Origin of the sequence: Defluviimonas sp. D31 (assembly GCF_033436765.1) — a bacterium.
Taxonomy (GTDB): domain Bacteria; phylum Pseudomonadota; class Alphaproteobacteria; order Rhodobacterales; family Rhodobacteraceae; genus Albidovulum.
On the sequence record NZ_JAWQFN010000002.1, the window covers coordinates 163,724 to 216,668 of the forward strand.

61 protein-coding genes (2 of these 61 cut by a window edge) are annotated in these 52,945 nt (G+C 66.8%); 29 read left to right on the forward strand and 32 right to left on the reverse strand.

Features of this window, described 5'->3' with window-relative positions; all coding sequences use genetic code 11:
* The 3 genes from plsX to R5H32_RS04530 all read right to left on the reverse strand — a co-directional run.
* Nucleotides 1–738, reverse strand: partial view of a phosphate acyltransferase PlsX gene (plsX, locus tag R5H32_RS04520; protein WP_318337493.1) — the 5' portion only. It extends 384 nt beyond the left edge of the window; only the first 738 of its 1,122 coding nucleotides appear in the window; it begins with the start codon at nt 736–738; the stop codon falls past the left edge of the window.
* Nucleotides 739–764: 26 nt separating this feature from the next.
* Nucleotides 765–971 (reverse strand): 50S ribosomal protein L32, encoded by a 207-nt coding sequence (gene rpmF / locus R5H32_RS04525; RefSeq protein WP_318337494.1) that lies wholly within the window; start codon nt 969–971, stop codon nt 765–767.
* 180 nt (nt 972–1,151) lie between these two features.
* Nucleotides 1,152–1,703 (reverse strand): DUF177 domain-containing protein, encoded by a 552-nt coding sequence (locus R5H32_RS04530; RefSeq protein WP_318337495.1) that lies wholly within the window; start codon nt 1,701–1,703, stop codon nt 1,152–1,154.
* 116 nt (nt 1,704–1,819) lie between these two features.
* Between R5H32_RS04530 and R5H32_RS04535 the strand changes: the two genes are divergently transcribed.
* Nucleotides 1,820–2,281, forward strand: coding sequence for an outer membrane protein assembly factor BamE (locus R5H32_RS04535; RefSeq protein WP_318337496.1), 462 nt, complete (start codon nt 1,820–1,822; stop codon nt 2,279–2,281).
* Nucleotides 2,282–2,293: 12 nt separating this feature from the next.
* Here the strand turns inward: R5H32_RS04535 and msrB are convergent, their stop codons facing one another.
* Nucleotides 2,294–2,686: a peptide-methionine (R)-S-oxide reductase MsrB gene (msrB, locus tag R5H32_RS04540; RefSeq protein ID WP_318337497.1), complete on the reverse strand. Its 393-nt coding sequence runs from the start codon at nt 2,684–2,686 to the stop codon at nt 2,294–2,296.
* A 102-nt stretch (nt 2,687–2,788) separates the two neighbouring features.
* Here msrB and R5H32_RS04545 point away from each other — a divergent pair, with 102 nt between their 5' ends.
* The gene (locus R5H32_RS04545) at nt 2,789–3,532 is read left to right on the forward strand and encodes a GNAT family N-acetyltransferase (RefSeq protein ID WP_318337498.1); all 744 of its coding nucleotides are present in this window, start codon (nt 2,789–2,791) and stop codon (nt 3,530–3,532) included.
* Between the two features lie 46 nt (nt 3,533–3,578).
* On the opposite strand, the gene R5H32_RS04550 is transcribed toward R5H32_RS04545, so the two are convergent.
* From R5H32_RS04550 to R5H32_RS04565, 4 genes are read right to left on the reverse strand one after another with little or no spacing between them, the layout of a single operon-like run.
* Entirely contained in the window at nt 3,579–3,806 is a 228-nt protein-coding gene (locus R5H32_RS04550; protein ID WP_318337499.1) for an N-(5'-phosphoribosyl)anthranilate isomerase, read from the reverse strand.
* 52 nt (nt 3,807–3,858) lie between these two features.
* Complete coding sequence (locus tag R5H32_RS04555; protein ID WP_318337500.1) at nt 3,859–4,818, reverse strand: methyltetrahydrofolate cobalamin methyltransferase; 960 nt, start codon at nt 4,816–4,818, stop codon at nt 3,859–3,861.
* Nucleotides 4,819–4,845: 27 nt separating this feature from the next.
* On the reverse strand, nt 4,846–5,769 hold the full coding sequence (locus R5H32_RS04560; RefSeq protein WP_318337501.1) for a methylenetetrahydrofolate reductase: 924 nt from the start codon (nt 5,767–5,769) through the stop codon (nt 4,846–4,848).
* Nucleotides 5,770–5,796: 27 nt separating this feature from the next.
* Nucleotides 5,797–6,093, reverse strand: coding sequence for a virulence factor (locus tag R5H32_RS04565; RefSeq protein WP_263331988.1), 297 nt, complete (start codon nt 6,091–6,093; stop codon nt 5,797–5,799).
* Nucleotides 6,094–6,375: 282 nt separating this feature from the next.
* Here R5H32_RS04565 and R5H32_RS04570 point away from each other — a divergent pair, with 282 nt between their 5' ends.
* Both R5H32_RS04570 and R5H32_RS04575 read left to right on the forward strand, forming a co-directional pair.
* Complete coding sequence (locus R5H32_RS04570; protein ID WP_318337502.1) at nt 6,376–7,488, forward strand: Ppx/GppA phosphatase family protein; 1,113 nt, start codon at nt 6,376–6,378, stop codon at nt 7,486–7,488.
* Nucleotides 7,489–7,577: 89 nt separating this feature from the next.
* Nucleotides 7,578–8,318: an RlmE family RNA methyltransferase gene (locus R5H32_RS04575; protein WP_318337503.1), complete on the forward strand. Its 741-nt coding sequence runs from the start codon at nt 7,578–7,580 to the stop codon at nt 8,316–8,318.
* A gap of 7 nt (nt 8,319–8,325) precedes the next feature.
* Here the strand turns inward: R5H32_RS04575 and R5H32_RS04580 are convergent, their stop codons facing one another.
* Together R5H32_RS04580 and R5H32_RS04585 are read right to left on the reverse strand one after the other, a co-directional pair.
* Nucleotides 8,326–8,853 (reverse strand): Hint domain-containing protein, encoded by a 528-nt coding sequence (locus tag R5H32_RS04580; RefSeq protein ID WP_318337504.1) that lies wholly within the window; start codon nt 8,851–8,853, stop codon nt 8,326–8,328.
* Nucleotides 8,854–9,802: 949 nt separating this feature from the next.
* A complete protein-coding gene (locus R5H32_RS04585) occupies nt 9,803–10,372 on the reverse strand; it encodes a YcbK family protein (RefSeq protein ID WP_318337505.1) in 570 nt (189 codons plus the stop codon).
* Between the two features lie 323 nt (nt 10,373–10,695).
* On the opposite strand from R5H32_RS04585, the gene R5H32_RS04590 reads away from it, so the two are divergent.
* From R5H32_RS04590 to R5H32_RS04605, 4 genes are read left to right on the forward strand one after another with little or no spacing between them, the layout of a single operon-like run.
* Complete coding sequence (locus tag R5H32_RS04590) at nt 10,696–12,312, forward strand: L,D-transpeptidase family protein (protein ID WP_412098988.1); 1,617 nt, start codon at nt 10,696–10,698, stop codon at nt 12,310–12,312.
* Between the two features lie 45 nt (nt 12,313–12,357).
* A complete protein-coding gene (lpxD, locus tag R5H32_RS04595; RefSeq protein ID WP_318337507.1) occupies nt 12,358–13,494 on the forward strand; it encodes a UDP-3-O-(3-hydroxymyristoyl)glucosamine N-acyltransferase in 1,137 nt (378 codons plus the stop codon).
* Nucleotides 13,469–13,741 carry an acyl carrier protein gene (locus R5H32_RS04600; RefSeq protein WP_318337508.1) on the forward strand — a complete coding sequence of 91 codons (273 nt, stop codon included), beginning with the start codon at nt 13,469–13,471 and terminating at the stop codon, nt 13,739–13,741. The genes lpxD and R5H32_RS04600 overlap by 26 nt, the downstream gene beginning before the upstream one ends.
* Complete coding sequence (locus R5H32_RS04605) at nt 13,738–14,946, forward strand: beta-ketoacyl-[acyl-carrier-protein] synthase family protein (RefSeq protein WP_318337509.1); 1,209 nt, start codon at nt 13,738–13,740, stop codon at nt 14,944–14,946. Before R5H32_RS04600 ends, R5H32_RS04605 begins: the two co-directional genes overlap by 4 nt.
* Nucleotides 14,947–15,025: 79 nt before the next feature.
* Here the strand turns inward: R5H32_RS04605 and R5H32_RS04610 are convergent, their stop codons facing one another.
* A complete protein-coding gene (locus tag R5H32_RS04610) occupies nt 15,026–15,643 on the reverse strand; it encodes an invasion associated locus B family protein (RefSeq protein ID WP_318337510.1) in 618 nt (205 codons plus the stop codon).
* A 457-nt stretch (nt 15,644–16,100) separates the two neighbouring features.
* On the opposite strand from R5H32_RS04610, the gene R5H32_RS04615 reads away from it, so the two are divergent.
* Nucleotides 16,101–17,627: a helicase HerA-like domain-containing protein gene (locus R5H32_RS04615; RefSeq protein ID WP_318337856.1), complete on the forward strand. Its 1,527-nt coding sequence runs from the start codon at nt 16,101–16,103 to the stop codon at nt 17,625–17,627.
* 121 nt (nt 17,628–17,748) lie between these two features.
* Entirely contained in the window at nt 17,749–17,916 is a 168-nt protein-coding gene (locus tag R5H32_RS04620) for a hypothetical protein (protein ID WP_318337511.1), read from the forward strand.
* Between the two features lie 41 nt (nt 17,917–17,957).
* On the opposite strand, the gene R5H32_RS04625 is transcribed toward R5H32_RS04620, so the two are convergent.
* The 4 genes from R5H32_RS04625 to R5H32_RS04640 form a co-directional block, all read right to left on the reverse strand.
* On the reverse strand, nt 17,958–19,262 hold the full coding sequence (locus R5H32_RS04625; RefSeq protein ID WP_318337512.1) for an HlyC/CorC family transporter: 1,305 nt from the start codon (nt 19,260–19,262) through the stop codon (nt 17,958–17,960).
* Nucleotides 19,263–19,330: 68 nt separating this feature from the next.
* Nucleotides 19,331–20,269: a site-specific tyrosine recombinase XerD gene (locus R5H32_RS04630; RefSeq protein ID WP_412098989.1), complete on the reverse strand. Its 939-nt coding sequence runs from the start codon at nt 20,267–20,269 to the stop codon at nt 19,331–19,333.
* A gap of 2 nt (nt 20,270–20,271) precedes the next feature.
* On the reverse strand, nt 20,272–21,828 hold the full coding sequence (locus R5H32_RS04635) for a hypothetical protein (protein ID WP_318337513.1): 1,557 nt from the start codon (nt 21,826–21,828) through the stop codon (nt 20,272–20,274).
* Entirely contained in the window at nt 21,815–21,952 is a 138-nt protein-coding gene (locus tag R5H32_RS04640; protein WP_318337514.1) for a hypothetical protein, read from the reverse strand. The genes R5H32_RS04635 and R5H32_RS04640 overlap by 14 nt, the downstream gene beginning before the upstream one ends.
* Nucleotides 21,953–22,162: 210 nt before the next feature.
* On the opposite strand from R5H32_RS04640, the gene R5H32_RS04645 reads away from it, so the two are divergent.
* Nucleotides 22,163–22,708 carry a shikimate kinase gene (locus tag R5H32_RS04645; RefSeq protein ID WP_318337515.1) on the forward strand — a complete coding sequence of 182 codons (546 nt, stop codon included), beginning with the start codon at nt 22,163–22,165 and terminating at the stop codon, nt 22,706–22,708.
* Nucleotides 22,705–23,820 (forward strand): 3-dehydroquinate synthase, encoded by a 1,116-nt coding sequence (gene aroB, locus R5H32_RS04650; RefSeq protein ID WP_318337516.1) that lies wholly within the window; start codon nt 22,705–22,707, stop codon nt 23,818–23,820. Before R5H32_RS04645 ends, aroB begins: the two co-directional genes overlap by 4 nt.
* Nucleotides 23,821–23,919: 99 nt before the next feature.
* On the opposite strand, the gene ssb is transcribed toward aroB, so the two are convergent.
* Entirely contained in the window at nt 23,920–24,417 is a 498-nt protein-coding gene (gene ssb / locus R5H32_RS04655; RefSeq protein WP_318337517.1) for a single-stranded DNA-binding protein, read from the reverse strand.
* 247 nt (nt 24,418–24,664) lie between these two features.
* Here ssb and R5H32_RS04660 point away from each other — a divergent pair, with 247 nt between their 5' ends.
* The 4 genes from R5H32_RS04660 to R5H32_RS04675 all read left to right on the forward strand — a co-directional run bounded on the left by R5H32_RS04660 (nt 24,665) and on the right by R5H32_RS04675 (nt 26,734).
* Entirely contained in the window at nt 24,665–24,913 is a 249-nt protein-coding gene (locus tag R5H32_RS04660) for a PepSY domain-containing protein (protein ID WP_318337518.1), read from the forward strand.
* A gap of 55 nt (nt 24,914–24,968) precedes the next feature.
* The gene (locus tag R5H32_RS04665) at nt 24,969–25,505 is read left to right on the forward strand and encodes a cytochrome b/b6 domain-containing protein (RefSeq protein WP_318337519.1); all 537 of its coding nucleotides are present in this window, start codon (nt 24,969–24,971) and stop codon (nt 25,503–25,505) included.
* Nucleotides 25,502–26,035 (forward strand): helix-turn-helix transcriptional regulator, encoded by a 534-nt coding sequence (locus R5H32_RS04670; protein WP_318337520.1) that lies wholly within the window; start codon nt 25,502–25,504, stop codon nt 26,033–26,035. The genes R5H32_RS04665 and R5H32_RS04670 overlap by 4 nt, the downstream gene beginning before the upstream one ends.
* Nucleotides 26,036–26,125: 90 nt before the next feature.
* On the forward strand, nt 26,126–26,734 hold the full coding sequence (locus tag R5H32_RS04675) for a lytic transglycosylase domain-containing protein (RefSeq protein WP_412098990.1): 609 nt from the start codon (nt 26,126–26,128) through the stop codon (nt 26,732–26,734).
* Between the two features lie 14 nt (nt 26,735–26,748).
* Here R5H32_RS04675 and R5H32_RS04680 read toward each other — a convergent pair whose 3' ends face one another.
* A complete protein-coding gene (locus tag R5H32_RS04680) occupies nt 26,749–27,051 on the reverse strand; it encodes a putative quinol monooxygenase (protein ID WP_318337521.1) in 303 nt (100 codons plus the stop codon).
* A 180-nt stretch (nt 27,052–27,231) separates the two neighbouring features.
* On the opposite strand from R5H32_RS04680, the gene R5H32_RS04685 reads away from it, so the two are divergent.
* A complete protein-coding gene (locus R5H32_RS04685; RefSeq protein ID WP_318337522.1) occupies nt 27,232–27,897 on the forward strand; it encodes an SOS response-associated peptidase in 666 nt (221 codons plus the stop codon).
* 9 nt (nt 27,898–27,906) lie between these two features.
* On the opposite strand, the gene R5H32_RS04690 is transcribed toward R5H32_RS04685, so the two are convergent.
* The gene (locus tag R5H32_RS04690; protein ID WP_318337523.1) at nt 27,907–28,785 is read right to left on the reverse strand and encodes a LysR family transcriptional regulator; all 879 of its coding nucleotides are present in this window, start codon (nt 28,783–28,785) and stop codon (nt 27,907–27,909) included.
* Nucleotides 28,786–28,896: 111 nt separating this feature from the next.
* Between R5H32_RS04690 and R5H32_RS04695 the strand changes: the two genes are divergently transcribed.
* From R5H32_RS04695 to R5H32_RS04705, 3 genes are read left to right on the forward strand one after another with little or no spacing between them, the layout of a single operon-like run.
* Nucleotides 28,897–29,658, forward strand: a complete 762-nt coding sequence (locus tag R5H32_RS04695) for a class II aldolase and adducin N-terminal domain-containing protein (protein WP_412098991.1) — start codon at nt 28,897–28,899, stop codon at nt 29,656–29,658.
* Between the two features lie 10 nt (nt 29,659–29,668).
* Complete coding sequence (locus tag R5H32_RS04700; RefSeq protein WP_318337524.1) at nt 29,669–30,697, forward strand: fatty acid desaturase; 1,029 nt, start codon at nt 29,669–29,671, stop codon at nt 30,695–30,697.
* Nucleotides 30,698–30,708: 11 nt separating this feature from the next.
* Nucleotides 30,709–31,020 (forward strand): non-heme iron oxygenase ferredoxin subunit, encoded by a 312-nt coding sequence (locus R5H32_RS04705; protein ID WP_318337525.1) that lies wholly within the window; start codon nt 30,709–30,711, stop codon nt 31,018–31,020.
* Here R5H32_RS04705 and R5H32_RS04710 read toward each other — a convergent pair.
* The 10 genes from R5H32_RS04710 to R5H32_RS04755 form a co-directional block, all read right to left on the reverse strand.
* On the reverse strand, nt 31,017–32,018 hold the full coding sequence (locus R5H32_RS04710; protein ID WP_318337526.1) for an oligopeptide/dipeptide ABC transporter ATP-binding protein: 1,002 nt from the start codon (nt 32,016–32,018) through the stop codon (nt 31,017–31,019). The two genes, R5H32_RS04705 and R5H32_RS04710, sit on opposite strands and share 4 nt — an antisense overlap.
* Nucleotides 32,015–33,010 carry an ABC transporter ATP-binding protein gene (locus R5H32_RS04715; RefSeq protein ID WP_318337527.1) on the reverse strand — a complete coding sequence of 332 codons (996 nt, stop codon included), beginning with the start codon at nt 33,008–33,010 and terminating at the stop codon, nt 32,015–32,017. Before R5H32_RS04715 ends, R5H32_RS04710 begins: the two co-directional genes overlap by 4 nt.
* On the reverse strand, nt 33,007–34,158 hold the full coding sequence (locus R5H32_RS04720) for an ABC transporter permease (RefSeq protein WP_318337528.1): 1,152 nt from the start codon (nt 34,156–34,158) through the stop codon (nt 33,007–33,009). The genes R5H32_RS04715 and R5H32_RS04720 overlap by 4 nt, the downstream gene beginning before the upstream one ends.
* Nucleotides 34,159–34,162: 4 nt before the next feature.
* A complete protein-coding gene (locus R5H32_RS04725) occupies nt 34,163–35,170 on the reverse strand; it encodes an ABC transporter permease (RefSeq protein ID WP_318337529.1) in 1,008 nt (335 codons plus the stop codon).
* A gap of 92 nt (nt 35,171–35,262) precedes the next feature.
* Nucleotides 35,263–37,302, reverse strand: coding sequence for an ABC transporter substrate-binding protein (locus tag R5H32_RS04730; RefSeq protein WP_318337530.1), 2,040 nt, complete (start codon nt 37,300–37,302; stop codon nt 35,263–35,265).
* Nucleotides 37,303–37,554: 252 nt separating this feature from the next.
* The gene (locus tag R5H32_RS04735; RefSeq protein ID WP_318337531.1) at nt 37,555–39,069 is read right to left on the reverse strand and encodes a sulfatase-like hydrolase/transferase; all 1,515 of its coding nucleotides are present in this window, start codon (nt 39,067–39,069) and stop codon (nt 37,555–37,557) included.
* Between the two features lie 96 nt (nt 39,070–39,165).
* A complete protein-coding gene (locus R5H32_RS04740) occupies nt 39,166–39,645 on the reverse strand; it encodes a DUF6505 family protein (protein ID WP_318337532.1) in 480 nt (159 codons plus the stop codon).
* Between the two features lies 1 nt (nt 39,646).
* Complete coding sequence (locus R5H32_RS04745; RefSeq protein ID WP_318337533.1) at nt 39,647–40,369, reverse strand: biotin/lipoate--protein ligase family protein; 723 nt, start codon at nt 40,367–40,369, stop codon at nt 39,647–39,649.
* Nucleotides 40,366–41,433, reverse strand: a complete 1,068-nt coding sequence (locus R5H32_RS04750; protein WP_318337534.1) for an Mrp/NBP35 family ATP-binding protein — start codon at nt 41,431–41,433, stop codon at nt 40,366–40,368. Before R5H32_RS04750 ends, R5H32_RS04745 begins: the two co-directional genes overlap by 4 nt.
* The gene (locus R5H32_RS04755) at nt 41,430–41,630 is read right to left on the reverse strand and encodes a DUF6494 family protein (protein WP_318337535.1); all 201 of its coding nucleotides are present in this window, start codon (nt 41,628–41,630) and stop codon (nt 41,430–41,432) included. Before R5H32_RS04755 ends, R5H32_RS04750 begins: the two co-directional genes overlap by 4 nt.
* Before the next feature lie 73 nt (nt 41,631–41,703).
* On the opposite strand from R5H32_RS04755, the gene R5H32_RS04760 reads away from it, so the two are divergent.
* Complete coding sequence (locus tag R5H32_RS04760; RefSeq protein WP_318337536.1) at nt 41,704–42,444, forward strand: c-type cytochrome; 741 nt, start codon at nt 41,704–41,706, stop codon at nt 42,442–42,444.
* Nucleotides 42,445–42,452: 8 nt separating this feature from the next.
* Here R5H32_RS04760 and R5H32_RS04765 read toward each other — a convergent pair whose 3' ends face one another.
* Complete coding sequence (locus R5H32_RS04765) at nt 42,453–44,405, reverse strand: 4Fe-4S binding protein (RefSeq protein ID WP_318337537.1); 1,953 nt, start codon at nt 44,403–44,405, stop codon at nt 42,453–42,455.
* A 327-nt stretch (nt 44,406–44,732) separates the two neighbouring features.
* Here R5H32_RS04765 and R5H32_RS04770 point away from each other — a divergent pair, with 327 nt between their 5' ends.
* From R5H32_RS04770 to R5H32_RS04805, 8 genes are all read left to right on the forward strand, one after another.
* A complete protein-coding gene (locus R5H32_RS04770; RefSeq protein ID WP_318337538.1) occupies nt 44,733–45,299 on the forward strand; it encodes a DUF3305 domain-containing protein in 567 nt (188 codons plus the stop codon).
* The gene (locus R5H32_RS04775) at nt 45,296–45,898 is read left to right on the forward strand and encodes a DUF3306 domain-containing protein (RefSeq protein ID WP_318337539.1); all 603 of its coding nucleotides are present in this window, start codon (nt 45,296–45,298) and stop codon (nt 45,896–45,898) included. Before R5H32_RS04770 ends, R5H32_RS04775 begins: the two co-directional genes overlap by 4 nt.
* Nucleotides 45,895–46,506 carry a molecular chaperone TorD family protein gene (locus R5H32_RS04780; RefSeq protein WP_318337540.1) on the forward strand — a complete coding sequence of 204 codons (612 nt, stop codon included), beginning with the start codon at nt 45,895–45,897 and terminating at the stop codon, nt 46,504–46,506. The genes R5H32_RS04775 and R5H32_RS04780 overlap by 4 nt, the downstream gene beginning before the upstream one ends.
* 48 nt (nt 46,507–46,554) lie before the next feature.
* Entirely contained in the window at nt 46,555–46,746 is a 192-nt protein-coding gene (locus R5H32_RS04785) for a ubiquinol-cytochrome c reductase iron-sulfur subunit N-terminal domain-containing protein (protein ID WP_318337541.1), read from the forward strand.
* A 100-nt stretch (nt 46,747–46,846) separates the two neighbouring features.
* Nucleotides 46,847–49,762: a formate dehydrogenase subunit alpha gene (locus R5H32_RS04790; RefSeq protein ID WP_318337542.1), complete on the forward strand. Its 2,916-nt coding sequence runs from the start codon at nt 46,847–46,849 to the stop codon at nt 49,760–49,762.
* Nucleotides 49,763–49,774: 12 nt separating this feature from the next.
* Nucleotides 49,775–50,371 (forward strand): formate dehydrogenase FDH3 subunit beta, encoded by a 597-nt coding sequence (fdh3B, locus tag R5H32_RS04795; protein WP_263332073.1) that lies wholly within the window; start codon nt 49,775–49,777, stop codon nt 50,369–50,371.
* A 25-nt stretch (nt 50,372–50,396) separates the two neighbouring features.
* Nucleotides 50,397–51,617, forward strand: a complete 1,221-nt coding sequence (locus R5H32_RS04800; RefSeq protein WP_318337543.1) for a formate dehydrogenase subunit gamma — start codon at nt 50,397–50,399, stop codon at nt 51,615–51,617.
* A gap of 16 nt (nt 51,618–51,633) precedes the next feature.
* Nucleotides 51,634–51,759, forward strand: a complete 126-nt coding sequence (locus tag R5H32_RS04805) for a hypothetical protein (RefSeq protein ID WP_318337544.1) — start codon at nt 51,634–51,636, stop codon at nt 51,757–51,759.
* Between the two features lie 233 nt (nt 51,760–51,992).
* On the opposite strand, the gene R5H32_RS04810 is transcribed toward R5H32_RS04805, so the two are convergent.
* The 3 genes in view from R5H32_RS04810 to R5H32_RS04820 are tightly spaced (at most 3 nt apart) and all read right to left on the reverse strand, a layout consistent with a single transcriptional unit that may run on beyond the window.
* Nucleotides 51,993–52,460 carry a DUF2269 domain-containing protein gene (locus R5H32_RS04810; RefSeq protein WP_318337545.1) on the reverse strand — a complete coding sequence of 156 codons (468 nt, stop codon included), beginning with the start codon at nt 52,458–52,460 and terminating at the stop codon, nt 51,993–51,995.
* Nucleotides 52,457–52,693 carry a DoxX-like family protein gene (locus tag R5H32_RS04815; RefSeq protein ID WP_318337860.1) on the reverse strand — a complete coding sequence of 79 codons (237 nt, stop codon included), beginning with the start codon at nt 52,691–52,693 and terminating at the stop codon, nt 52,457–52,459. The genes R5H32_RS04810 and R5H32_RS04815 overlap by 4 nt, the downstream gene beginning before the upstream one ends.
* Before the next feature lie 3 nt (nt 52,694–52,696).
* Nucleotides 52,697–52,945, reverse strand: the 3' portion of a protein-coding gene (locus tag R5H32_RS04820) for an NAD(P)H-binding protein (protein ID WP_318337546.1). The gene runs 810 nt beyond the window's last position; only the last 249 of its 1,059 coding nucleotides appear in the window; the start codon falls outside the window, past its right edge; its stop codon occupies nt 52,697–52,699.

Below are 52,945 nucleotides of genomic sequence, written 5' to 3' on the forward strand. Positions count from 1 at the left end.
CACGTCGACCCGCGACGACGGCAGGTCGCCGCCCTCGACGAAGCCGACATAGTCGAACCCGCCGGTCTCGGTCGCCGCCGCGATGAGGTCCTGTGCGGCCTTGAGCTCGGCGCGGCCCTTGTGCTCCTCGGTGCCAACATTGAGAAGGCCGATGCGCGGCCGCTCGATACCGAGCCCGTTGCGGGCATAGGAGGCGCCCATCAGCGCATATTGCAGGAGGTCGGGGGCGTCGGCCTTTATGTCGGCGCCGACGTCGAGCATCAGGTTGAAGCCGCCGGGATTGCGCGAGGGCCAGAGGCAGGCGATTGCCGGGCGGTTGACGCCGGGCAGCTTCCTAAGCCGGATCACCGACAGCGCCATCAGCGCGCCGGTATTGCCGCAGCTCACCGCGACGGTGGCCTCGCGGTTGCGCACGCTCTCGATCGCCGACCACATCGACGTGCCGGAGCCGTTGCGCATGACCTGGCCGGGCTTGTCGTCCATCGTGACGACGCCCTCGGCATGACGAATCGTGCAGCGGCCCGAGAGTTCGGGCCGCTTCGCGACGAGTTGTGCAAGTTCAGGCTCGGGGCCGTGGACGATGAACTCGATTGCCGGGTTCTTCGACGCGGAATCGGCCATGCCGGCGACGACGGCCGCCGGCCCCCTGTCGCCGCCCATGGCGTCGACGGAAATGACGATCCGCCCCGTGGAACCGGATAGCGGGCCTTCAGGCTGCGGATCGCGCGCTGACAGCATGTCGGTCGTGCTGCCGGGACCCGGCCTCAGGCCGCGTCTTCGTCCATATCGACCTCGGCGGCCTGGGCGACGACTTCACGGTCGTCATAGTGGCCGCAGGCGCCGCAGACGTGATGCGGGCGCTTCAGCTCGCCACAATTCGAGCATTCGTTCGGATTCGCGGCGACCAGTGCATCGTGGGCGCGGCGCATGTTGCGGCGGGACCGCGTGACTCGGTTCTGAGGGACAGCCATGTCTCAACCTCGGGCTTTTAATGGGGCAAGGCCCCGGTTTTCCTGCGGTTTCGTCACTGGTTGCCTAGTGCTACCGGGTGCGAACCCAACGTACAAGCGAGGCCGGGAACATACTGGGATTCTCCCCGGGCGCAAGTGTTTTCTGGCGCGTTTTACGCACCGGATGCGGCAACTTCCGGATCACTCCCCGCCGCCGCCTTTTTTCATCAGATCGGCAAGTCCCGCGAAGGGGCGCCGCTGCTCTTCGGCGAGAGGCTCGGCGCCCGGCGGGGTGACGCTCGCGGTGCCGATCTCGGCCCCCTCGGCGCGCGGATAGAGCGGCAGCGCGAGCGTCAGCGCCTCGATCATCACCGCGCCGGCGTCGATTACCGCGGGCAGCGGCTCGGCGGTCTCGTCCTCGGGCATCTCGATTTCCTCGCCCTCGGGCTCCGGCATGTCGGCGAGATAGCGCCGCTCGACGGTCTCATCAATCCGAGTCACGACGGGCGCGAGGCTGGCCACGCAGGCCTGGGTGACCGTCGCGCCCAGTTCGGCCCTGAGCAGCCAGTCGCGCCGTCCTTGCGGCACGAGTTCGCCGCGGAATCGGAGCTTTGCGACGGCGATGATGCCAATCTCGGCGGCGATCCGCTGCAGCGTCTCCGACTCCGGGCTGATGTCGAACCGCGTCGGTTTGCGGGCGGCGAGATCGGCGACGCGGAGCGGGTGGGGGGCGACGGTCGGTTGCGAGCTCATGGGACGGGTCCTCGGCCTGATCCGGGTGCGCGGTGGGGCGGCTTCGTCCTTGTAGGACCGCCCCGGCTTGTTGTAAGGCGGATAGAAGGCTTGAGGCGACAAGGCAAGAGGGCGGTATGGGTTGGCTCGGTTCCGGGATGCGACACGGCGTATTTGTGCTGTCGGTCGTTACGCTCTCGGCCTGTACGGCGATTTACCAGAATCACGGCTATGTGCCGCGCGACGACGAACTCGCGAAGGTCGTTGTCGGCGAATCGACGCGTGAGGCGGTCGCCGAGACCGTGGGCCGGCCGACCTCGACCGGGCTCCTGACCGGCGCGGCCTGGTACTATGTCGGCAGTCGCTTCCGCCAGTATGGCATCCGCGCGCCCGAGGAGATCGAGCGCGAGGTCGTGGCCATCAGCTTCGACGAAGCCGGGCTGGTCGAGAACGTCGAGCGCTTCGGACTCGAGAACGGCCGCGCCGTGGTGATCTCGCGCCGTGTGACGGACAGCAACGTCAAGGGATTGAGCTTCCTGCGCCAGCTGCTCGGCAACGTCGGCAACATCGACGCGAGCCAGGTTCTCGGCGAGAACTGAGCCGACGCGTTCTTACTTTGGCCGATGGCTCAGGGCGACGCCATTGATGCAGTAGCGAAGGCCGGTAGGTTCCGGGCCATCGGGAAAGACATGGCCGAGATGGGCGTCACAGGCGGCGCAGTGAACCTCCGTCCGGCGCATGAACCAGCTCCGGTCCTCGGTCTCGCCCACCGCCTCGGCGCTGATCGGCCGGGAGAAACTGGGCCAGCCGGTTCCGGAGTCGAACTTTGCCTCGGAGTCGAACAGCGGATGGTCGCAGCAGACGCAATGAAAGCGCGCGGCTCCCTTCGGGAAGCTGTCATGCGTGAACGCGCGTTCGGTCGCTTGCTTGCGGGTGACGCGATAGGCTAGATCCGAGAGAGCGGCCCGCCATTCCTCGTCGGGTTTGCAGATCTTCTCGACCATCGGCGCCTCCCATTCGGTTATCTTTCTTTCGGGGTTCTCTGCTAAACCAGTCGCGACAGATGTAGGTCGCGCGGACCGCCGCGCAAGCCGGAGACGGGGCGCATGCTGACATTGCACAGGGGCCGCTACAGGGTGCGCCTTGCGGAGACGCCGGAGGACGTCGCTCAGGCGCAGGAACTGCGCTGGCGGGCCTTCCGCGCCGCACAGGGGGCTGGCGGACTCGACCGTGACCGGTTCGACCCCGTCTGCCAGCATGTCCTGGTCGAGGAGCCCGCCACCGGCACGCTCGTGGCGACCTGGCGCCTGCTCCCGCTTTCCGACGGCAGCCAGATCGAGCGGAGCTACGCAGCCCAGTTCTACGATCTCGCGCCGCTTGCGCGACTCGCGGGCCCGATGGTCGAGATGGGACGTTTCTGCCTTGATCCGGAGCGCCACGACCCGGATATCCTGCGCATCGCCTGGGGAGCAATGACGGAATTTGTCGATCGGACCGGGATCAAGATGCTGTTTGGGTGCGCCTCCTTTCCGGGAACCGATGCCAACGCCTATCTGGACGCCTTCGCCTATCTCGGTGCGCAGCATCTCGCGCCTCGAGCCTGGCGGCCTGGAATCAGCGCGGCGGAAATCATCTCGTTTGCACCGGAGCCGGCGGCGTCCGAGCCCGACCTGCAGCGGGCGCTGCGGTCGATGCCCCCGTTGCTTCGAACCTATCTGGCGATGGGAGGTCGGGTCAGCGACCACGCCGTCGCCGACCGCGATCTTGGTACGCTGCATGTCTTCATCGGGCTCGAGGTGACGCAGGTTCCTGCGGCCCGCGCGCGCGCGTTGCGCCTGAGTGCCGAGTAACGATTTTTCGGCGAAAATCGGCGCAATTTTTCGCCGAAAAATTGGGTCAGCAGATTACGCGCATGCCGTCCTGATTGCAGATGACGATGAGCTGACCGCCACATTCCACCAGGTGAAAGCCCCGTCGGCGGACCTCGAACTCGAACCGGCTCCGACCGACTTCCCGATCAACCCAGCGGTCGTCGCGCCGCACGATGCCGCCCTTGGCTACGGCCTGGGCGGCAAAGATCGTGGCGATCCAGTCATCGGGAGCTCTGGTGCGGGCAATGTCCATGCCCCGGACGATGCCGGAGCATGGTTAAGATATTGTTGACGGCTGGTCTGGTTCAGCCGCGGGCGCGGCGGCCGCCACGGCGGCCCGATGCGGCCGAGGATTGCGCGGCCGAGGCTTCGGCGAAGCTCATGCCGCCTTCGACGGCTTCCAGAACCTTCGCGAAGCGGATCCACTCGCCGCCATTGGGGTCGTGGGCCGACAGGAAGTTGGCGGCGCGGATCGCCTCCATCTCGACCTGGCGGACCGGGTTCATGATCGCCGAGGTCATGCCGGCGCCGATCGCCATCGGCAGGAAAGCGGCGTTGATGCCGTGCCGGTTGGGCAGGCCGAACGAGATGTTCGAGGCACCGCAGGTGGTGTTGACACCAAGCTCTTCGCGAAGGCGCTGCACCAGGGCGAAGACCTGACGGCCGGCGGTCGCCATCGCGCCCACGGGCATCACCAGCGGGTCGACGACGATGTCATGGGCCGGAATGCCGTAGTCGGCGGCGCGCTGCACGATCTTTTTGGCGACTTCGAAACGGACATCCGGATCTTCCGAGATCCCGGTGTCATCGTTCGAGATCGCCACGACCGGCACGTTGTACTTCTTGACCAGCGGCAGCACGAGCTCCAGCCGATCTTCCTCGCCGGTCACCGAGTTCAGGAGCGGACGACCCTGCGCCGCCGCCAGACCGGCCTCCAGCGCCCCCGGCACCGACGAGTCGATGCAGAGCGGCACGTCGACGAGACCCTGGACGATCTCGATCATCTTGGTCATCAGCGGCGGTTCGGTCTCGTTCGGGTTGGGGTTCGAGTTGTAGACCACGCCCGCGTTCACATCGAGAACCATCGCGCCGCAGGCGACCTGCTCGAGCGCGTCCTTCTCGACGGTCGAGAAGTTGCCAGCCTCAAGCTCGGCCGCGAGCTTCTTGCGCCCGGTGGGGTTGATCCGCTCGCCGATCACGCAGAAAGGCTCGTCAAAGCCGATGACGACGGTTTTCGTTTTCGATTCAATGACGGTGCGGGTCATGGTTCACCTTGTCTCTTTGTTATCCGTTCAGGCCTGCGCGGCAGGAACAGCGGACTTGCCGCCATTCTCGATGGCCCAGGTTGCGTTGGTCTTGATACCGCCGAGCGGGAAGAAGTGCACGGATTCGATTCCGAACTCCGGGTTCTCGGCCTTGTGGGCGGCGAGCTCGGAGATGAACTCGTTCGGCTCGTAGGGCAGCAGGAGCTTGGTCACGTCCATCGCGCGCTTCTGCAGCACCTTGAGCGAGGGGCCGACGCCGCAGGCGATGGCGAACTTGATCATGGTCTGCAGCTTCGCCGGGCCCGCGACGCCGATGTGGACCGGGATGTTGATGCCTTCGGCCTGCAGGCGGTTGACCCATTTGATGACCGGTTTCGCCTCGAAGCAGAACTGGGTGGCCATCGCCAGCTTGGCGTCGGTGCGCTCCTTGAAGGCCTGCTTCCAGCGCAGGGCCTCCATGACGTTCTTGTCCGACCCGTCCGGGTCGATGTCCTTGTTGCCTTCCGGGTGGCCGGCGACATGGAGGCGGTCGAAACCGTCGAAGAGGCCGGTTTCCATCAGCTGCATCGAGCAGTGGAAGTCGCCATGCGGCTTGGAGATGCCGCCGCCGAGAAGGAGCGCCTGCTTGACGTCGGCCTCGCCCTGATAGCGGGCGATCCAGTCGGCGAGCGTCGCCTTGTCCTTGATGATGCGCGCGGGGAAGTGCGGCATGACCGGGAAGCCCTCGGCGGCGATGCGCTTGGCGGTCGCGACCATGTCCTCGATCGGCGTGCCGTCGATATGGGCGATATAGACGCGCGTGCCCTTCGGCAGGAGGTCACGGAAATCCTCGACCTTCTCGGCGGTGCGCGGCATCACCTCGATCGAGTAGCCGTCGAGGAAAGCCTCCACGGCGGCATTGGCGCCCGAGGGCGCAGCGGTTTCCTTGCGGCGGAAATTCAGAAGTGCCATCGCTACCCTCCGGCGGTTAAACGGGCTTCATGCCCAGCCATTATTCTCGATGAGCGCCTTGATGCGCTCCTTGTCGTATTCGGCGTCGATCCGCGCCGCTTCGGCGGCGGCGACAGCTTCGTCCTCGCCCTCGATCGTGACCGGATCGGCCTTGCGCCATTCGGCGAGATAGGCGTCGGTTCCGGCCGCGCCGATCTTCATCGCGCAGCGGTCGATCGCCTGTTCGAAACGCTCCGGGAGCGGCTTTTTCACGCCGCGACGGCCCTTGCCGACGATGACCTGGGCCGGGATGTCGCGCCAGTAGACGATAGTGACTTCAGCCATGACGAATCCTCTCGTTCGCGCACTCAATACCCTTCGGCAGGCTCTGGCCGATGACGTTTTTCGACATTGTGCGGGGCCGGAGCGACCTGCGCCCGGAACGCGAGGCCGTTGCCGGGTGGCGGTCGATGCGCAAGCGTAAGGCAGCAAGCCCGCGGACGGGCAGGCGAGGCGTGAGACGGGACCTTGCGCGGAACAAAATGTCGCAGGCGGGCAGGGGCGTCGCTTGCGCTGCGCTCCGGTGCCGACTAGATTGAAACCAACAGCATATCGGAGGGCGCGAACATGGCGCCCAGGCGTCCCGGTGGTGCGGGCGCGTTCCCGAAATCGGTCGAGCCGCCCGGCACCCCAAGGCCAGACCCTGCGCAGCTTTATGCGGCGCTGGATCTGGGAACCAACAGTTGCCGCATGCTGATTGCCCAGCCGAAGGGCAGTCAGTTTCATGTGGTCGACAGTTTCTCGAAATCGGTCCAGCTCGGGCACGGGCTGGAGGCTTATGGGCGTTTGTCGCGGAACTCGATGGCGCGGACCGTGCAGGCATTGCAGATCTGCCGCCGCAAGATCGAGCAGCACGAAGTGAAGCGCATGCGGCTTGTGGCCACGGAGGCCTGCAGGCGCGCGACGAATGCAGGCGAGTTCCTGCGTTTCGTCCAGCGCGAGACCGGCCTGCCGCTCGAGATCATCCAGCCCGAGGAGGAGGCGCGGCTCGCCGTCGTCTCCTGCGCGCCGCTGGTGTCGACCAAGACCGAACAGCTTCTCGTCGTCGATATCGGCGGCGGCTCGACCGAACTCGTATGGATCGACCTTTCGGCCGTGCCGCGCCACGACCGGCCGCGCGCGATCATGCGGCTCCACGCCGGTTTCCACCCGCCCGAAAGCCCGTTCCCTGCGGCGAAGGTCATCGACTGGATCTCGGTGCCGCTGGGAGTCGCAACGCTCAAGGACCAGTTCGCGGATGTCGAGGACGATGCCGCCCGGTTCGCGCTCATGAGCTGGTTCTTCGAGGAGAACCTCGCCGATTTCTCGCCTTACAACGCATCGCAGCCGCGCGAGGGCTTCCAGATCATCGGCACCTCGGGCACGGTGACGACCGTGGCGGCGAGCCATCTCGGCCTGAAGCGCTACGACCGCAACAAGGTCGATGGTTTGCGGATGACTTCAGACCAGATCGACCGGGTGATCCGGGACTATCTTCATCTCGGGCCGGACGGGCGGCGCGACGATCCCAGGATCGGGCGTGACCGGCATTCGCTGATCATGTCCGGCGCGGCGATCCTGCAGGCCTTGATGCGAATCTGGCCGACCGACCGGCTCTCGGTCGCTGACCGGGGGCTGCGCGAGGGGCTCCTTTATGCCCAGATGTCGGCCGATGGCGTCCTCGAGGACGGGCCGTTCTGAGGCTTCGGACAGCCCGCGATTGCCTTGGCGGCGCGTGGTGGGTATTGGGGCCGGGAAGACATGCGGAGGGCCCGTTCGGGGCGACGAATATGGCGAAGACACCTTCGGGCAAGACATCGGGACGCGGGCAGCGCGATCTCAGGGTGCGGGTGAAGACCGCCAAGGGGCGGAAACTGTCCTCGACGCTCTGGCTCGAGCGGCAGCTCAACGATCCGTATGTCCAGCGCGCCAGGAAGGAAGGCTATCGCGGCCGCGCGGCCTACAAGATCCTCGAGCTTGACGACCGGTTCCGGTTCCTCGTGCCCGGCGCACGGGTCGTCGATCTCGGCTGCGCGCCGGGCGGCTGGTGCCAGATCGCCGTCGAGCGGGTCAATGCGCTCGGCCAGAAGTCGGGCAAGCAGGTGGGCACCGTCCTCGGCATCGATCTCCAGGAGGTCGAGCCCATTGCCGGCGCCGAGATCCACCAGCTCGACTTCCTGTCCGACGGGGCCGACGAGAAGGTCAAGGAATGGCTCGGCGGGCGTGCCGACGTGGTGATGTCGGACATGGCTGCGGCGTCCTCGGGGCACAAGGGGACCGATCACCTGCGCATCGTGGCGCTGTGCGAAGCGGCCGCCTATTTCGCCTTCGACGTCCTGGAGGAGGGGGGAACCTTCGTCGCCAAGGTGCTTGCCGGCGGAGCGGAGAACGAGTTGCAGGCGTTGCTGAAGCGGGCGTTCGCAAAGGTGGCGAACGTCAAGCCGCCGGCGAGCCGCGCGGACAGTTCCGAGAAGTTCGTCGTCGCGACAGGATACCGCGGCCTTCCCGCGGAAACCGACCAGGACGAGTGAGCGCGGCTTAGGGGCTCGTGCTCACGCCGACCCCTTCGACCAGGACCGAGGCTGGCGCCCCGCAATGGAAGAGATGGTAGGTCAGCATCGTCGCGGGGCTGCGCATGATGCCGGGACGGTTCGTCAGATCGCGCGCCAGTCGGAAGTCCGGCCGAAATTCGCCGGATCCGGCATTGATCTTCTGGTGCGGCGAGACACGCAGGTCGGTGCGTGGCCTCCCCGGTCCGAGAGCGCCTGCTGGTATAAGGACCGGCAACGCGTCCGGATTGGCACTGAGGAAATCCTCGTCGAGGTGGATCCGGTCGACCCATGCGACATTAACGAGTGATCCCTGAAGCGTGCGCAACGGGTCGCGCGGCCGCAATGCCTGAACAGGCAGATCTCCGAAGCTCGTCGCGACGCGGGCGTTGCCGAAAAAACCTGGCAGCGTCCAGAGAACCGGCTCGCGGGGGGCGTTGCGGACCGCCCCCCGTCCGACCGCGCGCGACTTTCCGGACTTGCCGGCTGCGCCGTTGGTCTCGTCGTCGTTTTCCATAACCCACTCGAATCCATTCATACTCACAAACTATCCGCTATTGGTGGCGGAACATGCCGGGGCGAAGCCGCCCGCCCCGGCATGCCGGCACCGAACCTACATGGCCCGGCTTGCGCCGGTCTACTCGTCACAAAGGTAACTCGGTTCACTCGTTACGCCGCCAGGCGGTGCCAAGCCGTGGCGTACCTCAGTTAAAGACCGGTGAATCGGGCCAGTCTGTGGCGCAAATGTTCCGGAAACACGCGCATGTCCGGGCATGGTTTCGTGGAGGGTGGCGGCTTTGGAGTGAGCTTGTCCCCGGTGGCGCGACAATCACGCGGCACACGTTTCGCTCTCCTTGCGCGGTGCCGGGTTCGATCTGAGATTGTTCACTCGCGCGGATGGGGGACTAGTCTTTTTAGACAGGTGAAAAATATGACATTCTTGACAAATTTCACCGTCATCCATTGAGAAACACTGAGTTGATCGGTCTTTTTACGTAACGTCATTCGGTGCGGGGAAAACGAATTCCGGTTTCGGCGGGCCGCGATCGCGGCGATTCTCGCCCGCCAATGAATGGATGTGCCCGTCTTGCCGGCGCTCCCGGATCGGCGGATTGCATGCGCTGTGCCAACTTGCCGGTTCCGAAAGATGTCACGACTGCGGGACCTGGCCACGTGCCGCTGATGATGAGGTCGCGAGGCTCCCCCGATCGACTCGCGTCGTGGCGTTCGGAGGCGAGCGCGGAGCGGCGTTTCCCGGACATCGGCCGCCTCGCGCCTGAGAAGCCTCCCCACCTTTTGCGACATGCGGCCCGAAACAGGTGCGGCAAGGCTATCCGGCGCTCCTGCCGGGGCGCATCCGGAGGTGAGCCGAAACGAAAACTGCCGACATCGCTGCCGGCAGACCAATTACTATCTTATTCCATAAGCGTATCGAAGGCGCCGTCGCGTCTCCGGACGGGGCGGTTTCAGCTGCCCCAAGTGCGGATCGGTCCGCAATCCATGTGCACGAAGTTGGAGCGCGAATACTTGCCGACGCCGCCCGCCTCGCAGGCCGAAGCTGCACGGTACATCTGCGACACCGAGCGGGACCGCAGCCGCAGGTCCGCCGCCTGTGCCTTCATGTGCAGCGAATTGCGGGCGACCCCACGCGAGGACGAACGCAGTAGCGCATTGGATTTCGCTGTGCGGTAGCCCGACAGCAGCATGTAGGGCTCGCTCACGTCGAGAAGCGAATGCGCGGCAGCCGCGATGTCGATCGTGCGCGGGTCGATGTCCTTGGTTTCGTTGGAACGCCAGTCACGCATGAAATAGGTGATTTCGTTGAGCGCCTCGGGGATGTACTCCCCCTCGATCCAGTAGACGGTGTCGAGGCTCTCGCCGGTGCGGCCCGAATACATGCGGATACGGCGGACGTCGCCGGCCCCGCGGAGAAAACCGAAAGCATTCGAGCAAGTCGGAGCTGCCACCACGGCGGTCGCCGCAAAAGCTGCAAGAATTCCACGCCGAGTGAAACCCGATCCTGAGTGATCTGTCATGACTAATGCCTGTCCCGTAACGCTCTACCGCTTTTTCAGCGGCTTGTTGTCTCAAGTCATCCCCAAGTGCTGCAATGTTATGGCACAGGATGATTCCCGCGCCAACCGGACAAATTGATCGCAGCCGGGAAACGCCCTGTATCGGCGAAATCTCGCTGAACTTGGGTGCCTCGTGCCGAAATGCGAAGGTCGCCACCCCGGCGTTGCTGAAAAGCGACAGCTCGGGACGGGCCCCATGTGCCCTGTCTGGAACGTGAATGGACTTGATGGCGGAAATCCCGGACATTCTGGGAACGACAAAGGATCAGGACGCAGAGGTTTACATGACGGCGACGGCCATTCCCCCGGGAATTTTAGGTCTTGTACATTTCCTAAGCATTTCTCTTTTCCTGTTGCTTGTCGCCGTTCCCCGGCCAGCGATGGCCAACTCGCCTGCCTATCGTCAGGCGGTGGCGGAGGCCGCGGCGTCGGATCGTGCGCTGGCCGAGTTCTACCGCGAGCGGAACTATCAACCACTCTGGACCTCGGGTGCCGATTCCGGACGCCGGGCCGCGCTCTTCGGCGCGCTCGACAGGGCCGGCGAGCATGGTCTGCCGGTCGAACGCTACGGCGCCGCCGATCTGCGCACGGCTTTCGCGGAGCTGCGCTCCGAACGGCAGCGTGGACGGCTCGAAGTCAGGGTTTCCGCAGCCTTCCTGCGTTACGCGCGCGACGTGCAGACCGGATTCGTCGATCCAGCCAGCGCCGATGAGGGGATCGTGCGGGAGGTGCCGAAACGCGATCCGCTCCAGACGCTGCGGTCCTTCGCGGTCGCCGATCCGGCCGCGTTCATCAATGAATTGCCGCCGCAGATCCGGCAGTACGGGGAGCTCCGCCGCGCTCGCCTCGATCTCGAGGCGGTGATTGCCCGGGGCGGTTGGGGCGCGACGGTCACGGCCGGTACCCTACGCCCGGGTGACAGCGGGCCGTCGGTCGTCGCGTTGCGCGACAGGTTGATCCGCATGGGCTACGTCGAACGCTCGGCGACCCCGACCTTCGACGGCGCCCTCCAGAAGGCGGTGCAGCGGTTCCAGTTCGAACACGGCCTGGCACCCGATGGCGTCGCCGGGCCGGGCACGCTCGCCGAGGTCAACGTCGGCGCCGAGGCAAGGCTGCACGCGGTCCTGGTGGCCATGGAGCGGCTGCGCTGGATGAACGGCATCGACCTCGGCAAGCGCCACATATGGGTGAACCTGCCGGATTTCACCGCCAAGATCGTCGACGACGGCAAGGTGACGTTCGAGTCCGTGACTGTCGTGGGCATGAACGAGAACGGCAGACGCAGCCCTGAGTTTTCCGACCAGATGGAATTCATGGTCGTCAATCCGACCTGGAACGTGCCGCGCTCGATCACGGTCAAGGAATACCTGCCGATGCTGCAGAAGAATCCGCGGTCGGTGGGGCACCTCAGGATCACCGACCGGCACGGGCGGGTGGTGAACCGCGAAGCGACCGATTTCAGCCAGTTCACCGCGAGCAACTTTCCGTTCCGAATGTCGCAGCCGCCCGCGGACGACAACGCGCTCGGCCTCGTCAAGTTCATGTTCCCCAATCCATGGAACATCTACCTGCATGACACGCCCTCGAAGTCGCTGTTCCAGAAGGAGGTGCGGGCCTTCAGCCATGGCTGCATCCGGCTCGGTCGGCCCTTCGACTTCGCCTATGCGCTGCTCGCGCGGCAGACCGACGATCCGGTGGGTCTGTTCGAGCGGCATCTGAAAACCCGGTCCGAGACCACGGTGCGGCTGGACCAGCCAGTGCCGGTGCATCTGGTGTATTTCACCGCCTGGCCCTCGGCTCGTGGCGAGATCGAGTATCGCCGCGACGTCTACGGCCGCGATGCGCGGGTTTTCGACGCGATGCAGGCTGCCGGGCTGGTCTTGCGCGATGTTCGGGGATAAGCCTGCCACGGGGCCATAACGGCGCCGCAGACGGGAACTTCCGAGATGCGAAAATCCTTCTCCATTACCGAGATCGCCGAAGCACTTGGCGGCCAGGTCGAGGGCGACAACACGTTAAGGATCACCGGAGCCGCCGAGCCTCGCATGGCCGGGCCCGATGATCTCGCGCTCGCCATGGATCCGAAATATGCAAATGGCCTTGCCGAGGGGAAGGCCCGCGCGGCCTTGCTCTGGGAGGGCGCCGACCGGGCCGAGCTCGGCCTCGAGGCGGCGATCTTCGTAAAGCGGCCGCGGCTCGCAATGGCCGGTGTGACCCGCGCCCTCGATCCCGGACCGGGGATCGCGCCGGGCATCCATCCGGCCGCGATCGTCGATGCCTCGTCCGAAATCGGTCCGGGCGCGGCGATCGGCGCCTTCGTGGTGATCGGCGCCGGGACGCGGATCGGCTCCGGGGCGCGGATCGCCGACCATGTCACGATCGGCGCCCGGACTGTCATCGGCGCGGACGCTTTGATCCATTCCGGGGTCCGGATCGGAGCCGGGGTGACGATCGGTGATCGCTTCATCTGTCAGCCGAACGCGGTGATCGGGGCCGACGGCTTTTCCTTCGTCACGCCCGAAAAATCCGGCGTCGAGGAGATCCGGGAATCGCTCGGAGACCGTGCCCAGATCCGTGAGCAGCGCTGGACCCGGATCCATTCGCTCGGCGGCGTCGAGATCGGCGACGACGTCGAATTCGGCGCCAACGTCACCGTCGATGCCGGTACGATCCGGCCGACGCGGGTTGGCTCGGGCACGAAGATCGACAATCTCTGCATGGTCGGCCACAACGTGACCATCGGGCGCGACTGCCTCTTTGCCTCGCAGACTGGCGTCGCCGGGTCGACGAAGGTCGGCGACCGGGTGGTGCTGGGCGGGCAATGCGGTGTCTCCGACAACATCTTCATCGGCGATGACGTGATCGCCGGCGGCGGCACCAAGATCTACACCAACGCGCCCGCCGGCCGCGTGCTCCTCGGCGCGCCCGCGCTGAAGATGGAGACCCATGTCGAGGCATGGAAGAACATCCGCCGGCTCGGGCGTCTTTTCGCCCAGGTCGCCGAGCTTCGTGATGCTGTTACACGGATCGGCGATGGAGCGGCTAAAGGGGGATCCGATGCTGACATCAGAACTGACGATTGAGGACCGCGTGATCGCGATCATCGCCGAGCAGGCGGTGCTCGACATCTCCGAGGTCCGTCCAGAGATGAGCCTCGAGGAGCTTGGCATCGACAGTCTCGGGCTGGTCGAGTCGATCTTCGCGATCGAGGAGGCGTTCGACATCTCGGTGCCGTTCAACGCCAATGAGCCCGACAAGAACGAGTTCGACATCTCCTCGGTCGCCGCGATCATCGGCGCCGTCGAAAACCTGGTTGCGCGATCGAAATGAGGCGCGTGGCGATCACGGGCGCAGGCACGATCAACGCGCTCGGCCACGACGTGGCCTCGACCTTGGAGGCGATGCGCGAGGGGCGCTGCGGTATCGGGCCGCTCGACTTCCGCGACGTGGAGCGGCTGTCGATCCGCATCGGCGGCCAGATTCGCGGCTGGGAGGCCGAGGCGCAGTTTAACCGCCAGGAAATCGCGCTCTACGACCGCTTCACCCAGTTCACCATGCTCGCCGCGCGCCAGGCTGTGGCGCAGTCGGGGCTCGACTTTCGCGGCAAGCTCGGCCTCGACTGCGGCGTCGTGCTCGGCACAGCCGGGGGCGGTGTCAACACCTGGGACGAAAACTATCGGACCGTCTACGAGGAGGGCAAGAACCGCGTCCATCCCTTCGTCGTTCCGAAGCTGATGAACAACGCCGCGGCCTCTCATGTCAGCATGGAATGGAGCCTGCGCGGGCCGTCCTTCACGGTGGCGACCGCCTGCGCCTCGTCGAACCACGCGATGGGGCTCGCGTTCCAGATGGTCCGCTCGGGGGCGGCGCGGGCGATGATCACCGGCGGGTCCGAGGCGATGCTCTGCTTTGGCGGCATCAAGGCCTGGGAGGGGCTCAGGGTGATGTCGAAGGATGCCTGCCGGCCGTTCAGCGCCAACCGCAACGGCATGGTGCAGGGCGAGGGGGCCGGTGTCTTCGTCTTCGAGGACTGGGACCACGCCGTGGCGCGTGGCGCCGATATCCTTGCCGAGGTCGCGGGATTCTCGATGACTTCGGATGCTTCCGACATTGTGATGCCTAGTCAGGCCGGCGCCGAACGCGCGATTTCCGGGGCTCTGAGGGATGCCCGGCTGCAACCGGGCGATATCGGCTACGTCAACGCGCACGGGACCGGAACCGCGGCCAACGACAAGACCGAATGCGCCGCCGTGGCCCATGCCTTCGGGCATCATGCCGACCGGCTGATGATCTCGTCGACGAAGGCCATGCACGGCCATCTGATCGGCGGCACCGGCGCGGTCGAGCTTCTGGCCTGCATCATGGCGCTGCGCGAGGGCGTGATCGCGCCGACGATCGGCTATGAGGAGCCCGATCCTGAATGCGCGCTCGACGTGGTGCCGAACGTCGCGCGCGAGGCGAAGGTGGGCGCGGCCCTGTCGAACGCCTTCGCCTTCGGCGGGCTGAACGCGGTGATCGCGCTCAAGCGCGCCTGAGCGGTACTTCCCGGCATGAAAACGCGAAACGCCGCCCCGAGGGGCGGCGTCCTGTGAGACCGGCGAAGGTCTGGTCCGATTACTGCGGCGCATTTGCCTTCGTGACGGCTTCGAAACCGGCGGTGAAGCCGCTGAGCGAAAGCTCGATGTCGACGGTGCGCGACGGATCGGCCACCGGAACCACCGAGAGCACCGCAACCTTGCCCTTGCGGAAGCCGTCGAGGTCTTCCTTCGTAAAGCCGACCCGCGCGACGCAGCCGACCTCGGCGCAGAAGGTGAACGGGTAGCGCTTGGCCTGGCCGCCATCGATCGAGATGCTGAGTTGCTTGGTAAGGAGCGTCTCGAGCGGCATGATCACGGTCGCGCCGGCCGCCGCCTCGGAGCCCTCGGGCAGGGCGAGCAAGCTGATCTCGGCGATCGGCTTGTCGGTGCCCTTGTCCTTCAGCAGTTGGTAGAGTTGGCAGGGATCGGCCCCCTCCTTGGCGCGCAGACAGCGCAGTTCCCAAGTGTCGAAATTCTCGGCAACATAGGGTTCGCCGGCGCCTTCGGCGGCAGCTTCCGGAGCCGCGTCGGCCGCCGGTGCCTCGGTCTGGGCCGCCTCGTCGGCGGGGGCCTCAGGCGCGGTCGCTTCCTGCGCCCAGAGCGGAGTGGCCGCGAGAGCAAGCGCCAGCGTCAGGTATTTGGTAAATGAGGACATTTGAGCTTCCGTTGATCGGTGAGAACAGTTGCGCCGCGTTTATCATGCGCGTCCATCGGTGTCAGCGCCGAAAAGCTGTGGCGATCGCGATAGCGGCTTTTCGCTCAAGCATTTTTCGGCCGCTGCGGTTCGTCGCGGCAAGGCCAGGGGTCGGACAATAAAAAAGGGCCCGGAAGGGCCCTTTTTCTATTTTTCGCTCCCTGTCGGACAGGCCGACTTAGTCATTGGCCCGAACGCTATTCAGTTCGCCCGGTTGCGTCAACAAGAAAATACACATGATCCACAAATCTGATTTTGTTGAAAAAAAGGGCCGCGACCCACGACGACGCCATTACAACCGGGAGAAGGAAACACTCGGGCATCAAGGATGCATGCCCGGACGCGATCGCTCTGGCATGGCGAGGGTTAGGCTGTATTGTTCAGGGAAGCAGAACCGGCGAAACGGAGGGGCGGCGTGCTGACAGACGCGGGGATATTTGTTGGCGGTGGCGGCGAGGGGTACGGGACGCCGCAGGAACTTCTCCTGAAATATGGCAACCGTCACGGGCTTGTCGCCGGCGCGACCGGGACCGGCAAGACCGTCACCCTGCAGATCCTTGCCGAAGGGTTCTCGGCCGCAGGAGTCCCGGTCTTCCTCGCCGACGTCAAGAGCGACCTTGCCGGGCTCGCCGTTGCGGGCTCGCCCGAGGCGAAGCTGCACGACGCCTTCATGAAACGCTGCGCGACGATCGGCTACGACCTGAACTACCGGGCTTTCCCGGTGGCGTTCTGGGATCTCTTCGGCGAGCAGGGCCACCCGATCCGCACCACGGTGACCGAGATGGGGCCGCTCCTTCTGTCGCGGCTGATGGATCTCAGCGACGCGCAGGAGGGGGTCCTGAACATCGCCTTCCGGCTCGCCGACGAGGAGGGGCTGCCTCTTCTCGACCTCAAGGACCTGCAGGCGATGCTGGTCTGGATCGGACAGAACGCGGCAGAGATCGGCCTGCGCTACGGCAATGTCGCCGCCGCGACAGTGGGCGCGATCCAGCGACAGCTGCTGGTGCTGGAGAACCAGGGCGGCACACGGCTTTTCGGCGAGCCAGCGCTCGATCTTGCCGACATGATGCGCCTGGCCCCGGACGGCCGCGGCCAGGTCAACATCCTCGCCGCCGACAAGCTGATGGCCTCGCCACGGCTCTACGCGACCTTCCTCCTCTGGCTCCTGTCGGAGCTTTTCGAGGAGCTGCCCGAGGTCGGCGACCCGGACAAGCCGAAGTTCGTCTTCTTCTTCGACGAGGCGCATCTGCTCTTCGACGACGCGCCGAAGGCGCTCGTGGACAAGGTGGAGCAGGTGGCGCGGCTGATCCGCTCGAAGGGGGTAGGGGTGTTCTTCATCACCCAGAACCCCGCCGACGTGCCCGACGACATTCTCGGCCAGCTGGGCAACCGGGTGCAGCACGCGCTCCGCGCCTTCACCGCGAAGGACCAGAAGGACCTCGCCCGCGCGGCGCAGAACTACCGGCCGAACCCCGCCTTCGACACCGAGACCGCGATCAAGGAGGTCGGGACCGGCGAGGCGGTGACCTCGTTTCTGCAAAACAAGGGCGTGCCCGGCATCGTCGAACGCACGCTCGTGCGACCGCCGGCGAGCCAGCTTGGCCCGATCACGCCCGAAGAGCGCCGCGCCGTGATCGCGGCGACGGGGCTCGGTTACAAGTACGACCAGACCATCGACCGCGACTCGGCCTTCGAGCGGCTCCAGGCCCGCGCCGAGGCCGCGGCGCAGGCCGCTGCGGAAGCCGAGGCCGCGGAGGAATGGCTCGCCGCCGACGAACGTGCCCGGAAGGAGTCGCGCCGCTACGAGGGACGCAGCCGGCGCGGCTCGTCGCGCTCGGACAGCATCGCCACGGCCTTCGGCAAGAGCCTCGCGCGGCAGCTTGGTACGAAGACCGGCCAGGCGATCGTGCGCGGCATCCTCGGCTCGCTCTTCAAGTCGCGCTAGACAGACGGTCGCGCTCGGCAGGCTGCGCGATTCGCCGGATCCTGTAGTATTATCAATGCCGAAGGCGCGCGATTCCCACGATTTCCGCGTATTCGACGCATGCGCAGGAGGATTAAGAAGAATGAAAAAACCGACGAAATCGGACGAAGATCGGGGGCCGACGGAGACGAAGAAAGAGCGGCCGGACGCCAAGGTGCCGGAATGGGCGGAGGATATGGAGCATACGCTTCGCCGCCTCGTCAGGGAGAGGGAGAAGGAGCGGTCGAAGAATCCCGGCCTCTATCGCTGAAGCAGCTTTTACGCCCGCTACCGGCCGGCCGCGCGCGGCGCTCAGAGCGGCCGGATCTTCAGCCGGGTGATGCGGTTCTCCTTGCGGCTCAGGACTTCGAAGCGGAAGCCGTGGAAGGAGAAGACCTGGCCCTCCGCAGGAATCATCTGCGCCTCGTGGATGACAAGACCGGCGATCGTGTTGGCCTCGTCGTCGGGCAGCGACCAGTCGGTCGCGCGGTTGAGGTCGCGGATCGTCATCGCGCCGTCGACGACGCAGTCGCCCGCCTCGGTGCGCTTCAGGGGATGTTCGGAGTCGATGTCGAACTCGTCGGTGATCTCGCCGACGATCTCCTCGATGATGTCCTCGAGCGTGAGAAGGCCGCGCAGGTCGCCGTATTCGTCCACGACCAGCGCGAAATGGGTGCGCCGCTTAAGGAACTCGCGCATCTGCTCGTCGAGCGGCGTGGTCTCGGGTACGAAATAGGGCGCCTTCGCGACGCTCATCACGTCGAGGTCGCGGATCGAGGAAAGGTTGCCGTCCTCGCCGCGCACGACCTTCTCGACGGCGCGCAGAAGATCCTTGGCATGGATCACGCCGATGATGTTCTCGCGCTCGCCGCGATAGATCGGCAGGCGCGTGTGCGGCGAGGCGAGCACCGTCGAAAGGATCCGGTCCGGCCCGGCATCGGCGTCGATCATCTCGATCTGGCTGCGGTGGCGCATGATCTCCTCGACCGTGCGCTCGTTGAGGTCGAGCGCGCCGAGGAGCCGGTCGCGGTCCTCCTTCAGCACTGCCCCCTCGGAATGGCCGAGCGCGAGCGCGCCGACGATCTCGTCGCGGAACGAAAGGATGTGGCTGTCGGGGTCGGTGCGGACGCCGAAGAGGAACAGCAGGCCGCGAACGATCAGCCGGACCAACGTCACGATGGGCGAAAGGACGAGGATCAGAAGCCGGATCGGCCGCGCCACGCGCGAGGCGGCACTTTCGGGCGCGGTGATCGCATAGGTCTTGGGCAGGACCTCGGCGAAGATCAAGACCAGCGTCGTCATCACCAGCGTCGCCACCGCAACGCCGTTCGCGCCGAAGAGGCGCGAGAAGAGCGCGGTCGCGAGTGCCGCTGACAGGATGTTGGCGACGTTGTTGCCCAGAAGGATCGCGCCGATCAGCTTCTCGCCGTCCTCGGTGACCCGGAGTGCCGCCTGCGCGCCGGGGTTGCCCTTGTCGGCCTGCGCCCGGAGCTTGCCGCGCGAGGAGGCCGTCAGCGCCGTCTCGGAGCCCGAGAAGAAGGCTGAAAGCAGCAAAAGCCCCAGGATCGCCGCGGCCGTCAGCCAGAAGGCGGTGTCATAGACCGTGCTCGTCTCCATCGGATCCTTCCTTTCAGTCTCGGATGTTTATGGGGAGTCTCCGGCCCGCCTTCAAGCGCCGCCGGCGGTCACTCCGCGTCGCGAGCCAGGGGATGGTGCTCCAGCACCAGTTCCCTGAGCCGCGCGTCGAGCACATGGGTATAGATCTCGGTCGTCGAGACATCGGCATGGCCGAGCAGCGTCTGGATCGCCCGGAGATCGGCGCCGCCTGCGAGGAGATGGGTCGCGAAGGCATGGCGCAGCACATGGGGCGTGACCTTCGCCGGCGCGATCCCGGCCGACAGCGCGAGTTCCTTGAGCAGCGCGTGGAACGACTGGCGGGTCATGTGGCCCGCCCGGCCGCGGGCCGGGAACAGGTGGCGGCCGGGCGCGATCTGCGCCTTGAGCCGCGCCTCCTCCTCGGCCGCGTCGCGCGCCGCGAGCCAGTCGGCAAGCGCCTCGCGGGCCGGGGGCGAGAGCGGCACCATCCGTTCCTTGTCGCCCTTGCCGCGCACCATCAGCATCCGCGGGTCGCCGCGTGCCGCGGCGACCGGCAGGCCGACAAGCTCGCTCACCCGCATGCCTGTGGCATAGAGAAGCTCTATCAGGCAGGTGTTGCGCAACCGCTCGAAGTTGCCGCGGCCACTTGCGCGGGCGGCCTCGAGCAGCCTGCCCACCTCATCGACGCTCAGCACCTTCGGCAGGCGTTTGGCGCGTCCCGGCCCGGTGATCTGGATCGCCGGGTTATCGCCGCGCCAACCCTCGTCATAGGCGAAACGGTAGAGCTGGCGGATCGACGACAGCCGCCGCGCACGGGTGGCGCGCGACAGGCCCTCGGCCTCGCAGCCGACCAGATAGGCTTCCACGTCGGACCGCGCGGCCCGCTCGAAGCCGAGCCCTCGGCGCTCAAGCCAGCCGGCGAAGTCCTTCAGATCGCGCCCATAGGCGAGAAGAGTGTTGCGCGCCGCCCCGAGTTCCGCCGCCTGGGCGTCGAGGAAGGCCGATATCCAGCGGTCCGCGCCCTTCATCCTCAGCCCCGCCGCTCCAGCAGCACCAGTTCGAGCGCCGCGCGCCGGGCGACCGTCTCGTGCCCGAGATGACGCAGCAGGACCAGCGCCTCGGTCACGTCGCGCAGCTCTCCGCGCGCGCCCTCGGTGATGTCGTCCACCGCGGCGAGCAGCGCCTCGCCGGTCCGGTTCTCGTCCAGGAGCGTCGCATATTTCGCCGCCGGCGCCTTGCCGGGCTCGAAGCCGGCCTGAACCGCCGCGCCCATCTGGTCGGACGGGCTTTCACCGGCGGCACGGCCGGTCGCGAGGCCGATCAGGAACGCCTCGGTATCGTCGGCAGGGGACCGCGTCTCAGCGACGCGCTCGAAATCGCCGGAAAGGAGGCCTATCCGGAACGCGAGCATGCCCGCCTCGCCCTCAAGACGCGCGCCGGACAGCGCGCGGCCATAAAGCACGGCGAAGGGAACCTCGAGCTCGATCGCGGACATCTGCGCCCAGGCTTCGGGCAGGATCTCCGCGGTCCGGGCCGCGTCGTGGGCGGTAATCGCCGCATCGAGGCCTTGGATCAGATCAACCCGCTCCCAGACCCCGCCCGACGCCGCCGCCTTGCGTTCGGTGTAAAGCCCGAGAAGCCGGTTCGGCTCGATCGCGCCGGTCCGCGCCAGCCGCTCGCCGGCCTCCAGCCGCGTCTTCCAGCCGGCGTTGGAGCGCAGGTCGGCCTGCGCGAAGGCCACCGGCAGCGTCGTCGTCGCCAGCGGCTGTCCGATCGCCTCCATCAACCGCAGCACCAGCGGCGAGGGGCGCGGCGGCACAGGCAGGGGCGGCTCGCCTTCGAAGAGTTCGGGGTCGAGGAACCGCTCGAGGAGCGCCGCGGTCGCGGTGTCCACATAGCCGAGCGTCTCGCCGGTCCTGAGCGACAGCGCCGCGGCGTTCCAGTCGCCGCCGCGCGCGAGGCAGAAGACCCGCGCCGGGAAGGTCGGCGCGATCTCCGGGGTCTCGCGCATCTTCACGCAGGCCCGGTCCTCCTGGCCGATGAGAAGCGCCACGTCGAACCAGCGGCGGAACGCCTCGGCCTTCGGGTCCTCGACCAGCTCCAGAAGTGCCAGCGCAGGATCGAGCGCGCCGAGATCGAGAAGCTTGTCGACCCGCGCCAGGAACAGCGCGCCGCTGCCGTCGGAATCGGCCGGCGGGGCGAGTTCGGCCAGGAGGAGCGTGTAGAGCAGCGACTGGATCGCCGGCAGCGTATCCACGCGCTCGGCCCGGATCAGCCGGGCGAGGTCGTCCGAGGCAGTGGTGCCCCACAAGCCGCGCGGCAAGCCGGTCTTGGATTGGGGCAGGAGGCCGAGCCCGTCGAGCGTCGGCCCGTCGATCGGGGAAATGGAGATCGGCGAGCGTGACACGCCCGCCGCCACCGGCGGCTCGATCCTCGTCGCGGGCGGCAACGGCCGCGATGACGCACCCGCCACCGATTTCGACAGCCAGTCGATCGCCGACAGCGGCGCGGCGCCGGGTGTCTCCGCGTGCAGCGGCGCTGCGGTCAGGAACGCGGCGGCGAGAACGCTACTCCTAATTTTCCACATTCAGTTCGACCGGCTCGTTGACCTCGGTCTGCTTCGGCGCCATGTCGCCAAGATAGGCGTAGCCCGCCAACCCGATGAAGCCGAGAAGCGCGAGAATGAAGATCGCCTTGAGGAGTCGCAGCATTATTTCCTGCCGTTTTCTTGTCGTTTTCCGGGACTTGCCCGTTGCCTGTATAGGACCCGAGGGTCCGATCCGCGAGGTTCCGGCGCGAATACACGGATTATATATGGCATTCCCGGCGAATTCACGCCATTCACGACAGAAAGTTTCGTCATGGGCAGGAGGCCGCCACACCGGCGGACCCGCTGCCGGGCCGGGGGTGAGAGGCGCCGTGTGCGGCAAAAACTGAAAAAGACGGTCGTGCTCGTAGGCATGATGGGCGCGGGCAAGACCGCGGTCGGCACGGCGCTGGCGCGGCTTCTCGGCGTCGGTTTCCTCGATTCCGACGAAGAGATCGTGCGCGCCGCGCACATGTCCGTCGCAGAGATCTTCGCCCGCGACGGCGAGCCGTTCTTTCGCGCACGCGAATCGGAGGTGCTGGGACGGCTTCTCGCCGGCCCGCCTTGCGTCCTGTCGACCGGCGGCGGCGCGTTTCTTTCGGCCGACAATCGCGCGTTGATCGCCGAGAAGGGCGTGGCGGTCTGGCTCCGGGCGGATCTGGAGCTCCTCTGGCAGCGGGTGCGCCACAAGAACACCCGGCCGCTCCTGCGCGCCGCCGACCCGAAGGCGACGCTGGCCGCGCTTCTGGACGCGCGCGCGCCCATCTACGCCGAAGCCGGTGTGATCGTCGACGCGCGGGCCGAGTATTCGATCGAGGATATGGCCGGCCAGGTGATCGCCGCGCTGGCCGCGCGTCCGGACATACTGGAGAAGGCATGACCGACACGACAGAAACCGTCCATGTGGATCTTGGCAGCCGCAGCTACGACGTGCGCATCGGCGCCGGACTCGTGACCCGCGCGGGGGCCGAGATCGCGCCCTTGCTGAAGCGGCGCCGCGTGGCCGTGCTGACGGACGAGACCGTGGGCGCGCTGCATCTCGAGGCGCTCCGCGAGGGGCTCGGCGACATCTCCATGACGGCGCTCGCGCTGCCGGCGGGGGAGTCGACCAAGGGCTGGCCGCAGTTTTCTCGCGCCGTCGACTGGCTGCTGGCCGAAAAGGTGGAGCGGCGCGACATCGTGGTCGCGTTCGGTGGCGGGGTGATCGGCGATCTCGCGGGCTTCGCCGCCGCGGTGCTGCGCCGCGGCGTGCGCTTCGTCCAGATCCCGACCACGCTTCTGGCGCAAGTCGACAGTTCGGTCGGCGGCAAGACCGGGATCAACTCGGTCCACGGCAAGAACCTGATCGGCGCGTTTCACCAGCCCGCGCTGGTGCTGGCCGATATCGGCGTGCTGTCCACGCTGCCCGCCCGCGATTTCCTCTCGGGCTACGGCGAGGTGGTGAAATACGGGCTCCTCGGCGATGCTGCCTTCTTCGACTGGCTCGAGGCGATGGGGCCCACGCTTGCCGCGGGCGACATGGCGGCGCGGCAATATGCCGTCCGTCGCTCGGTCGAGATGAAGGCCCGCATCGTCGAACGCGACGAGACCGAGGAGGGCGACCGAGCGCTCCTCAATCTCGGCCACACCTTCTGCCACGCGCTCGAAACCGCGACCGGCTATTCCGACAGGCTCCTCCACGGCGAGGGGGTGGCGATCGGCTGCGCGCTCGCCTTCGAACTCAGCCAGCGGCTCGGCCTATGTTCGCAGGAAGCCCCGAGCCGGGTCCGCGCGCATCTGAAGGCGATGGGTATGAAGACCGATCTTGCCGACATTCCCGGCGACCTTCCCGGCGCGGAAGCACTCCTGGCGCTCATGGCGCAGGACAAGAAGGTCGTCGACGGAAAGCTGCGCTTCATTCTGGCCCGCGGCATCGGCGAGGCCTTCGTGACCTCCGATGTGCCGGGCGACGTAGTGCGAAAGGTTCTGGACGAGGCGCTCGCCCGCCGCTGAGGGCGCCCGCCCGGAGCGGCCGCCTCCTCTTCTTCATTGCCGAAATACCCCGGGGGTGTGGGGGCAGCGCCCCCACGCGCCGGGGTCGTCAGCAGCCAATCAGAACGGGATCTCGTCGTCGAGATCGGAGCGGCCGCCGCTACCGCCGCCGCCCTGGCTGCCACCGCCGTAGCCGCCCGAACCGCCGCCATAGCCGCCGGAGCGGTCGTCCTCGTAGCCACCACCACCACCGCCGCCGCCTTCGCCGCGGCCGTCAAGCAGCGTCAACTCGCCCCGGAATTGGCGCAGCACGATCTCTGTCGTGTAGCGGTCCTGGCCGGACTGGTCCTGCCATTTCCGGGTCTCGAGCTGGCCCTCGATATAGACCTTGGAGCCCTTCTTCAGGTATTGCTCGGCGATCTTGACGAGGTTCTCGTTGAAGATCGCGACTGAGTGCCACTCGGTCCGTTCCCGCCGCTCGCCGGTATTGCGGTCGCGCCAGTTTTCCGAGGTGGCGATGCGCAGGTTGCAGACCTTGCCGCCGTTCTGGAACGACCGCACCTCGGGGTCGCGCCCGAGATTGCCGATCAGAATGACCTTGTTCACCGATCCCGCCATGCGGACATCCTCCTCGCGATTCCATTCGCCCCGTTAGACCATCCGGCCGCCGCCGATGGAAGGCCAACATCGTGAAGGAATCCCTAATTCCGGCCCGTCCGCGCCTCCGGAGGGCCTGCAACTTCGGTTGCAGACGCCCTCTCATCGGGCCTCTGGTCCTGCGGTTCAATGGTGCGGCGCGGGCCACTGCCCCAGATCGGGGACATCGAAGCCGGGACATACCGCCCCGGCAACCAGGGAGTCCGACATGATCCGCAAGATACCCCTCGCCGCAGCCCTCGCGCTCGTCTGCGGCTTCCCCGCCGTCGCGAGTTCGATGCCCGATGCCGCGACCCAGGCGAAGATCACCGCCGACCTCAAGGCCCAGGGCTACGAGGTCCGCAAGATCGACTCAGAGGATGGCATGATCGAGGTCTACGCCGTGAAGGACGGCAAGACCTACGAACTCTACCTCGACGCCAACCTGAAGATCGTGCGCAGCAAGGAAGGCAGCTGAGCCGGTTCCGGGCGGCGGGCCCCGTCCGCCGCCCGGCCGCGCCGAGAGGCAGAACATGCTAAAAGTTAAGGTCTGGGATCCGGTCGTGCGGATCTTCCACTGGTCGCTCGTTGCGGGCTTCACGGCGAACGCATTCTTCACGGACCCCGAGGGCGAGACCCACGAGGTGATCGGCCTCGCGCTGCTCGCGCTCGTCGCGCTGCGGATCGGCTGGGGCCTCGTCGGATCGCGTCATGCGCGCTTTTCCGACTTCCGGCCGTCACTCGGGGCGGCATTCGGCCAGCTCGGCGAGATGGCCACGGGACGCCGCCGGATCCATGCCGGCCATTCGCCGCTCGGGGCACTGATGATCTACAACCTGATCGCGGTGCTCATCGTGATCGGCGTCTCGGGCTACGCGATGACGACCTACAGCTACTTCGGCAGCAAGTGGCTCGAGGACGTGCACGAGATCGCGGTGCATTGGGCAGAACTCTCGGTCCTCGCCCATGTCGCGGCGGTCGTGTTCGAGAGCCGCAGGCTCGGGATCAACCTTCCGAAATCCATGGTGACCGGTTACAAGACCCTACCGGCAACCGGGACGCAGGAATGACCGACGGCACGGCTCCAGGCAAAGACAGGCAGGCGGCGATCCTCGCGCTCATGGCAGTGCAGGGCTTCTGCGCCGCCTTCTTTCTCTTCGACGCGACCACCGATCTCCTCGCCAACCCCGACTCGCTGTTCCAGGGGCCGCACATGGTGCTCGAACTGATCGCCACGCTCGGGCTGATCGCCGGGATCGCCTTCGAGGGCGCCTATCTGGTGCGGCTCCTGCGACGGCAGGCCCATGTCGAACGCGCGCTCTCGGTCGCCTCGGGCGCGCTGCATGACGTGATGGAGAGCTATTTCGAACAGTGGCAACTCACCCCGGCCGAGGCGGACGTCGCGCAGTTCACAATCAAGGGCTGCTCGATCGCCGAGATCGCCGAACTGCGGGGCTCCGCCGAGGCGACGGTCAAGACCCACCTTAACGCGATCTACCGCAAGGCCGGGCTCCGTGGCCGCGCCCAGCTTGTCAACCTGCTGATCGAGGAACTGCTTGGCGGTCCGGTCGCGCAAAGAGTGATTGATAATAGTGCTTGAACAACCTGAGGCGGAAATTCGCGCAAGACTCTGTTCGACGATGAAAATTTCGGTATAGTCCCGGGCGGTAAAATGCCGGACGAGGGACCAATGCGAATTTGCAGGGCAGCATTCGTGGCTGCGACCTTGGTGTCGTCGGTGGGTGCGGCGCAGGCCGAAGGTCTGGTCTTGTCGAAACCGGGCAGTTCGTCGGGATCGCGACTGGCTCAGTTTCACAAGCAGACCGCGGTGCTGGACAGCCGCGCGTCGACCCAGTACGCCGCCTCGACGCGCCTGACGCCGAACGGCAAGAGCCCGGTGTCCTCGGTGGCAATCCCGTCCTATTCCGGGCGCTATCGCGGGCTCTATCTCGATGCGGCCAAGACGGCGGCGCGCCGGCATGGCGTACCGGAGGACCTGTTCCTGCGCCTCGTGCAGCAGGAATCGGGCTGGAACCCGAAGGCGGTGTCCAACAAGGGAGCGACCGGTCTTGCCCAGCTGATGCCTGCGACGGCACGGCGGCTCGGCGTGAACGCCACCGATCCGCATGACAACCTCGACGGCGGCGCGCGCTACCTGCGCATGATGTACGACCGCTTCGGCAACTGGAAGCTCGCGCTCGCGGCCTACAACGCGGGGCCTGAGGCGGTTGCCAAGTATGACGGCGTACCGCCCTATGCCGAGACAAAGGGCTACGTCCGGGCGATCCTCGGCATCTGAACCGGCCTCTCGGATCAGCGGCGCTGCGTCGCGGCCGGCTCTTCCTCGATGACGTAGTCGCGCGGGATCCCCTTCGTCGCGCGCGCCCAGATCGTCGCCGCGGCGCGGGCCCGGTGGGCGTCGAACGCGGCCCGGTCGCGGAACGTCTCGGCGACCGCGAAGCGGCACGGGTCGGCATGCGAGCGCAGCACCTCAAAGCGCAGGCAGCCGGGCTCGGCCCGGGTCAGGCGGATGTGATCGGCCAAAAGGCCAGAGACGCGGTCGGCCTCTTCCAGCGACCGGCAGACCAGAAAACCAGAAAGTTTGACGTGCGACATGTCGAAGACCGTAGAACCGTTTCGGCGTGAGGCAAGAAAAATCCGACGCCTTGGCATCGTGAGCGGGCGATTTCCGGCGAAAACCGCATGAAACCGCACATGGGACGGCTATGGCGGACCTCGGCCACATAGGTCGTCGCGACGGATGGATCCGGCGTGCGCCAGTGCTACCCTGTCGCCATGTGCGGACGATTCATCCTCGGTGACGGCAGCTGGGCAGAATATCACGACGCGCTCTCGGTCGTTCGCGGCGCGACGGGCCGGGTCAGCTACAACATCAAGCCGACCGAAACCGTGAGCCTCGCGTTCCGCGGCGCCGGCGGGCTCGAGGCCGGTGTGGCGCGCTGGTGGTTCGTGCCGCACTGGCACAGGGGCGAGGTGAAGGAGTGGAAGGCCACGACCTTCAACGCGCGGATCGAGAGCGCGCATGAAAAGCCGGTGTTCCGGGCCGCCTGGACGGCGGGGCGCTGCATCCTGCCCGCCTCGGGCTATTACGAGTGGACCGGCGAGAAGGGGCGCAAGCAGCCCTGGCTCATCACGGTCGAGCAGAACCTGCCGGTCTTCTTCTTCGCGGGCCTGAAGGCGGCGCGTCCCGATGGTAGCCTGACCTGCGCGATCCTCACCCGCGCCGCCGACCCGTCGATCCGGCACCTGCATCCGCGGATGCCGGTGATCCTGAGTTCGGAGGAACTGCTGCCGTGGCTCGACGCTGCGACACCGGATGAAGACGTGGTGGCGACGCTCGGCACCGGCTGGTCGGGGCGCTACCTCACACGCAGGGTCCGGCCCTTCGGTATTGCCGATGACGGGCCCAAGCTGATCGAGGCCGACGGCTTCGATCTCTGAGCCGTCCGGTCAGCCGCCGCGCTGCATCTCCGCCTCGATCCAGTCGGTGAAGGCGCGGGTCGCCGGGGTCTCGGCATGGCCGGCGGGCGGCAGCAGGTAATAGGCCTCGAGCAGCTTCAGCCGGTGCGGCCAGGGCTCGGCGAGTGGCGTGGTGCGGCGGATGCCGTCGATCATGAAGCCCTGCGCAAGGGCGAGGCCCTGGCCGGCGATCGCGGCGGTAAGGCTGATGACATAGGTCGAGGCGAGGTGGATCTTGCGCCCCGCGGGCAGGTCGTGACCCTGGGCCTGCAGCCATGTCTCCCAGTTCGACATGACGCCGGCGCAGTCGAACAGCGGATCGCGCCGCCAGTCCGGGGCGCCGCCCGCGAAGCCGGGGGCGCAGACCGGGGTGATGGTCTCCTCGAGGATCAGCCGGGCGCTTGCCGACATGTCCTCGCGCCGGCCGAAACGGATCTCGATGTCGCTGTTGCCGGGCGCGTTCTCGGCCCCCCAGGTGGCGGTCTGGATGTTCAGGGTAAGCCAGGGCAGCGCCTCGGCAAGCTGGCCGAGCCGGGGCGCGAGCCACCAGGTGGCGAATGTCATGTTGCACAGGATCCGGAGCGTCCGCCCGCGCTCGCCGCCGGTGAAGGCGCGGGTGCCGCGGGCGAGCGTCGCGAAGGCCTCGCGCACCATCGGCAGGTAGTTGGCGCCGGCCTCCGTCAGCGTCAGCGCCCGGCTCTGGCGGTGAAAGAGATCCTGCCCGAGCCAGGATTCGAGGCTGCGGACATGCTGGCTGATCGCCGATTGCGTCAGGTTCAGTTCCTGCGCGGCGAGGGTGAAGGAGAGGTGCCGCGCGGCCGCCTCGAAGGCGCGCAACCAGGTCAGCGGGGGCAGGTTCAGGCCGGACATCGGGGTCGCGCAATCCGTGCATTAACTTTTCTAATGGCATAGCCTCGAATTCATCGCTGGTAAACGGATCCGATTGGCCTAGGACTTGCACATCAGCCGTGGGAGGACGGAATGAACGAGATGACGGGAACCGCGCGGGCGAACATCGCCCACTGGCAGGAGCGCTGCGACATGGCGGCAGCCTTCCGCTGGACCTATCGCATGAACCTGCACGAGGCGGTGGCGAACCACTTCAGCCTCGCCGTCAACGAGGACGGCACGAAGTTCCTGATGAACCCGAACCAGATGCATTTCAGCCGGATCCGCGCCTCGGACCTCTTGCTTCTCGATGCCAACGACCCGAAGACGCTGGATCGGCCCGACGCGCCCGATCCGACCGCCTGGGGGCTGCATGGCGGGATTCACCGGCTGGTTCCGCATGCGCGCTGCGTCATGCATGTTCATTCGATCCATGCGACCGTGCTCGCCTGCCTCGCCGACAGCACGCTGCCGCCGATCGACCAGAACACCGCGATGTTCTACGAGCGCCACGTCATCGACGGGGATTTCGGCGGCCTCGCGCTCGGGGACGAGGGTGAACGCTGCGCCGGGCTGCTCAAGGATCCGAAGACCACCGTGATGATCATGGGCAACCACGGCGTCCTGGTGATCGGTGCCACGCCGGCCGAGGCCTTCAACCGGCTCTACTATTTCGAACGCGCGGCCGAGACCTATATCCGCGCGCTGCAGACCGGCCGGCCGCTTAGGGTGCTGAGCCACGAGATCGCCTCCACGACCGCGGCCCAGCTCGACGATTATCCGGGCTACGCGACCCAGCACCTCGCCGAGCTCCGGCGCATCCTCGACACCGAAGGCGACGACTACGCAAGCTGAGGAGCGTGCCATGCCGGATTACGTGCCGACCAACGCCGCCTCGTCCGGCGTGACTCTCGACAAGAAGCTCCTGAAGCAGATCGCGGCGCGGAGCGACCGGCCGGGGCTCGTCTACCTCGCCCGGTGGGCGGCCGCGCTGATCGCCACAGGCGCGCTGGTGTGGCTGACGCGCGGCACCTTGTGGCTCTGGCCGGCGATGTTCGCCTACGGCACGGTCCTGACCGTGCCGGCCTATGCGTTCAGCCACGAGACAGCGCATGGCACCGCCTTCCGCAGCCGCTGGCTCAACGAGGCGGTGCTGTGGCTCACCTCGCTGATCTACATGGAGGAGCCGCTCCACCGCCGCTACACCCATACCAACCACCACACCTTCACCTGGCATGTCGGCAAGGACAGCCAGATGCCCTTCGACACGCCGATGGGATTCGGCGGCTGGCTGGCCGAGGTGACCGGGTTCGGGCTCCTGAGGTTCCACATGGCGGTGATGGTGCGGCTCGCCTTCGGACGCTACTCCGACGTGATGCGCGACGTGACGCCGGCGGGCGAGTTCCCCAGGATGACGCGGAACGCGCGGGTCTTTCTCTTGATCTACGCCGCCATCGCCGCCCTGATCTCGGCGGGCCAGCTCTGGCCCCTCTGGTTCCTCGTCCTGCCGCGGATGCTCGGCGCGCCGGTGATGCTGCTCTTCACGCTCACCCAGCACGTCGAGTTGCAGGAAAACTCGCCCTCGATCCTCGACAGCACGCGGTCGTTCCGCACCTCCTTGCTCGGTCGGTTCCTCTACATGAACATGAACAACCACGTGGAGCACCACCTTTATCCACAGGTGCCGTTCCACGCGCTGCCGACACTCGCCAAGGCGATCGAGGCGCAGGTGCCCGAACCCGATCCCGGCTTCTGGCGCACCAATGCCGAGGTGTTCGGGGTCGTGCTGCGGCGGTCACTGGGGCTCTCGACCAGGGCGCCGTCGATCCGGCAGGCGCCGCACATGATCACCGAGGGCGGTCGCGTCGAGCGGATCGCGCAGCGGACGATGTGAGGAAACGCGCCATGACGAACTGGGTGCGCGCCTGCGCCGCCGACGAGATCGACGAAGAGGACCTGATCCGCTGGGATCACGAAGGGCATGTCTACGCGATCTACAATACCGAGAAGGGCTTCTTCGCCACCGACGGCATCTGCACGCACGAGCATCAGAGCCTGGACGAGGGGTTGGTGATCGGTTGTGTCATCGAATGCCCGCTGCACGGCGGGCGCTTCGATATCCCGTCCGGCAAGGCCCTGTCGGCCCCGGTCTGCGTCGATCTCGCGACCTATCCGGTGCGGATCGAGAACGGCGAGGTGTTTGTCGCCACCGGCTAGGCCGCCGCGCTCTCCAGAAGCTCGCGCCAGCGGTGGCAGGCGACCTCGTGCCCGTCGCCGGGATGTTCGAGCATCGGCTCCTCCTTCTTGCAGCGATCGACCGCATGGGGGCAGCGCGTGTGGAACTTGCAGCCCGAGGGCTGGTTGGTGGGTGAGGGGATCTCGCCGATCAGCTTCTGGGCGCGGCCCCGGTCGTCGGGATCGAGCGACGGGATCGCCGAGAAGAGCGCCTTGGTGTAGGGATGGCGTGGCGCCTTGAAAAGCTCGCGGGTCGGCGCGGATTCGACGAGCCGTCCGAGATACATCACCGCGACGTGGTCGCAGGTATGGGCGACGACCGAGAGGTCGTGGCTGATGAAGAGAAAAGTGATCTTAAGATCGCGCTGCAACTCTTTCAGAAGATTTAGAACATCGGCCTGGATCGACACGTCGAGGGCAGCGACGCTTTCGTCGGCGACCACGAACTTCGGCCCCGAGACGAGCGCCCGGGCGATGGAAATCCGCTGGCGCTGGCCGCCCGAAAAGGCGTGCGGGAAGCGCCGCAGATGTTCAAGGTTCAGCCGGCACTTCGCTGCGATCTGGCGCACCCTTGCGTCCGTCTCCTCGCGGGTCTTGGTCAGCCCCATGACCTCCAGGGGTTCCGCGATGATGTCGCGCACCGTCATGCGCGGCGAGAGCGCCGCGTAGGGATCCTGGAAGATCAGCTGCGCCCGCTTGCGGTAGTCCTTCAGCTCCGGCCCGGCGAGCGTCGTCAGGTCGTAGTCGACCTCGCCATCGGCGTAGCTCGCCGACCCGCCGGTGATCGGCACGGCCTTCAGAAGCGCCCGGCCGAGCGTGGTCTTGCCCGAGCCGCTCTCGCCGACAAGGCCGAAGAACGAGCCCTTCTCGATGTCGAGATCGACATGATCGACCGCTTTCAGGATCTGTTTGCCGAAGAAGCCCGAGCCGATCTTGAAGCCGACCGAGAGGTCGCGGGCCTTGATAAGGGTCTCGCTCATGCCGGGACCTCCGTGTGGATGTGGCAGGCGACCCGGTGGGTGGGATCGACCTGGACATCGTGGGGCAGGCGGGTCTTGCACTGGTCGCCGACGATCTTCGGGCAGCGGGTGTGGAAGACGCAGCCCGAGGGGCGTTCGAGCGGCGAGGGAATGTCGCCCGCGACCGGGGTCAGCGGCGCGTCGAGATTGTCGAGCTTCGGCAGGGCGGCCAGCAATCCTTGCGTATAGGGGTGTTTCGGGTTGCGGATCACCTCGCGCACCGGGCCTTCCTCGATAAGCCGTCCGAGATACATGACCGCGACCTTGTCGGCGGTCTGGGCGATGACGCCGAGGTCATGGGTGATGAAGATGATGCCCATGTGGAATTCGTTCACGAGGTCTTTCATCAGGTCGATCACCTGCGCCTGGATCGTCACGTCCAAGGCAGTCGTCGGCTCGTCCGCGATCAGGAGCTTCGGCTTGGTCGACAGCGCCATCGCGATCATCGCCCGCTGGCGCATGCCGCCCGACAGTTCGAAGGCATACTGCCCGAAGCGGCGGGAGGGGTCGGAGATGCCGACGCGGTCGAGCATCTCGACCGATATTTCCTTCGCCTTGGCCTTGGACATGTCCGCATGGAGCCGGAGCTGCTCGACCATCTGGTCACCGATGGTGATGGCGGGCGCGAAGCTTGCCATCGGCTCCTGGAAGATCATCGAGATCGCACCGCCCCGCACTATCTTCAGGTCCCGCGCGGTCTTCAGCTTCAGCACCTCGACCGGACCGGCTTCCGTGTGCAGCGTGATCCGGCTGTCGGGACCGTAGACGGCGTTCCTTGCATTCAGATGCATCAGCGCCTTGGCCGTCACCGACTTGCCCGATCCGCTTTCGCCGACGAGCCCCATGACCTCGCCCTTGTCGATGGAAAAGCTCACATCGTCGACCGCCGTCACCAGGCCCTCGTCGGTCCGGAACTGGATGGTCAGGTTCTTGACTTCGATAAGTGCCCTCATTTCTTCGTATCCGAGTAGGGATCAGCCGCGTCGCGCAGCCCGTCGCCGACGAAGACGAAGGCGAGAACCAGCGCCACGAAGAAGATGACGGGGATGAAGTACCACTGGTAGTTCAGGAGAACGTCCGCCTTGGAGACGTTCTGCATCAGCGCGCCGAGCGAGTTCACCGGGTCCTTGAGCCCGAGCCCGATGAAGGAAAGCGCGGTCTCCGAGCGAACCATGTAGGGGAACGAGATCATCAGATCGACGATGATGTAGCTTGTGAACGAAGGCAGCAGGTGGCGGCGGATGATATGGCCCGGCGGGGCGCCGCAGAGCTCGGCCGCGAGGACGTATTCCTGTGTCCGTTCTGTCAGGAGATGGGTGCGAATCCGCCGCGCCAGCGTCGGCCAGCCGATCAGGCCAAGGATGATCGAGATGAAGAAGAACCGCGTCTCGGATGACCAGTGGTCGGGCATGAAGGCGGCGAGCGCCATGAAGAGGGGGATCGACGGCACGGTCCGGATCGCGTCGGTGATCATTTGCAGGACGGAGTCGATCCAGCCGCCGAAATAGCCGGCCACCCCTCCTATCACCAAGGCGAGCACGAAGGAGATGAGGACGCCGAGGGTCCCCACCGCGAGCGAGGTCCAGATCGCGTGCAGGGTTCGCCCAAAGATGTCCTTGCCGCTCGCATCGGTTCCGAAGAGGTGGATCATGCCGCCCTCGTCGAGGCCGAAGAGGTGTATGTTCGAGGGGATGACGCCGAGGAGCTTGTAGTCCCATCCGGGAACGAAGAACCGCATGTAGAGCCGGTGGTCGCGGTTTTCCGTCACGACCCAGCGGAAGTTGGTCTTGATCGAGCGTTCGCGCTCGGTCGCGTAGACGAAGGGGCGGGCGGAAAAGCCGTTCTCATCCCAGAACTTCGGAAATTGCGGCGCGCCGTTCTCGTAGTTCTCGTCCCGGCCCGCGATGGTCGGGTCATAGGGCGAGAGGAACGGCGCGAAGAGCCCCATCAGGATCATGATGACGAGCGCCCAGGCGGCGATCATCGCGGTGCGGTTGCCCCTGAAACGCGCCCAGATGAGCTGCCCCTGCGAGGCGGTGAAATAGGCCTCCTTGGCCTTCTGGTCGATTCCGGCGGTGGCGGTTTTCCTGCGTCCGAACATGTGTTTACCCCATCATGCCGCGGCGGACGCGCGGGTCGATCAGGGCGAGCAGGATGTCGGTGACGAAGTTCAGCGCCACGATGCTCGCCGTGAGAAGGAAGATGATCGCGCCGGCCAATTGCTGGTCGTTGGAGCGCGCGAGGCTTTCAAAGAGAAGGGCGCCGGATTCGGTCAGCGTCAGAATGAGCGCCACGATCGGCAATTCGTTGAAGATCCGGTTGAGGTCGAAGCCCAGAGAGTTGATCACCGGCCCGAGCGAGTGCTTGGCCGGGTAGCGCCAGAGGAGCTTCGCGCCCGAGACGCCGCGCGCCGAGGCGGCCGTGACATAGAGCTTGCCGATCTCGTCGAGCATCAGCGCCCGTACCGTCTGCAGCGCGAATGCGGTGGCCGACCAGCCAAGGATGAAGACCGGCAGCCAGGCGCGGCTGATGAAATCTCCGAACTTCGCCCAGCTCCAGGCCGCGTCGCGGTATTCCTTGGAAAAGAGCCCGGTCAGGCTGTCGCCGAACAGCACCGTCGAGATCAGCATGATGATGAGCGCGAGAAGGAAGTTCGGCAGCGCGAGGCCGAGATAGCTCACGAACCTCAGCGAGTTGTTGGTGACGGGGTTCGTCGAGCTTGCCGATATGATGCCTATGGGCACCGCGATCGCATAGGACAGGATCAGGGCCGCCATGCAGATGCCGAGCGAGATCCAGAACTTGTCCGCCAGAAGCTGGTTGATGTTGAGCCTGAGGATGCAGCTGTCGCCGAACTCGCCGTGGACGAAGACATTGTAGACCCATTTCCCCCAGCGTTCCGGGAACGGCCGGTCGAGGCCGAGGCGTTTCTCCTCCGCCGCGATGTCGGCGATGGTGATCTGCGACCCTTGGGTGTTCTTGAAGGCGAGGTAACGCTCCGCACAGGTGCCGGGCACAAGTTCCATCAGCGTGAAGACGATGAGCGAGACGGTCAGAAGCGTGATCAGCGCGAGAAAGGCGCGGGTCAGCGCGAATTGGGCGAATTGGGCCATGTGGATGCGCGTCCTGTCAGTCCGAGAGCGGGCCTCTGCGGCCGGGGCGGACAGTCAGGTCCGCCCCGGCCGGGTTTCAGGTAGTCACGACATCACTCGTCGAAGTACCACTGGCTCGGCCGGTACGGATAGGTCCGGTAGTATTCGTAGGACGCCGTCTTGAACTCCGCAAAGTTCTTCAGCGCGTTGCGGTGATAGATCGGGTCCGGTGTCAGCGCCGTGCCGATGAAGAGGAGGTTCGAGACCATGTTCTCCACCAGCCGGTTCGCGGTCGCCTTGAACTCGTCGGTGCCCGACGGCGCCGATTGCAGCGTGTTGATGTCGTCCATCATCTGCTTGACGTAATCGGGCGGCTCGACGCCGCTCGCGCCGTTGGTGTCGACCCATTCGGCCCAGAGCATGCCGGTCCGGTGGTCGAAGTAGTTGTTGAAGGGCGGCACCCAGAGCTCGTTGTTGCCAAGGACGATGCCCACCGGCTGGCCCTTTTCCCAAAGCCCCACGTCAAGCTGGTTGGAGGATTGGGCCGAGCGGTACTCGTCCGGCGTGATCTCCTTCACCGTGGTCTTGATGCCGACATTGGCCCAGTGCTGGCCGATCAGTTCGACGACCTGGCCGGCGATACCTTGCGTCGCGAACTGCAGGTTCAAGACCAGCGGCGCGCCGTTCGGCAGGTCGCGGAACCCGTCGCCGTCCTTGTCGACGACGCCGACCTCGTCGAGAAGCGCCTTGGCGCCGTCTGGGTCATACTCGGTCGCGAAGGTCTTCCATTTCGGGTCGACGTAATCCGGCAGCGGCGAGAAGCCGGTATATTGCTGGATCACGCCCTCGCCGAAATAGGCGGTCTCGTTGATCTCCTCGCGGTTGATCGCGATCGACATCGCCTGACGGAAGCGCAGGTCGCCGAAGACCTTCCGCTTCTCTTCATCCGCCGAGGTGACGTTGAAGGACACCGCATGTATGGTGATCTTCGGCTTCAGTTGCACCGAATAGCCGCCCTTCTCCTGGTTTTCCAGGAGGATCGGCGCGTCGGCGAGTTGCAGCGACTGTGTCTTGTAGTCGGCCTCGCCGTTGACGAGTTTCAGCAGACGGACCTCCTGGTCGTTGGCATAGACCTCGTCCAGTTCGTTGATATAGGGCAGCTGCTGGCCCATCGTGTCGACCTGGAAGAAATAGGGGTTAGCCACGAAGTGCCGCCCCTCGGTCGTGTCGCGGATGACGATGTGGCTTTCGAGCGTGGGCATCGTGTCGGCCGGCATCTTCGCGATCTTGTCGGGCGAGTTCAGCTGCGGCGTCGGCGTGTCGGTCCAGTCCGAATTGCCGAAATAGGCCATGATCACGGCATAGCCGTTCTCGAAGCCCATCTCCTGCGCCAGCTTGTCGGCGTCCGGGTTGATGTCGGGGTGGAATTGACCGAGGAAGTGTTTCGGCTGGAACCCTTGCGCGAAATGCGTGGCGAAATGGGCCAGAAGCCCCGGCTTCGGCGCCGGCAACTTGAAGATGACGGTCAGGTCGTCGGGCGTCTCGACCTCCATCCGTTCGCCCGCAACGGTGACATAGTCCTTCGGCTTCTCGTTGACATTCGGATCGAGTGCGAGGTTGTCGTACCAGAACTTCACGTCGGCCGAGGTGAAGGGCTGGCCGTCCGACCACTTGTGGCCCTTGCGGAGATAAAAGGTGAGCTGGGTGTAGTCCTCGTTCCATTCCCAGCTTTTGGCGACGTTCGGGACAATGGTCTCGAGGTCGTCGGAATAGCGCACGAGGTTGACGTGGCGAACCGAGAGGAAGTCCGACGTGCCGGCCTCGGTGGCATTCGACAGGGCATCGAGCGTGCCGCCATACTTGCCCACCGCGTCATAGGGCACGACGACCAGCGGTTCCTCGGGCAGGCGATCGGCGAGCGCCGGCATCTCGGGATTGCCGCGGATCTTGCCGTTCAGCTCGGCGATCGCGGGGTTCTCGGTGAATTCCATCGTGCAGCCGGCGGCCGTCTGGAAGTCCGCGAGGTCGTATTGCTGGGGAAAGGCGCCGGGGGCGATGCCGCCCATGTCGGCGACCGTGATGCCGGGGCAGCTCGCCGCCGCGGCCATCGGAAATGCCAGCAGCGCGACGCTGCCGAAAAGTAGTCGTTTCATGATTTCTCCCGTTGCTTGGCTTCTTTATGAATTATTATTCTTCCTGGAATCCGGCCCTCAGTCCGAATGCCGAGATCGGCCGGCAGTGGTGCGTGTCTCCAGTTCCCTCCCTCTGATGTTCAAACCGCGCGGTGACCGGCGGACGGTCGCGAGCCGCGCGATCCTGTCGTTCTCCCGTCTCGAGGCGAGTATGTCCGCGCCACCGAGACGCCGTCAAGTGATTGCTCCGTTTGCATTTCTACCAGCCCAGGTTCATTCGCGCGGCACCGTGACGGCGCCGTCGGCGGTGATCATGGTGCGCGTGAAGCGGCTCGCCGCGTGGCGCATCCGATGGTCCGTCATCTCCCGGTAGAGGCTCAGGAGCGTCTCGCGCATCGCCGGATCACCAGCAAGGTCGCGCCGCTCGCCGTCCGCCCGGTGATCGAAGAGCAGGGGCGGCAGGCCGCCGTTGAAATGCACCAGCGTGTGGTCCTTGCCGCGCAAGACGGCGAGGTTCGTCGTCTCCGGGTCAAGGCCGAGCGTGGTCTGCGCGGGCGTCGGCTCTACCGGGTTGCCGAAATCGAGTTCCGACCAGGTGAAACGCCGCCAGCCGGCCGGTGCCTCGCCGCGAAGAAACGGCATCAGGCTCCGGCCGTTCATCGCCTGCGGCACGTCGAGGCCGAACCGGTCGAGGATCGTCGGCGCGACGTCCACGGATTCCGTCGGGTGGTCGTGGCTCGTGCCGAACGAGCCGGGCAGGGCCGGGTCGCGGATGATCAGCGGCGTGTGATAGGCCGCGTCGTGATAGGTCGATTTCGCCCAGATGTAGCGGTCGCCCAGCATCTCGCCGTGATCGGCGGTGACGACGATCAGCGTGCGGTCGTACTGGCCGGTCGCCTTCAGGAAGTCGATGATGCGCCCGAGATGGTGGTCGACCTCGGTGGCCAGCCCGAGATAGATCGCGCGGAGCTTGCGGATGTTGTCGTCGCTCGGCTCCATGTCCGGGAAGCCCTCGACCATGCCCGAGATCGGGTTCTTCGCGTGGCAGGGGGCGATGAACGGATGGACCGCACGTTCCTCCTCGATGGTGCCGATCCGCTCGGGCAGGGGGATCGTCGCGGGGTCGTACATCCGGTTGTAGGGCTCGGGCGCGACCAGCGGATTGTGCGGACGGATATAGGTCAGATGCGCGAACCAGCCGGGCGCGCGGGCCCGGAGCGCGCGGAGCGTTTCGTCGGTGAGAAAGGCGGTGTCGCTGTCCTCGGCACGGTAGAGCGCGGGATCGTCGGGGTTGGGGCCGGTCGGGCGGAAGATCTCGGGGTAGGGCGGCACGTCATAGCCCTTCGCCATCAGGTCGGCGCGCCACGGCAGGCTTTCCTCCAGCCGCATCTCGACCGCCTCCTGAAACCCCGGCAACACCTGCTCGTAGCTCTTGAGCACGGGATCGCCTGGCGCGTGGACGCGCGGATCCGGCGTCGCGTCGGTATAGCCGAAGAGCAGCGGCAGCCAACCGGCCTTGCGCATCTCAGTGGCGAGGTTTGGCGTGTCATGCGGCAAGGGCGTGCCGTTCCGGACCGAGCGGTGGTTCATCGCGTACTGGCCGGTGAGCAGCGACGCGCGCGAAGGGCCGCAGGGATTGGCCACGGAGTAGTGCCGCGTGAAGCTTGCGGCATCGGCCATCAGCGCGCGGAGGTTCGGCAGGCGGACATGCCCGGACAGGGCGCCGGACAGGCAGTCGGCCCGGAGCTGGTCTATCACCACGAACAGGATGTTGTCGGTCGCAGCCATTCCGGTCCCCCTTGGCAGTTGTCCCTGACGAAGGCGGCAATAGCGATTCGGGGCAACGGAAATTTGTCGGTTCGTGCGCCGGTACCGATACGGCCGCTAATCCTCGAGCTGCCCGTGGATCGCGAACTGGTCGATCCCTGCCTCGGTCGCCTCGATGAAGCGGTACTGCTCGCGCACCCCGGCATCGGTGAGGTCGCGCCAGACGGTCAGAACCGTGTTGGGCGCATGGTCGGCGCAGAGATCGGCCATCTGCGCGATCTCTTCCGCCGCCACGGGTCGCGCCGCCTCGACCGAGGGCGCGCCGTATACCTCGACGAAATGCCGCGCCAGCCGCTCGGTAAGCACCTCCAGTTCGGCTGCCTCGATCCGGGTCACGGCGACGAAGGTCACGCGGCCGAAGGTCTCGATCCCGAGCCAGCCGTTGGCGAAGGCCTGGCGCTGCTTGCCGACAAGGTCCGCCTCGCTCCAGTTCGAAAACTCGAAGCCGCCGGAGATTGCCCATTCCCCGGTCCGCGCCGGGATGGCGAAGACGTTCATGTCGCTTTCGTCGAAATGGATCGCGCGGGCGAGCTGCATGTCAGACCTCATCGATCAGGGCCGACAGCCGGATCAGCCGGGTGGTGCCGCCGGTCTCGATCAGAAGCCCGAAGTTCTCGTCGGCGCCGAGGAACCGGCCCGCCTCCTGCAGGCCCGCCGCCGTCACCGCGACGGTTTCGCCGAGCTTCCAGGCCAGACCTCGCCATTCGCGGTGCAGGTCGGCGCGACCCTCGGCATCGTCGAGCGCGTTGAGCCACAGCAGCGTGTGGCGCGACCAGGCTTCGAGGAGCCGCAGCGGATCGAGCCCGCCGCAGCCCTCCTGATCGAGCGCGGTGCGTCCGGGGGTTTCGCCGGGTTCGGCGCCGGGTGGCAGTGTCAGGGCGAGGTCGAAGCCGACGACGAGCCAGTCGGGCTCCTCTGCCGGATCGCGACTTGGAGCTGCGACCCGCAGCCGTCCCGCCTCGGCGCCGTTGAGGATGATCCCGCCCGACCAGTCGAGAAGCACCGCTGTTTCCGGAGGCGCCAGAGCGCCGAGCGCGTTCTGCAATCCGACCGCGCAGGCGATGAAGCCCGCCATCGACGGTTCGAGCGTGGATTCCGGCGCGAGTACCAGCGCCGCGCTCAGGGTTTCGGGGGTGACGCGCCAGACGAGAAGGCCGGGATCGCTATCGGCACGGGCCTCGTCGCAGGCCAGCAGGAAGGGATCCGCATCGCCGGCCGCGCGCCCCGTCATCAGGGGCGGGAAGACCGGCGCCGTGCTCATGCCAGCCCCTCGGCGACGAGCCGCCGCGCCAGCTCGCGGAAGGCGCGGGCCTGCGGCGAGGCGGCTTTCGACGCCACGACCGGCGCGCCGCCGTCCGAGGCGGTGCGGATGTCGAGATGGAGCGGGATCTCGGCCAGGAGCGGCACACCGAGCCGCGCGGCTTCGGCGCGCACACCGCCGTGGCCGAAGATATGCTCCTCGTGGCCGCAGTTCGAACAGACATGAACGGCCATGTTCTCGATCATGCCGAGGATCGGCGTGCCCATCTTGCGGAACATGTCGATGCCCTTGCGCGCATCGAGAAGCGCGATGTCCTGCGGCGTCGAGACGATGATCGCGCCCGCGACCTCGGCCTTCTGCGCGAGCGTCATCTGCACGTCGCCGGTGCCGGGCGGCAGGTCGACGAGGAGAATGTCGAGAGCGCCCCACTGGACCTGAAAAAGCATCTGCTGCAGCGCGCCCATCAGCATCGGCCCGCGCCAGACCACGGCCTCGTCCTCCTGCGTGAGCAGGCCGAGCGACATCAGCGTGACGCCGTGATTCCTCAGCGGCAGGATTGTCTTGCCGTCGGGCGAGGCGGGACGGCCGGAAACGCCGAGCATCCGGGGCTGCGAAGGCCCGTAGACATCGGCGTCGAGGAGGCCCACCCGGCGCCCCTCGGCGGCGAGCGCCACGGCGAGGTTGGCGGCCACGGTCGATTTCCCGACACCGCCCTTGCCCGACGCGATGGCGACGATGCGTTCGACGCCCGGCACCTTTTCCGGCCCCTGCGGCTTCGGCCGCGCGCCGCCCTTGAGATCGGGCGGCTGAGGTGCGGCGCTGTGCGCGGTCATCACCACCGAGACGGTCTCGACGCCGGGCAGCGCGCGGAGCCGCGCCTCGGCCTCGACGCGCGCGGGCTCCATCCGCTGCGCCCGTGCCGGGTCGATCTCGAGGACGAAGCGCACCGTGCCGCCCTCGACCGTCAGCGCCCGCACCATGCCGGCCGAAACGATGTCGGTGCCGCCGACCGGGTCGGCGACGCCTTTCAGGACGTCGAGAACGGCGTCCCGCGTGACGCTCATGCAGAGGGCCCGGTGATCTTGCCGGTCACCACATGCTCGACGTCGAGCCCCTCGACCGTCAGCACAACCTTGGCCGAGAGGGTCTTGCCCGCCGCCGCCGGCCCGGCCTCGCGCACGGCCTTCTCGATCGCCTGCTGCGAGGTCACGCCGACCTGCTTGAGGAACTTGCGCATCGACATGTTGAAATCGTCATCCATGGTCTCGTCCTTTCCGCAACGGTTGACCGGGCCGCCGGCGCGCCCCTAGCCTTGGTGCCGGGAGGGCCGCAACATGCGGATCCGGCTTGCCATCCTGTTCCTCGCCCTCACCGCGCTGCCGGCGCGGACGGAGGAGGCGCGCGAGTTCACGCTCTCGGCCCCGCCGGAGATCGTGGCGAGCGGTTTGCTCGACTATATCCTGCCGCGCTTCGCGTTGAAAACCGGCCGCCGCGCGCGGCTGGTCGACGGTACGGCCGATGCGAAGCTCGGCCCGGCCGGCCCCGGCGCGGCGCCGGTGATGGCGCGGGGCGAGGCGCTCTACGCGCTCGACCTTGCCGGAGACAACGATGCGGCACAGCGATTCGCCGACTGGCTCGGCTCCGAGATCGGGCGCAACACGCTTGCGTCCTTCGCGCCGACGGACGGGCCGCCATTCTCCGCACCGCCCGAGGTGCTGCCGGAAGCGGCCGCGCCCGTCGAGGGCGACGCGGCACTCGGCCGCGAGGTGGCCCATGAGCATTGCGCCCGCTGCCACCGCGTCGCGCCGGGCCTGACCGCGATGACGCTCGGCTCGACGCCCTCCTTCGCGGCGCTGAAGACGCTTTCGGACTGGGCCGACCGCTTCGCGGCCTTCTACGCGCTCAATCCGCACCCCGCCTTCCTTCGGGTGGAGGGCATCAGCCCGCCCTTCGACCCCGCGCGCCCGCCGCCAATCGTGCCGGTCGAGATCACCGCAGCCGAGGCCGAGGCGCTCAGCGCCTATGTCGCCGACATCCCGGCGGCCGATCTCGGGGCGGATATCCAGAGCCGCTGACATCGTCCTCAGTGATCCCGGCGCTTGGACAGGTAATCGTCGGTCGTCCGCACCGCCGGGCGCTCGCCGGCGGCCAGCGGATTGGCCTCGCCGTGATACTGGGCGCGGACGCGGCAGTCGTCGCACATCTGGATCAGCCGCCCGGCGGCGCTGTCGGCGAACATCGGGTGCTTGCCGGCGAGCTTGTCGATGATCCGCTCGACCGTGGAGCGCACGCCGAACGGCTTGCCGCATTCGATGCAGGCGAAGGGCTCCTCCTCCTTGAGGATACTCTGGCCGAGGGCGGCGTCGGAGGGATCGAAGCGCGGATCAAGGGTGACCGCATCCTCGGGGCAGACGCTCGCGCAGAGCCCGCACTGCAGGCAGGCATCCTCCTGGAAGCGAAGCTGCGGCTTGTCCGGATTGGCGAGAAGCGCCCCCGAGGGGCAGAGCGAGGCGCAGGAGAGGCAGAGCGTGCAGGCATCCGTATGGACGCGGACCGCGCCATACGGCGCGCCCTCTGGGAGCGGCAGCGGAAGCGTGTCTCCCACCAACGCCTTTGCGGCCAGCCGCGCCACTTGCCGGCGGCTGCCGAGCGGCAAGACCGGCGCGATGTCCAGAGGCTCCGGCGCCGTGCCATAGAGCGCGTCGGACAGCGCCTCGGGGTCGGCAAGATCGAGGAGCCTGACGCGATCGGCCGCGCCCATCGCCGCCGCGAGCGACGCTTCGCGTGCAAGCGTGTCGCGGTCGGTGCGCGGCGCCGTCAGCACGTCGACGCCATCGAACCCGACCGCGAGTGCGGCCAGCATCTCGGCATGGCCGAAGCCCGCCAGCGCCGCGACCTCGAGCGGAATCACCTCTGCCGGCAGACCGCGGCCGAAGCGGGCGGCAAGCGCGATCATCTCGCGGCCATGCGGGGCGTCGTGGACCAGTAGCCGGGCCGCGCGGCCACCTGCAGCGCGATAGGTGTCTGCCAGAACCGCGATGCGGCGCAAGAGATGCGCCACCGGAGGCGCGTCATAGGCGATCGCGGCCGAGGGGCAGAGCGCGGAACAGGCGCCGCAACCGGCGCAGACCATCGGATCCACCGCGACATGGTCGCCGTCCGGCGTTATGGCGCCGGTCGGGCAGGCGTCGAGACAGCGGGTGCAGCCGGTCTGACCGGCGCGGGAATGGGCGCAAAGCTCAGTGACAAGCGCGACATGGAGCGGCTTTTCGAACGTGCCGACATGTTGGGCGGCTTCGAACACCGCCGCCGCCACCCGGTTCGGATCGCCGGGGTCCGCACGCAGGTAGCCGTCGCGCTTCTCGGGCGCGGGAAAGAGCGGTGCTCCGCCCGAAAGATCGAGGATCACGTCGCAGCGCGTCTCGGCCCCGTCGCGCGCCGGACCCAGCGCGAAGGCGCCGCGCCCGCCGGGCTCCAACTGTCGGAGCGTGTCGAGCCTAAGCGTGAAGCGGCCGAGTGTCCCGGTCACGCTCACGATCCGGCCGGTGACCACCTCGAAGCCGCGCGTCACCGGCAGCTCTCCGCCCGCATCGAGAAGGACCGTGACGGCGAGCGCCTCGGCCAGCCGCTCTGCCGCCGGCAGGGCGACTTCGGCGCGGCCGATGACGAGGCACGTCCCCTCCGAGACGACATCGACCGTCTTCGTCGGCGGCACGGGCAGCAGCGCCTCGGCGAGAAGGGCGGCCATCTTCGGCGCGGTGTCGCTGCCGTCCGACCAGCCGGCGCGGTCGCGGATGTCGATGCAGGCTGGGGCAGGGCGGTCGATCTCCGCGGCAAGCTCGGCAAAGCGCGCGGCCTCCTGGGCGCAGGCGACCACCACCTCCTCCTCGCCGAGCGCCTTGGCGGCGGCGGCGATCTCGCCCGTGCAAAGCGCGGAATGGACGCGCGACACGGCAAGGCCGGTCGCCTTGGCCAGCGCCTCGGCGTCGATCTTCTGGCTTCCGAGGCAATCGCAGAGCAAGAGGCGCTTGGACATGTGGTTCCCTGGTGTGCGGCGGTGCCGGCCGCCTGGCGTGAATGCGAGCATGAAAGGACCGGCCTCGTAAAGGCGGTGTTCGCGATTCGAAGTCGATTCGTTTGGGGATTTCGCGGAAATGAAGGACAGTTTTCCCAAAAATCGGGGTTTGCTTTAAAAAGGTTCCGTTACGTCATGCGAAGATTCCACCGCTTCAAATCCTTGACTTCGCACGTTTTCGCGATTCGGTGTGATTCTTCTTTGCGAAACCGTCTGTGTGGTGCAGGCTTTGTCTCAGCACCGACCGTGAGAATGCGGGCAGAAAAGGGGGGAGGATCGTACAGCGCGATGGCGCTTGAGCGTACATCCATGCCAATCGGCATCGTCGTCCGGAAATCGCCGGGCGTTACCCGCTGGGCCGCCTGGTCGTGGAAGGTGACGGCGCTCCTGCCGGGGGCGGGGCCTGCGCGTTGGCACGAGATCCGCCGCGAGGGCGAGACGGTCGAGTACCATGCCGCGACCCTGCCGCTCGATCTCTGGTCCAGCGATACCGAAGGCTACAGGGCGACGCTCTCGTCGCGCGAGCCCGGCCTCTTAGTCGTTCTGCGCAGCGCAGAGGATCCTGCCTCCCCCATGCCCTGGACGCCGGTCCTCGTCACCGCCTCGGCCTACGAGGGCCAGGACTACATGGACAGTGGCGACGGGCTCATCGAATGCGTGCCGATGCCCGCGGGGCTGATCGGCTGGATCGGCGATTTCGTTGCGGCCCACCACGTCGAGACGCCCTTCGTGAAGCGCCGCCGCGACCGCGCGCGGGTCGGCACGGTCGAGGAGGGACGGGGCGATCCGCGGATCCGTCAGGCGGCCGACGTCTATCGGGCGCCGGGCCATTCTTCACGGGAGGGCACGGGATGAGTTCCGCGCGCCCCGACAGCGATTTCTGGAGCCGCCGCCGCGCCGCGGTCGCCGCCGAAGCCGAGGCGGAGGCCGCAGCGGTCCGTGCCACGGAAGCCACTGCGGAGCGAACCGCGCGCGAGGAGGCGCAGGCGGGCAAGAGCGACGCGGAAATCCTCGATGCGCTGGGCCTCGCCGACCCTGACACGCTGGTGCGCGGCGACGATTTCTCGGCCTTCCTGAAGGATGCCGTGCCCGAGCATCTGCGCCGCCGCGCGCTCAGGCGGCTGTGGCGGAGCAATCCGGTGCTCGCCAATCTCGACGGGCTCGTCGATCACGGCGAGGATTATACCGATGCCGCGACGGTCAAGCCGGACCTGCGCACCGCCTACCAGGTCGGGCGCGGCATGCTGCGCCATCTTGCGGCGCTGGCCGAGCCGGAGGAGACTGAGGTCGAGGCGGTCGTAGAGGACGAACTGCCGGAACCCGCGCCGGAAGACATGTGCGCTTCGGCCGATCCGATCGAGCCGGCGCCAATGGCCGTGCATCAAGACCCGGCGCCGCCGCGCCGCCACATGCGCTTCACCTTCGATGACGCCAGCATGGAGGGGCGGACATGACCGGCACCGCCACGACGCACGCCGCTATCACCGAGGAGGACCGGCTCCGCGCCGATCTCTACGGCTTCCTCTCGGCGCTGCTCGCCGCGCCGCCCGACCGCGCGCTTCTGGACAAGACCGCCGCACTGACCGGCGACGCGAGCCCGCTCGGCCGGGCGATCGCGGCGCTGGCGACGCTCGCCGCCGCCGCGACGCCCGTCTCGGCAGAACGGGAGTTCACCCGGCTTTTCATCGGCCTCGGGCGCGGTGAATTGCTGCCCTATGCGAGCTACTACCTGACCGGGTTCCTGAACGAAAAGCCGCTCATGCTCCTGCGCCGCGACATGCCGGCGCTCGGGCTGGCGCGCTCCGAGAGCGTCTACGAGCCCGAGGACAATATCGCGAGCATGATGGAGATGATGGCGGGGCAAATCGACGGCCGCTTCGGCACGTCCCGGCCGCTTGCCCGTCAGCGCGAGTTCTTCAATCGCCATCTCGCGCCCTGGGCGGGGCACTTCTTCACCGATCTCGAAACCGCGAAGGGATCGGTCTTTTACGCCCCGGTCGGCACGATCGGGCGCGAGTTCATGACCATCGAAAGGGAGGCATTCCGCCTCATGGGGACGTAAACGGGGGCGGGCAGGGCCCGCCGCAGGATTGCAAGGGAGGATAGACCGATGAGCAAGACCAGGGATGCGGACCGGCCAACTCGCCGCGATTTCCTGAAACTGGCATCGACCGCCGCACCGGCGGCAGCGGCTGCGGCCGCGCTCGGCCCCGACGAGGCGGCAGCCGAAGAGCAGCCGAAGACCAAGGGGCTGCAGGACACCATTCACACCCGCGCCTACTACGCCAGCGCCCGGTTCTGACGCCGGGATTTGCGCCCCCTGCCGGCGGAATACCGGCCCAGGGGCAAGGGGACTGACCCAGCCACCGGCCCTCGCGGCTGGACCAGCAAGGGAGATGAGGATGCTCAGGAAAAAGACGAGCAGGGCTGCGACCGGAACGCAGCATATGACGATCCTTTCCGCCGCCGGAGAAACCACGGTCGACCGCCGCGCGTTCCTGCGCGGATCGGGGCTCGCCATCGGCGGGCTTGCGGCGATCGGCGCCACCGGCGGCACGGTGCGCCGCGCCGGGGCGCAGGAGGTCGCCGCGACGGCGGTAAAGACGGTCAAGACGGTCTGTACCCATTGCTCGGTCGGCTGCACAGTCATCGCCGAGGTCGAGAACGGCGTCTGGATCGGCCAGGAACCCGGCTGGGACAGCCCCTTCAACCTCGGCGCCCATTGCGCCAAGGGGGCCTCGGTCCGCGAGCACGCGCATGGCGAGCGCCGCCTCAAGTATCCGATGAAGAAGGAAGGCGGCGAGTGGAAGCGGATGAGCTGGGAGGACGCGATCAACGAGATCGGCGACGGCATGCTCAAGATCCGCGAGGAAAGCGGGCCTGACAGCGTCTACTGGCTGGGCTCGGCCAAGCATTCCAATGAGGGCGCCTATCTTTTCCGCAAGTTCGCGGCCTACTGGGGGTCGAACAACGTCGACCACCAGGCGCGTATCTGCCATTCGACGACGGTCGCCGGGGTCGCCAACACATGGGGCTACGGCGCCATGACCAACAGCTACAACGACATCCATAACTCGAAGGCGATCTTCCTCATCGGTGGCAACCCGGCCGAGGCGCACCCGGTCTCGCTCATGCATCTCCTGAAGGCGAAGGAGGAGAACAACGCGGCCCTGATCGTCTGCGACCCGCGCTTCACCCGCACCGCCGCCCATGCCGACGAATATGTGCGGCTGCGGCCCGGCTCGGACGTCGGCCTGATCTGGGGCCTCCTCTGGCACATCTTCGAGAACGGCTGGGAGGACAAGGAGTTCATCCGCACCCGTGTCTGGGGCATGGACCAGATCCGCGACGAGGTGAAGAAGTGGACGCCCGAGGAGACCGAGCGCGTGACCGGCGTACCGGGCTCGCAGCTCCGCCGGGTGGCGATGACGCTCGCCAACAACCGGCCCGGCACCGTGATCTGGTGCATGGGCGGCACCCAGCACACCAACGGCAACAACAACACCCGCGCCTATTGCGTGCTGCAGCTCGCGCTCGGCAACATGGGCACTGCCGGCGGCGGCACCAACATCTTCCGCGGCCATGACAACGTGCAGGGCGCCACCGACCTCGGCGTGCTCAGCCACGACCTGCCGGGCTACTACGGTCTTTCGGGCGGCGCCTGGGCGCACTGGAGCCGTGTCTGGGGCGAGGATCTCGACTGGCTCAAGGGCCGGTTCGACATGCTCAAGGACGCCGACGGCAATGTCGCCAAGGACGGCGACGGCAACGACATCAGCCTGATGAACACGAGCGGCATCCCGGTCTCGCGCTGGATCGACGGGGTCCTGGAAGACAAGGCCAACATGGACCAGAACGACAACGTCCGGGCCATGGTGCTCTGGGGTCATGCGCCGAACTCGCAGACCCGCGGGGCCGAGATGAAGACGGCGATGGAAAAGCTCGACATGCTCGTCGTGATCGACCCCTATCCGACCGTCTCGGCGGTGCTGCATGACCGGACCGACGGCGTCTGGCTCCTGCCCGCCTCGACCCAGTTCGAGACGAGCGGATCGGTGACGGCTTCCAACCGCTCGCTGCAATGGCGCGAGAAGGTGGTGGAGCCGGTCTTTGAATCGCTCCCGGACCACACCATCATCCGCATGTTCGCCGACAAGTTCGGTTTCACCGACCGGCTGTTCCGCAACATCGAGATCAAGGACGGCGAGCCGGTGATCGAGGACATCACCCGCGAGTTCAACCGCGGCATGTGGACGATCGGCTACACCGGCCAGAGCCCCGAGCGGCTGAAGATGCACATGGCCAACCAGCACACCTTCGACAAGACGACGCTGCGCGCGGTGGGCGGCCCGGCGGACGGCGAGTTCTACGGCCTGCCCTGGCCCTGCTGGGGCACGCCGGAGATGGGTCACCCCGGCACCGCGAACCTCTACGACATGTCGATGCCGGTCAGCCAGGGGGGCCTCACCTTCCGCGCCCGCTTCGGGGTTGAGCGCGACGGCGAGAACCTACTGGCCGAGGGCGTCTATTCGGTGGGCTCCGAGATCCAGGACGGCTACCCCGAGTTCACCATGCAGATGCTGATGGACCTCGGCTGGGACGGCGACCTCACCGACGAGGAGCGCGCCGCGATCGAGGCGGTGGGCGGGCCCACGGCCAACTGGAAGCTCGATCTTTCGGGCGGCATCCAGCGGGTCGCGATCAAGCACGAATGCGCGCCCTTCGGCAATGCCAAGGCCCGCGCCGTGGTCTGGACCTTCCCCGACCCGGTGCCCCTGCACCGCGAGCCGCTCTACACCAGCCGGCGCGACCTCGTGGCCGATTACCCGACCTATGACGACCGCAAGCTCTACCGGCTGCCGACGATGTATGCCTCGATCCAGGAGAAGGACTTCACGGCCGACTATCCGATGATCCTGACTTCCGGGCGGCTCGTCGAATACGAGGGCGGCGGCGACGAGAGCCGGTCGAACCCGTGGCTCGCCGAGTTGCAGCAAGACATGTTCGTGGAGATCAATCCGCGCGACGCCAACAATCTCGGCATCCGCGACCGGCAACAGGTCTGGGTCGAGGGCGCCGAGGGATCGGCCGTCAAGGTCATGGCGATGGTGACCGAGAGGGTGGGCGCGGGCGTCGCCTTCATGCCCTTCCATTTCGGCGGCCATTTCCAGGGCAACGACCTGCGCGACAAGTATCCACCGGGCGCCGATCCATACGTCCTCGGCGAAAGCTCGAACACCGCGCAGACCTACGGCTACGACTCGGTCACCCTGATGCAGGAGACCAAGTGCACGCTTTGCAAGATCAGCGCAGCATAAGGAGGAACGGATATGGCACGCGTGAAATTCCTCTGTGACGCCGAACGCTGCATCGAGTGCAACGCCTGCGTCACCGCCTGCAAGAACGAGCATGAGGTGCCCTGGGGCATCAACCGCCGCCGGGTCGTGACCATCAACGACGGCAAGCCCGGCGAAAGGTCGATCTCGGTGGCCTGCATGCATTGCTCGGACGCGCCCTGCATGGCGGTCTGCCCGGTCGACTGCTTCTACCAGACCGAGGACGGCATCGTCCTGCATTCCAAGGACCTCTGCATCGGCTGCGGCTATTGCTTCTACGCCTGCCCATTCGGGGCGCCGCAATATCCGCAGGCCGGCAATTTCGGTTCGCGCGGCAAGATGGACAAATGCACCTTCTGCGCCGGCGGCCCGGAGGCGGACAATTCCACCGCCGAGTTCGCAAAGTACGGCCGCAACCGCATCGCGGAAGGCAAGCTGCCGATCTGCGCCGAGATGTGCTCGACCAAGGCGCTTCTCGCCGGGGACGGCGATGTCGTGTCGGCGATCTACCGCGAGCGGGTCGTGGCGCGCGGCTTCGGCTCGGGCGCCTGGGGCTGGGGCACGGCCTATGAGCAGAAAGCTGGCAACTGACCGGCAGCGGCGATCGGGGGAGAGCATGAGCGTTCGCGGCACCCGCGCCCTCTGGGCGGCGATCCTGGCGCTGGGCCTTGCGGCCACCGCGCCGCTGGCCCAGACCGTGGAGGGCGGCGCGGAGGATCCCCGCGCCGCCACCGGCGGGGCGCAGACACTCGAGGACATCCTCGCGCGGCAGCGGGGCGAAAAGATCGACGACAGCTTCCGGCGCGGGGAAATCGGCGATCCCGCGTCGGCCGCCGGCCTTGCGGAGCAGCTCGGCACGCTCGGCGGCGTCTCCGACCCCGAGCTCTGGCGCGCCCTGCGCTACGGCGAGGCAGCGGTGACCGTCTCGACCTCGGCGCCCGCCGCGGGCGTGGTGATCCAGGATGGCGGCATGCGCTGGCTGAAGTTCCGCGAGGGGCCGCTGCTGATCTACGGCGGCTACGGGCTCATCGCCATGATCGCGGTGATCCTGCTCTTCTTCCTTCTCCGGGGCCGGATCCGCATCGAGGGCGGGCGCTCAGGGCAGACCGTGCGCCGCTTCGGCGCGGTCGAACGCTTCGGCCACTGGCTGATGGCGGGCTCGTTCATCGTGCTGGCGATCACCGGGCTGATGATCCTCTTTGGCCGGATCGCGCTGATCCCGCTATTTGGCAAGGAAGCCTATGCGCCCCTCGCATCGGCCGGGAAATGGGCCCACAACAACTTGTCATGGGCCTTCATGGTCGGGCTCGCGCTCGTCATCGTGGTCTGGATCGGCCACAACCTCCCGAACCGGCACGATCTCGTGTGGCTCGCCAAGGGGGGCGGCCTCTTCAGCAAGGGGGTGCACCCGCCGGCGCGCAAGTTCAACGCGGGGCAGAAGATCGTCTTCTGGTCGGTTGTGGTGCTCGGCCTGTCGATCTCGCTCTCGGGGCTCTCGCTCTTGTTCCCGTTCGAATTGCCGATGTTCGCCAAGACCTTCGTGGCTCTGAACGCGACCGGCCTGCCGCAGCTTGTCGGCCTCGGGACATTGCCCGAGGTGCTCGGGCCGCATCAGGAGATGCAGTTGGCGCAGGCTTGGCACGCCATCGTCGCCTTCGCCTTCATTGCCATCATCATCGCCCATATCTACCTCGGCTCGATCGGCATGGAAGGCGCCTTCGACGCGGTCGGATCGGGCGAGGTCGACGTGCAATGGGCCAAGGAGCACCATTCGCTGTGGTACGAGGAGGTGACCGGCGCCGCGCCGGACCACCCGCCGGGCGCACCGGCCGAATGAGAGGGGAGACGGGGCGATGAAGGTGATGCTGCTCGCGTTCCTGTCGGCCGCCGCGATCGCCGTCGCGGCCGATTTCGCGCTCGACCGCGCCGGCTTCTCCGCGCAGGAGGTGACGAGCGGGCCTGCGGTCCGGCTCGACTGACGGCAAAACGGGTCCGTTCCTGCGATACGCGCGGGCCGGGAAGCCAGAAGTCCCGGGAAGACACGGGGTCGGTCCGGGTGAGTCATTCCGGGATTCGCGAGATGAAGCGGCGGCGGCCATAGGGGCGGGACCCGCGATCATCGCTTCCTGCCGGACCGACAAAGGGGCGTGGGAGGCCGGGCCAGGACGCCCTTTCAATCGGCGAACCCGTCCGAAAAGCCTGGTGCCTCTCGTCAGAACGAAGGCTTGGTCAGCATCAGCCAGACGATTGCGAGGACCGCTCCGAAGGCGGGAAACCCGAAGGCGAACCACCAGCGATAGAGCCTGTGATATCTCGCCGGGAGCGGTGTCCCGCTGTCGCGGGCCGAGATCGCCAGCTTCCGCATCCGGATCTGCATCCAGACGACCGGCAGCCAGAACGCGCCGACGAAGACATAGAGCGCGAGAGACAGTGCCAGCCAACCTTCAAGGATCGGCGAGCCGGCTTGCCGTGCGAGAAGATACCCGGTGACAGGCTGGAGCATGGCGGCAGAGGCGGTAAACAAGGCATCCGCCAGCACGACGATTCCGGAAACATGCGCTATCAGAGCCGCATCGCGACTTCGGTTGGAAACCACCATGAAGAAGGCAATGCCAGCTCCCGTCCCGAGAAGGACCGTCGCCCCGATCACATGAAGGAACAGCAAGAAGTTATAGGTCATCGTTCGTCCATCAGCAGCCAGACAATCGCGGCGAGCGTCAGCCCCGGCAAGACCTTGACCATGGGCCCAAGGGGGTCGGCCCAGAGGTCGGGCGCCGCGACGAAGCTCCCGATAATGTAGGCACAGGAAAGGATGACCATCCCCAGTGCGGCGCGTTTCGCCCATGGCCGCCAAAGGATCCCCAGACCAAGGAGGATGTCGGCCACGGCACCGCCGACAACCGTCGGTCCGATTGCTCAGGGCTGTACGGATCGCTCGGTCAGGACCGACATGGCACGGGGAAGGTCGAACAGCGTGATCAGGCCGGAGACGCACCAGAAGAGCGCCAAGGTCCCGATGGCAAGGGGCAGAGCAAGATAGGCCCGCGCGAAAAGCCGTTCCTGCGGTGTCGCGGGAAGCAGGGCCAGCGTATCGTCCAGCGATCGGCAAGGACGGCCTCCCGCGGCTTCCCATGTGGATGGGTCGCCATGTATGCCCTCCCGGAG

Bases quoted from the DNA above. Each gene is read 5' to 3' on its own strand.
- R5H32_RS04680 (WP_318337521.1), bottom strand. From the start codon at position 27,051: ATGTCGCACGTCAAACTTTCTGGTTTTCTGGTCTGCCGGTCGCTGGAA.
- R5H32_RS04605 (WP_318337509.1), top strand. From the start codon at position 13,738: ATGAGGCGCGTGGCGATCACGGGCGCAGGCACGATCAACGCGCTCGGC.
- msrB (WP_318337497.1), bottom strand. From the start codon at position 2,686: ATGGTCGAGAAGATCTGCAAACCCGACGAGGAATGGCGGGCCGCTCTC.
- R5H32_RS04715 (WP_318337527.1), bottom strand. From the start codon at position 33,010: ATGAGGGCACTTATCGAAGTCAAGAACCTGACCATCCAGTTCCGGACC.
- R5H32_RS04620 (WP_318337511.1), top strand. From the start codon at position 17,749: ATGAAAAAACCGACGAAATCGGACGAAGATCGGGGGCCGACGGAGACG.
- R5H32_RS04675 (WP_412098990.1), top strand. From the start codon at position 26,126: ATGCGAATTTGCAGGGCAGCATTCGTGGCTGCGACCTTGGTGTCGTCG.
- R5H32_RS04755 (WP_318337535.1), bottom strand. From the start codon at position 41,630: ATGGATGACGATTTCAACATGTCGATGCGCAAGTTCCTCAAGCAGGTC.
- R5H32_RS04770 (WP_318337538.1), top strand. From the start codon at position 44,733: ATGGCGCTTGAGCGTACATCCATGCCAATCGGCATCGTCGTCCGGAAA.
- R5H32_RS04600 (WP_318337508.1), top strand. From the start codon at position 13,469: ATGCTGACATCAGAACTGACGATTGAGGACCGCGTGATCGCGATCATC.
- fdh3B (WP_263332073.1), top strand. From the start codon at position 49,775: ATGGCACGCGTGAAATTCCTCTGTGACGCCGAACGCTGCATCGAGTGC.
- R5H32_RS04765 (WP_318337537.1), bottom strand. From the start codon at position 44,405: ATGTCCAAGCGCCTCTTGCTCTGCGATTGCCTCGGAAGCCAGAAGATC.
- ssb (WP_318337517.1), bottom strand. From the start codon at position 24,417: ATGGCGGGATCGGTGAACAAGGTCATTCTGATCGGCAATCTCGGGCGC.
- R5H32_RS04705 (WP_318337525.1), top strand. From the start codon at position 30,709: ATGACGAACTGGGTGCGCGCCTGCGCCGCCGACGAGATCGACGAAGAG.
- lpxD (WP_318337507.1), top strand. From the start codon at position 12,358: ATGCGAAAATCCTTCTCCATTACCGAGATCGCCGAAGCACTTGGCGGC.
- R5H32_RS04640 (WP_318337514.1), bottom strand. From the start codon at position 21,952: ATGCTGCGACTCCTCAAGGCGATCTTCATTCTCGCGCTTCTCGGCTTC.
- R5H32_RS04670 (WP_318337520.1), top strand. From the start codon at position 25,502: ATGACCGACGGCACGGCTCCAGGCAAAGACAGGCAGGCGGCGATCCTC.
- R5H32_RS04780 (WP_318337540.1), top strand. From the start codon at position 45,895: ATGACCGGCACCGCCACGACGCACGCCGCTATCACCGAGGAGGACCGG.
- R5H32_RS04660 (WP_318337518.1), top strand. From the start codon at position 24,665: ATGATCCGCAAGATACCCCTCGCCGCAGCCCTCGCGCTCGTCTGCGGC.
- R5H32_RS04545 (WP_318337498.1), top strand. From the start codon at position 2,789: ATGCTGACATTGCACAGGGGCCGCTACAGGGTGCGCCTTGCGGAGACG.
- R5H32_RS04725 (WP_318337529.1), bottom strand. From the start codon at position 35,170: ATGGCCCAATTCGCCCAATTCGCGCTGACCCGCGCCTTTCTCGCGCTG.
- R5H32_RS04700 (WP_318337524.1), top strand. From the start codon at position 29,669: ATGCCGGATTACGTGCCGACCAACGCCGCCTCGTCCGGCGTGACTCTC.
- R5H32_RS04580 (WP_318337504.1), bottom strand. From the start codon at position 8,853: ATGGAAAACGACGACGAGACCAACGGCGCAGCCGGCAAGTCCGGAAAG.
- R5H32_RS04630 (WP_412098989.1), bottom strand. From the start codon at position 20,269: ATGAAGGGCGCGGACCGCTGGATATCGGCCTTCCTCGACGCCCAGGCG.
- R5H32_RS04565 (WP_263331988.1), bottom strand. From the start codon at position 6,093: ATGGCTGAAGTCACTATCGTCTACTGGCGCGACATCCCGGCCCAGGTC.
- R5H32_RS04625 (WP_318337512.1), bottom strand. From the start codon at position 19,262: ATGGAGACGAGCACGGTCTATGACACCGCCTTCTGGCTGACGGCCGCG.
- R5H32_RS04695 (WP_412098991.1), top strand. From the start codon at position 28,897: ATGAACGAGATGACGGGAACCGCGCGGGCGAACATCGCCCACTGGCAG.
- R5H32_RS04690 (WP_318337523.1), bottom strand. From the start codon at position 28,785: ATGTCCGGCCTGAACCTGCCCCCGCTGACCTGGTTGCGCGCCTTCGAG.
- R5H32_RS04735 (WP_318337531.1), bottom strand. From the start codon at position 39,069: ATGGCTGCGACCGACAACATCCTGTTCGTGGTGATAGACCAGCTCCGG.
- R5H32_RS04785 (WP_318337541.1), top strand. From the start codon at position 46,555: ATGAGCAAGACCAGGGATGCGGACCGGCCAACTCGCCGCGATTTCCTG.
- R5H32_RS04775 (WP_318337539.1), top strand. From the start codon at position 45,296: ATGAGTTCCGCGCGCCCCGACAGCGATTTCTGGAGCCGCCGCCGCGCC.
- R5H32_RS04665 (WP_318337519.1), top strand. From the start codon at position 24,969: ATGCTAAAAGTTAAGGTCTGGGATCCGGTCGTGCGGATCTTCCACTGG.
- R5H32_RS04590 (WP_412098988.1), top strand. From the start codon at position 10,696: ATGACGGCGACGGCCATTCCCCCGGGAATTTTAGGTCTTGTACATTTC.
- R5H32_RS04535 (WP_318337496.1), top strand. From the start codon at position 1,820: ATGGGTTGGCTCGGTTCCGGGATGCGACACGGCGTATTTGTGCTGTCG.
- R5H32_RS04585 (WP_318337505.1), bottom strand. From the start codon at position 10,372: ATGACAGATCACTCAGGATCGGGTTTCACTCGGCGTGGAATTCTTGCA.
- R5H32_RS04530 (WP_318337495.1), bottom strand. From the start codon at position 1,703: ATGAGCTCGCAACCGACCGTCGCCCCCCACCCGCTCCGCGTCGCCGAT.
- R5H32_RS04550 (WP_318337499.1), bottom strand. From the start codon at position 3,806: ATGGACATTGCCCGCACCAGAGCTCCCGATGACTGGATCGCCACGATC.
- R5H32_RS04810 (WP_318337545.1), bottom strand. From the start codon at position 52,460: ATGACCTATAACTTCTTGCTGTTCCTTCATGTGATCGGGGCGACGGTC.
- aroB (WP_318337516.1), top strand. From the start codon at position 22,705: ATGACCGACACGACAGAAACCGTCCATGTGGATCTTGGCAGCCGCAGC.
- R5H32_RS04635 (WP_318337513.1), bottom strand. From the start codon at position 21,828: ATGTGGAAAATTAGGAGTAGCGTTCTCGCCGCCGCGTTCCTGACCGCA.
- R5H32_RS04560 (WP_318337501.1), bottom strand. From the start codon at position 5,769: ATGGCACTTCTGAATTTCCGCCGCAAGGAAACCGCTGCGCCCTCGGGC.
- R5H32_RS04710 (WP_318337526.1), bottom strand. From the start codon at position 32,018: ATGAGCGAGACCCTTATCAAGGCCCGCGACCTCTCGGTCGGCTTCAAG.
- R5H32_RS04805 (WP_318337544.1), top strand. From the start codon at position 51,634: ATGAAGGTGATGCTGCTCGCGTTCCTGTCGGCCGCCGCGATCGCCGTC.
- R5H32_RS04570 (WP_318337502.1), top strand. From the start codon at position 6,376: ATGGCGCCCAGGCGTCCCGGTGGTGCGGGCGCGTTCCCGAAATCGGTC.
- R5H32_RS04745 (WP_318337533.1), bottom strand. From the start codon at position 40,369: ATGAGCACGGCGCCGGTCTTCCCGCCCCTGATGACGGGGCGCGCGGCC.
- R5H32_RS04760 (WP_318337536.1), top strand. From the start codon at position 41,704: ATGCGGATCCGGCTTGCCATCCTGTTCCTCGCCCTCACCGCGCTGCCG.
- R5H32_RS04720 (WP_318337528.1), bottom strand. From the start codon at position 34,158: ATGTTCGGACGCAGGAAAACCGCCACCGCCGGAATCGACCAGAAGGCC.
- R5H32_RS04800 (WP_318337543.1), top strand. From the start codon at position 50,397: ATGAGCGTTCGCGGCACCCGCGCCCTCTGGGCGGCGATCCTGGCGCTG.
- R5H32_RS04740 (WP_318337532.1), bottom strand. From the start codon at position 39,645: ATGCAGCTCGCCCGCGCGATCCATTTCGACGAAAGCGACATGAACGTC.
- R5H32_RS04730 (WP_318337530.1), bottom strand. From the start codon at position 37,302: ATGAAACGACTACTTTTCGGCAGCGTCGCGCTGCTGGCATTTCCGATG.
- R5H32_RS04750 (WP_318337534.1), bottom strand. From the start codon at position 41,433: ATGAGCGTCACGCGGGACGCCGTTCTCGACGTCCTGAAAGGCGTCGCC.
- R5H32_RS04555 (WP_318337500.1), bottom strand. From the start codon at position 4,818: ATGACCCGCACCGTCATTGAATCGAAAACGAAAACCGTCGTCATCGGC.
- R5H32_RS04610 (WP_318337510.1), bottom strand. From the start codon at position 15,643: ATGTCCTCATTTACCAAATACCTGACGCTGGCGCTTGCTCTCGCGGCC.
- R5H32_RS04685 (WP_318337522.1), top strand. From the start codon at position 27,232: ATGTGCGGACGATTCATCCTCGGTGACGGCAGCTGGGCAGAATATCAC.
- R5H32_RS04790 (WP_318337542.1), top strand. From the start codon at position 46,847: ATGCTCAGGAAAAAGACGAGCAGGGCTGCGACCGGAACGCAGCATATG.
- rpmF (WP_318337494.1), bottom strand. From the start codon at position 971: ATGGCTGTCCCTCAGAACCGAGTCACGCGGTCCCGCCGCAACATGCGC.
- R5H32_RS04575 (WP_318337503.1), top strand. From the start codon at position 7,578: ATGGCGAAGACACCTTCGGGCAAGACATCGGGACGCGGGCAGCGCGAT.